This window comes from Enterobacter sp. JBIWA008 (assembly GCF_019968765.1).
Classification (GTDB): domain Bacteria; phylum Pseudomonadota; class Gammaproteobacteria; order Enterobacterales; family Enterobacteriaceae; genus Enterobacter.
The window spans coordinates 2,625,521-2,683,191 of the sequence record NZ_CP074149.1; the positions used below are offsets into that span (position 1 = coordinate 2,625,521).

51 protein-coding genes and 5 pseudogenes (2 of these 56 running past the window's edge) are annotated in these 57,671 nt (G+C 51.9%); 22 read left to right on the top strand and 34 right to left on the bottom strand.

What is annotated here, in order from left to right:
- A protein-coding gene (gene ompC, locus KGP24_RS12695) for a porin OmpC (RefSeq protein WP_223560677.1) crosses the window boundary here: on the top strand, nt 1-171 show its 3' end. It extends 939 nt beyond the left edge of the window; 171 of the gene's 1,110 nt are visible here — the last part of the coding sequence; its start codon lies off the left edge, out of view; its stop codon occupies nt 169-171.
- Between the two features lie 330 nt (nt 172-501).
- Here the strand turns inward: ompC and KGP24_RS12700 are convergent, their stop codons facing one another.
- The 7 genes and pseudogenes from KGP24_RS12700 to KGP24_RS12730 all read right to left on the bottom strand — a co-directional run bounded on the left by KGP24_RS12700 (nt 502) and on the right by KGP24_RS12730 (nt 4,718).
- A complete protein-coding gene (locus KGP24_RS12700; RefSeq protein ID WP_223560678.1) occupies nt 502-924 on the bottom strand; it encodes a GFA family protein in 423 nt (140 codons plus the stop codon).
- 3 nt (nt 925-927) lie between these two features.
- Entirely contained in the window at nt 928-1,125 is a 198-nt protein-coding gene (locus tag KGP24_RS12705) for a hypothetical protein (protein ID WP_023312007.1), read from the bottom strand.
- 65 nt (nt 1,126-1,190) lie between these two features.
- A pseudogene (locus KGP24_RS12710) lies at nt 1,191-1,337 on the bottom strand (methyltransferase); the annotation flags it as partial.
- A gap of 167 nt (nt 1,338-1,504) precedes the next feature.
- The gene (locus tag KGP24_RS12715) at nt 1,505-1,954 is read right to left on the bottom strand and encodes a hypothetical protein (protein ID WP_223560679.1); all 450 of its coding nucleotides are present in this window, start codon (nt 1,952-1,954) and stop codon (nt 1,505-1,507) included.
- A 154-nt stretch (nt 1,955-2,108) separates the two neighbouring features.
- Nucleotides 2,109-2,549, bottom strand: coding sequence for a VOC family protein (locus KGP24_RS12720; protein WP_223560680.1), 441 nt, complete (start codon nt 2,547-2,549; stop codon nt 2,109-2,111).
- Nucleotides 2,550-2,619: 70 nt separating this feature from the next.
- Complete coding sequence (locus tag KGP24_RS12725) at nt 2,620-2,964, bottom strand: DUF1294 domain-containing protein (RefSeq protein WP_223560681.1); 345 nt, start codon at nt 2,962-2,964, stop codon at nt 2,620-2,622.
- A 230-nt stretch (nt 2,965-3,194) separates the two neighbouring features.
- The gene (locus KGP24_RS12730) at nt 3,195-4,718 is read right to left on the bottom strand and encodes a cyclic diguanylate phosphodiesterase (RefSeq protein ID WP_223560682.1); all 1,524 of its coding nucleotides are present in this window, start codon (nt 4,716-4,718) and stop codon (nt 3,195-3,197) included.
- A gap of 542 nt (nt 4,719-5,260) precedes the next feature.
- Between KGP24_RS12730 and KGP24_RS12735 the strand changes: the two are divergent.
- Nucleotides 5,261-5,335: pseudogene (locus KGP24_RS12735) on the top strand (hypothetical protein); the annotation flags it as partial.
- 138 nt (nt 5,336-5,473) lie between these two features.
- Nucleotides 5,474-5,691 (top strand): annotated as a pseudogene (locus KGP24_RS12740) (SOS response-associated peptidase family protein); the annotation flags it as partial.
- 109 nt (nt 5,692-5,800) lie between these two features.
- Here the strand turns inward: KGP24_RS12740 and cspF are convergent.
- On the bottom strand, nt 5,801-6,013 hold the full coding sequence (cspF, locus tag KGP24_RS12745) for a cold shock-like protein CspF (protein WP_223560683.1): 213 nt from the start codon (nt 6,011-6,013) through the stop codon (nt 5,801-5,803).
- A gap of 285 nt (nt 6,014-6,298) precedes the next feature.
- Here cspF and KGP24_RS12750 point away from each other — a divergent pair, with 285 nt between their 5' ends.
- Nucleotides 6,299-6,517, top strand: a complete 219-nt coding sequence (locus KGP24_RS12750) for a cold shock domain-containing protein (RefSeq protein ID WP_223560684.1) — start codon at nt 6,299-6,301, stop codon at nt 6,515-6,517.
- 215 nt (nt 6,518-6,732) lie between these two features.
- On the opposite strand, the gene KGP24_RS12755 is transcribed toward KGP24_RS12750, so the two are convergent.
- Nucleotides 6,733-6,897, bottom strand: a complete 165-nt coding sequence (locus KGP24_RS12755) for a YnfU family zinc-binding protein (RefSeq protein WP_223560685.1) — start codon at nt 6,895-6,897, stop codon at nt 6,733-6,735.
- A gap of 149 nt (nt 6,898-7,046) precedes the next feature.
- On the opposite strand from KGP24_RS12755, the gene KGP24_RS12760 reads away from it, so the two are divergent.
- From KGP24_RS12760 to KGP24_RS12775, 4 genes are all read left to right on the top strand, one after another.
- Nucleotides 7,047-7,274: a hypothetical protein gene (locus KGP24_RS12760; RefSeq protein WP_223560686.1), complete on the top strand. Its 228-nt coding sequence runs from the start codon at nt 7,047-7,049 to the stop codon at nt 7,272-7,274.
- Between the two features lie 176 nt (nt 7,275-7,450).
- The gene (locus KGP24_RS12765; RefSeq protein WP_223560687.1) at nt 7,451-7,789 is read left to right on the top strand and encodes a hypothetical protein; all 339 of its coding nucleotides are present in this window, start codon (nt 7,451-7,453) and stop codon (nt 7,787-7,789) included.
- Nucleotides 7,790-8,077: 288 nt separating this feature from the next.
- On the top strand, nt 8,078-8,221 hold the full coding sequence (locus KGP24_RS12770; protein WP_245403341.1) for a YnfU family zinc-binding protein: 144 nt from the start codon (nt 8,078-8,080) through the stop codon (nt 8,219-8,221).
- Between the two features lie 137 nt (nt 8,222-8,358).
- Nucleotides 8,359-16,935, top strand: a complete 8,577-nt coding sequence (locus KGP24_RS12775) for a glucoamylase family protein (RefSeq protein WP_223560689.1) — start codon at nt 8,359-8,361, stop codon at nt 16,933-16,935.
- A gap of 17 nt (nt 16,936-16,952) precedes the next feature.
- On the opposite strand, the gene KGP24_RS12780 is transcribed toward KGP24_RS12775, so the two are convergent.
- Entirely contained in the window at nt 16,953-17,186 is a 234-nt protein-coding gene (locus KGP24_RS12780; protein WP_223563495.1) for a hypothetical protein, read from the bottom strand.
- A gap of 401 nt (nt 17,187-17,587) precedes the next feature.
- Between KGP24_RS12780 and KGP24_RS12790 the strand changes: the two genes are divergently transcribed.
- The 3 genes and pseudogenes from KGP24_RS12790 (at nt 17,588) to ttcA (ending at nt 19,483) form a co-directional block, all read left to right on the top strand.
- Nucleotides 17,588-17,863, top strand: coding sequence for a hypothetical protein (locus KGP24_RS12790; protein ID WP_223560691.1), 276 nt, complete (start codon nt 17,588-17,590; stop codon nt 17,861-17,863).
- A 293-nt stretch (nt 17,864-18,156) separates the two neighbouring features.
- A pseudogene (locus KGP24_RS12795) lies at nt 18,157-18,509 on the top strand (tyrosine-type recombinase/integrase); the annotation flags it as partial.
- A gap of 38 nt (nt 18,510-18,547) precedes the next feature.
- Nucleotides 18,548-19,483: a tRNA 2-thiocytidine(32) synthetase TtcA gene (ttcA, locus tag KGP24_RS12800; RefSeq protein ID WP_111965067.1), complete on the top strand. Its 936-nt coding sequence runs from the start codon at nt 18,548-18,550 to the stop codon at nt 19,481-19,483.
- A gap of 42 nt (nt 19,484-19,525) precedes the next feature.
- Here the strand turns inward: ttcA and dbpA are convergent, their stop codons facing one another.
- The 4 genes from dbpA to KGP24_RS12815 form a co-directional block, all read right to left on the bottom strand.
- On the bottom strand, nt 19,526-20,899 hold the full coding sequence (gene dbpA, locus KGP24_RS12805) for an ATP-dependent RNA helicase DbpA (protein ID WP_223560692.1): 1,374 nt from the start codon (nt 20,897-20,899) through the stop codon (nt 19,526-19,528).
- A 27-nt stretch (nt 20,900-20,926) separates the two neighbouring features.
- Nucleotides 20,927-21,091, bottom strand: coding sequence for a hypothetical protein (locus KGP24_RS24760; protein WP_316045618.1), 165 nt, complete (start codon nt 21,089-21,091; stop codon nt 20,927-20,929).
- Between the two features lie 291 nt (nt 21,092-21,382).
- Nucleotides 21,383-22,366: a zinc transporter ZntB gene (gene zntB, locus KGP24_RS12810; protein WP_223560693.1), complete on the bottom strand. Its 984-nt coding sequence runs from the start codon at nt 22,364-22,366 to the stop codon at nt 21,383-21,385.
- Nucleotides 22,367-22,521: 155 nt separating this feature from the next.
- Nucleotides 22,522-23,664 (bottom strand): methyl-accepting chemotaxis protein, encoded by a 1,143-nt coding sequence (locus KGP24_RS12815; protein WP_223563496.1) that lies wholly within the window; start codon nt 23,662-23,664, stop codon nt 22,522-22,524.
- 456 nt (nt 23,665-24,120) lie between these two features.
- Here KGP24_RS12815 and KGP24_RS12820 point away from each other — a divergent pair, with 456 nt between their 5' ends.
- From KGP24_RS12820 to KGP24_RS12835, 4 genes are all read left to right on the top strand, one after another.
- The gene (locus KGP24_RS12820; RefSeq protein ID WP_223560694.1) at nt 24,121-26,250 is read left to right on the top strand and encodes a bifunctional diguanylate cyclase/phosphodiesterase; all 2,130 of its coding nucleotides are present in this window, start codon (nt 24,121-24,123) and stop codon (nt 26,248-26,250) included.
- 92 nt (nt 26,251-26,342) lie between these two features.
- Nucleotides 26,343-27,575, top strand: coding sequence for a sensor domain-containing diguanylate cyclase (locus KGP24_RS12825; RefSeq protein WP_223560695.1), 1,233 nt, complete (start codon nt 26,343-26,345; stop codon nt 27,573-27,575).
- Nucleotides 27,576-27,649: 74 nt separating this feature from the next.
- A complete protein-coding gene (locus KGP24_RS12830) occupies nt 27,650-27,790 on the top strand; it encodes an Ecr family regulatory small membrane protein (RefSeq protein WP_223563497.1) in 141 nt (46 codons plus the stop codon).
- 217 nt (nt 27,791-28,007) lie between these two features.
- The gene (locus tag KGP24_RS12835) at nt 28,008-28,574 is read left to right on the top strand and encodes a DJ-1/PfpI family protein (protein WP_223563498.1); all 567 of its coding nucleotides are present in this window, start codon (nt 28,008-28,010) and stop codon (nt 28,572-28,574) included.
- An 87-nt stretch (nt 28,575-28,661) separates the two neighbouring features.
- Here the strand turns inward: KGP24_RS12835 and KGP24_RS12840 are convergent, their stop codons facing one another.
- Nucleotides 28,662-30,278, bottom strand: a complete 1,617-nt coding sequence (locus KGP24_RS12840; RefSeq protein WP_223560696.1) for a peptide ABC transporter substrate-binding protein — start codon at nt 30,276-30,278, stop codon at nt 28,662-28,664.
- Nucleotides 30,279-30,463: 185 nt separating this feature from the next.
- On the opposite strand from KGP24_RS12840, the gene mpaA reads away from it, so the two are divergent.
- Nucleotides 30,464-31,177 carry a murein tripeptide amidase MpaA gene (gene mpaA, locus KGP24_RS12845; protein ID WP_223560697.1) on the top strand — a complete coding sequence of 238 codons (714 nt, stop codon included), beginning with the start codon at nt 30,464-30,466 and terminating at the stop codon, nt 31,175-31,177.
- On the opposite strand, the gene ycjG is transcribed toward mpaA, so the two are convergent.
- Nucleotides 31,168-32,133, bottom strand: coding sequence for an L-Ala-D/L-Glu epimerase (gene ycjG, locus KGP24_RS12850; protein WP_223560698.1), 966 nt, complete (start codon nt 32,131-32,133; stop codon nt 31,168-31,170). The two genes, mpaA and ycjG, sit on opposite strands and share 10 nt — an antisense overlap.
- Before the next feature lie 107 nt (nt 32,134-32,240).
- On the opposite strand from ycjG, the gene tpx reads away from it, so the two are divergent.
- Together tpx and KGP24_RS12860 are read left to right on the top strand one after the other, a co-directional pair.
- Nucleotides 32,241-32,747 (top strand): thiol peroxidase, encoded by a 507-nt coding sequence (gene tpx, locus KGP24_RS12855; RefSeq protein WP_023335907.1) that lies wholly within the window; start codon nt 32,241-32,243, stop codon nt 32,745-32,747.
- A gap of 275 nt (nt 32,748-33,022) precedes the next feature.
- On the top strand, nt 33,023-34,231 hold the full coding sequence (locus KGP24_RS12860; RefSeq protein WP_223560699.1) for an aldose 1-epimerase family protein: 1,209 nt from the start codon (nt 33,023-33,025) through the stop codon (nt 34,229-34,231).
- A 36-nt stretch (nt 34,232-34,267) separates the two neighbouring features.
- Here KGP24_RS12860 and tyrR read toward each other — a convergent pair whose 3' ends face one another.
- The 3 genes from tyrR to KGP24_RS12875 form a co-directional block, all read right to left on the bottom strand.
- Nucleotides 34,268-35,809: a transcriptional regulator TyrR gene (gene tyrR / locus KGP24_RS12865; RefSeq protein ID WP_223560700.1), complete on the bottom strand. Its 1,542-nt coding sequence runs from the start codon at nt 35,807-35,809 to the stop codon at nt 34,268-34,270.
- 113 nt (nt 35,810-35,922) lie between these two features.
- Nucleotides 35,923-36,975: a YcjF family protein gene (locus tag KGP24_RS12870; RefSeq protein ID WP_223560701.1), complete on the bottom strand. Its 1,053-nt coding sequence runs from the start codon at nt 36,973-36,975 to the stop codon at nt 35,923-35,925.
- Entirely contained in the window at nt 36,972-38,369 is a 1,398-nt protein-coding gene (locus tag KGP24_RS12875) for a YcjX family protein (protein ID WP_223560702.1), read from the bottom strand. The genes KGP24_RS12870 and KGP24_RS12875 overlap by 4 nt, the downstream gene beginning before the upstream one ends.
- A 155-nt stretch (nt 38,370-38,524) precedes the next feature.
- Here KGP24_RS12875 and KGP24_RS12880 point away from each other — a divergent pair, with 155 nt between their 5' ends.
- The gene (locus KGP24_RS12880) at nt 38,525-39,535 is read left to right on the top strand and encodes a LacI family DNA-binding transcriptional regulator (RefSeq protein WP_223560703.1); all 1,011 of its coding nucleotides are present in this window, start codon (nt 38,525-38,527) and stop codon (nt 39,533-39,535) included.
- Between the two features lie 34 nt (nt 39,536-39,569).
- Here the strand turns inward: KGP24_RS12880 and KGP24_RS12885 are convergent, their stop codons facing one another.
- The 15 genes and pseudogenes from KGP24_RS12885 to pspA form a co-directional block, all read right to left on the bottom strand.
- Entirely contained in the window at nt 39,570-40,484 is a 915-nt protein-coding gene (locus KGP24_RS12885) for an OmpG family monomeric porin (RefSeq protein ID WP_223560704.1), read from the bottom strand.
- 66 nt (nt 40,485-40,550) lie between these two features.
- Nucleotides 40,551-41,633: an ABC transporter ATP-binding protein gene (locus tag KGP24_RS12890; RefSeq protein WP_223560705.1), complete on the bottom strand. Its 1,083-nt coding sequence runs from the start codon at nt 41,631-41,633 to the stop codon at nt 40,551-40,553.
- 13 nt (nt 41,634-41,646) lie between these two features.
- Nucleotides 41,647-42,312 (bottom strand): beta-phosphoglucomutase, encoded by a 666-nt coding sequence (gene pgmB, locus KGP24_RS12895; protein WP_223560706.1) that lies wholly within the window; start codon nt 42,310-42,312, stop codon nt 41,647-41,649.
- Entirely contained in the window at nt 42,302-44,581 is a 2,280-nt protein-coding gene (locus KGP24_RS12900) for a glycoside hydrolase family 65 protein (RefSeq protein WP_223560707.1), read from the bottom strand. The genes pgmB and KGP24_RS12900 overlap by 11 nt, the downstream gene beginning before the upstream one ends.
- A complete protein-coding gene (locus tag KGP24_RS12905; RefSeq protein WP_223560708.1) occupies nt 44,575-45,633 on the bottom strand; it encodes a Gfo/Idh/MocA family oxidoreductase in 1,059 nt (352 codons plus the stop codon). The genes KGP24_RS12900 and KGP24_RS12905 overlap by 7 nt, the downstream gene beginning before the upstream one ends.
- 11 nt (nt 45,634-45,644) lie before the next feature.
- On the bottom strand, nt 45,645-46,433 hold the full coding sequence (locus KGP24_RS12910) for a sugar phosphate isomerase/epimerase family protein (RefSeq protein ID WP_223560709.1): 789 nt from the start codon (nt 46,431-46,433) through the stop codon (nt 45,645-45,647).
- 17 nt (nt 46,434-46,450) lie between these two features.
- A complete protein-coding gene (locus KGP24_RS12915) occupies nt 46,451-47,503 on the bottom strand; it encodes a zinc-binding alcohol dehydrogenase (protein WP_223560710.1) in 1,053 nt (350 codons plus the stop codon).
- A gap of 28 nt (nt 47,504-47,531) precedes the next feature.
- On the bottom strand, nt 47,532-48,374 hold the full coding sequence (locus KGP24_RS12920) for a carbohydrate ABC transporter permease (RefSeq protein WP_194399381.1): 843 nt from the start codon (nt 48,372-48,374) through the stop codon (nt 47,532-47,534).
- Nucleotides 48,361-49,242: a sugar ABC transporter permease gene (locus tag KGP24_RS12925; protein WP_223560711.1), complete on the bottom strand. Its 882-nt coding sequence runs from the start codon at nt 49,240-49,242 to the stop codon at nt 48,361-48,363. The genes KGP24_RS12920 and KGP24_RS12925 overlap by 14 nt, the downstream gene beginning before the upstream one ends.
- A gap of 22 nt (nt 49,243-49,264) precedes the next feature.
- Nucleotides 49,265-50,557 carry an ABC transporter substrate-binding protein gene (locus KGP24_RS12930; protein ID WP_223560712.1) on the bottom strand — a complete coding sequence of 431 codons (1,293 nt, stop codon included), beginning with the start codon at nt 50,555-50,557 and terminating at the stop codon, nt 49,265-49,267.
- A 14-nt stretch (nt 50,558-50,571) separates the two neighbouring features.
- A pseudogene (locus tag KGP24_RS12935) lies at nt 50,572-52,268 on the bottom strand (sugar phosphorylase).
- A gap of 199 nt (nt 52,269-52,467) precedes the next feature.
- Complete coding sequence (gene pspD / locus KGP24_RS12940; RefSeq protein ID WP_223560713.1) at nt 52,468-52,692, bottom strand: phage shock protein PspD; 225 nt, start codon at nt 52,690-52,692, stop codon at nt 52,468-52,470.
- Nucleotides 52,693-52,704: 12 nt separating this feature from the next.
- A complete protein-coding gene (gene pspC, locus KGP24_RS12945; protein ID WP_223560714.1) occupies nt 52,705-53,064 on the bottom strand; it encodes an envelope stress response membrane protein PspC in 360 nt (119 codons plus the stop codon).
- Nucleotides 53,064-53,288 carry an envelope stress response membrane protein PspB gene (gene pspB / locus KGP24_RS12950; RefSeq protein ID WP_023312045.1) on the bottom strand — a complete coding sequence of 75 codons (225 nt, stop codon included), beginning with the start codon at nt 53,286-53,288 and terminating at the stop codon, nt 53,064-53,066. Before pspB ends, pspC begins: the two co-directional genes overlap by 1 nt.
- A 49-nt stretch (nt 53,289-53,337) precedes the next feature.
- Nucleotides 53,338-54,006, bottom strand: coding sequence for a phage shock protein PspA (pspA, locus tag KGP24_RS12955; RefSeq protein WP_029740507.1), 669 nt, complete (start codon nt 54,004-54,006; stop codon nt 53,338-53,340).
- A 151-nt stretch (nt 54,007-54,157) separates the two neighbouring features.
- Here pspA and pspF point away from each other — a divergent pair, with 151 nt between their 5' ends.
- The 3 genes from pspF to sapB all read left to right on the top strand — a co-directional run.
- A complete protein-coding gene (gene pspF / locus KGP24_RS12960) occupies nt 54,158-55,150 on the top strand; it encodes a phage shock protein operon transcriptional activator (protein ID WP_223560715.1) in 993 nt (330 codons plus the stop codon).
- Between the two features lie 88 nt (nt 55,151-55,238).
- Nucleotides 55,239-56,879, top strand: a complete 1,641-nt coding sequence (sapA, locus tag KGP24_RS12965) for an ABC transporter substrate-binding protein SapA (protein ID WP_223560716.1) — start codon at nt 55,239-55,241, stop codon at nt 56,877-56,879.
- Nucleotides 56,876-57,671: the 5' portion of a putrescine export ABC transporter permease SapB gene (gene sapB, locus KGP24_RS12970; protein ID WP_223560717.1), read on the top strand. The gene runs 170 nt beyond the window's last position; 796 of the gene's 966 nt are visible here — the first part of the coding sequence; the start codon lies at nt 56,876-56,878; its stop codon lies off the right edge, out of view. Before sapA ends, sapB begins: the two co-directional genes overlap by 4 nt.

Sequence of the window (57,671 nt, forward strand, 5' to 3'; positions counted from 1 at the left end):
CAGGATCTGGTTAAGTACGCTGACGTAGGCGCGACCTACTACTTCAATAAAAACATGTCCACCTACGTTGATTACAAAATCAACCTGCTGGATGAAGATGACAGCTTCTACAAAAACAACGGCATCGGTACGGATGATGTCGTAGCGTTAGGTCTGGTTTACCAGTTCTGATTGTCAGAGCCCGCATCATGATGCGGGCTCGCTTTTATTGAAGCTCGTCACGAAAGGCTGTTTAATAAAGGGTTTGGTTGAGGGTAAGTTGAAAGAAAGCAGGTTAAACTCAGGTGATAGCCCTTTAGTTACTAAGGATAACAGCATTGTTTGGTCGTATATCCCTTACCGTACTTACCCTTTTAGCATTGCTGTGGATGGCGTTAATTTTTGATTTTAATGATATTGTCGGGCATCTCGGCGCGCTGTTAAACCATCTTGATGGCAGTTAACCATGTTCCCTGGAAACAAAAAGCCACCAGCATTACCGGTGCCAGGCTGAGGCGGCAGTCACGCCTGCCCTTCCTCGTTCTCGCGAAAAGTGAGATATCCGAATACTCCACTTTCCCCATCCATGGGATGGTTAACGCCGTCCATCACCTTCACCTCTGGAAAATCAAAAGGTGAAACGTTTTCAAAACAGGCGACATTCACGCCGTATTCGTTTGGGTTAGAACGCCGCTGATGGAACGTGTAGATCCCGCACACCGAGCAGAAGAAATGGCGTGCCGTTCCCGTGTTAAAGCGGTACTCGGCGAGCTTATCCTCACCTTTGGTCACCGTAATCCCCGATAGCGGCGCAGAGACGACGACCGCGCCTCGCATTCGACAAAAGGAACAGCTGCAGCGCCGCGCGGTGTTCAGGCCATCAGTGAGCTCAACGGTGAATGCCACCGCGCCGCAATGGCACCTCGCATTTCGTCTTTCAGACATGGGCTATACCCCTTTTCTCACCAGCTCGGCCGCTTTAACAAAAACCTCGTCTTCTACGCCATCGCCTTTTTGCCTGCCGAGTCTGACAAGTTCATCCACAATACTGTTGCGATGAATCGGTTTCTGCGCTGAAACCAGCCCAATAACGGCGGCCCCAATCGCCAGCCCCACTAATCCGGTTTGTTCGTCTTTGTTTTTCATATTCATGCTCCTGGTACAACAAACAAGCGTAGCAGGAATACGCTAAAACGAAATGACGGACACGTTTAGACAGGTACGACCTCTAAAATCGACAGATACGAACGGGTGTCTATTATTTTGTTTAGCTTAAGATTGGTCTGTTCAAACAAGATCTGATACTCAAGCTCAGTCCTGGCACGCCCGCCATCAAAGCTTGTTAACAGAAGAAGGTCAGAAAGGTTTACTTAGGCTGTTTCGTACCGTTTAGCATACAGTTTATTTAAATACGTAAAAAAACGAGGCCACTTACTCCTCAACTTGATTAGCCACGCTCGGAAACTATTAACTTCAACATGATTGCTACGCCATTTAAATTCTTGTCAAAACAAACATTCCACATTTAGAATCGCGGCGTCATTCCGTATTCTGGCGTTTTAATATTGGCGGCCCAAATCTTGATATCGTTTTGCAGAAGAAGAGTAAAATCTGATTTCAAATGCGTCACCATGTCATTCACGCTGTCCGCATCAACTACAGAAAAATGTTCAATTCTGTTCTGTCCCACCTGTACACAGTGATATTTGGCAGGCAGCACTTTACCGTTCACATTAAGCGGCAGGTAATTCTCACCACAACGGCCTTCCGTAATATATGACACCAGCAAATTAGCGGATTTTTTTCCTGGCTGAGAGAAGCTTACCATGACAGGAAACCCTTCCGAGGTCTGCGTCATATCATAAAGAACAGCATTCTTCATATACCAGGTATTATATTCCCGCTCCTGAAAGGCGGACCAGGAAGGCGCAGAAAAGATCACCAGCACTGCCAGCGTAATAGATTCTATTTTCATGGGATGTTGTCGTCCGTGTTGTTGCACGTATTATTCAGATTGTGCAAAAAACAGCAACCTCTTAAGAATAGTCCTACTACTATTGGCAGTGATGGGGGGAAGGCATATCGACGTACGAAACTTTCCACCTGTGAGTTCCGGCCATTAGCCCGCTCTATTTATCCCTGTTCGCCGTTCGAATCGCCTCCAGGCCGACGCGCTGTCCGAATGACAGTTCTAACGTATTTCCATCAGGATCGGCAAAAAAAGCATAGTAGCCGACGGGATCGCCCAGATTCTCGGGCGCTTTCCTTAATACCCCTTCTGCGGTAGCCATCTCCGTTTTTCTGTCAATTTCTTCACGGGTGGCGCAGGCAATACCAAGGTGGCCAAAGTTGCCAAGCGGGGTATCGGTCACCGTGTCTGCCTGCACCAGAACCAGTGCAAAAGGACGGGTATGGTCGCTAAGCCATGCAACTTTCCTTGCATCAGGCAGATCGGGTTCGCGGGAATGAATCACCTCCATGCCGGCATAGCGGCGGTAAAAGGCAATACTTTTTTCCAGCTCCCTGACCATAAACGCCACATGCGTGAAACCTACATCAATGTCTTTCATTTTAAGATGTTACTCCTTTCAAAGTGGTACACACATCTTAAAAGCTCAAGTTAACTTGATGTCAACACGCTCATGCAGACGAAAACGCAGTGAAATGATAAAGCGCCGCCGTCGCGGCGATGCTGACGACAACGCTGATGAAAAAGTAGGTTTTGAAAGGCTGCTTTTTGGTTTTATGGCGAAAGAGTTGCTGGCCCACAATGGCACCAGGCCAGCCGCCCGTCGCGCCAAATACCAGCAACGTAGCTTCCGGGACCCTGCGCATGCCTTTGCGCGCCGCCATTTTATCGGCGCCATACATGCTCATCGTCAGCACATTGATCAACAGAAACCACATGCCCAGAGGACTCGTAGCAAAAAGGCTGCCTATCGCAGCGAACATCAGGAGTAAATAACAAAAGCGATTCAGGGTCATAGCACGAGCCACGGGATGTTTAGCGGTTTTGGATAACGTACTATACGCTAATTAACGAAAATATCAGAGTGAGACGGCTTTTCTAAAAGCAATCTGCGCCTCAGGCCTTTACTGATTAACATTTAAACTGCCGCAATAAGTAAGCATTATTTCATTATGTTTTGGCAGCTAGCATTTTTTGGGGGATGATGCCTCCCTTTTTTATTTTCTCAGAAACAACTGAATAAACATTATTCCACCCTGACATTAACTTTTGGCTTCGACAAGAGAACTTTGATCAGTTCCTTGAAAGGAAGAGGTTTGTAGAAGAAAAATCCCTGTAGAAACCGGATATGATTGCGTGTGAGGTAATCAAGTTGCTCTGCTGTTTCAACGCCTTCCGCCACGATACTAATTGAGAGTTTCTTGGCCAACTCCAGTACCGAATCGAGGATTAGCGTTGAATCCTCATTCGCGTTAACCCTGGCAACAAAGCTTTGGTCGATTTTAATGTAATCAATATGCAGATCCTGCAGATAGGATAGACCGGAATACCCCGTACCAAAGTCATCCAGCGCAATGGCAAATCCGTTGTTATGTAATTCATTTAATGTGTTAACGAGATGTTCATCAATGTCGAGTGGTTCACGCTCCGTCACCTCAACGACAAGGTTGAGATCCTGTCGAGTAAAACTGCGCTTGTAGTGGCGACATTCCTCAACAAAGGTGGACGCAACGATATGAGAAGCGCTGAAGTTAACCCCTACGTGAAACCCTTCTGGCAGCAATGTCGCAATAGAATTCATTTGCATTGCAACCTGCTTCATTAAGCTCTGAGTCAAAGGAATAATTAAACCGGATTTCTCAGCAAGAGGAATGAAGGATGCGGGAGAAATAAACCCTGATTGAGGATGCTTCCATCTGGCCAGCACTTCCACCCCCCGCAAAGTTCCCTCTTTACCGCTCACAACGGGTTGGTAATACGGAATAATTTCATTTCTGTAAATTGCCATGCGCAGTGACTCTTCGGGTGAGACATCCTTAGAAATATAGCGCTGAAGAATATAAGCAGAAAGAGACGATATTATCAACAGGAATAGTACCACCCCTCCGGCTCGATTGAATAATCTATTAAGACTAAAAAGAGGCGGAGAGTTAAATTGTACCGAAAAAGGAAAATTAGAGGCTTTTACCGTTAATACCTCTTTCTTCGTATTGTCTGCCGTCGTCACATCGCCCGTCAGGCCTAAAAGGGTATTTCCTACTCTCAGGGAATATTCAACGCCATTTAATGGCATATCCAGCGCATCACGGATATGGCTATCGCTAATGCTAACGATGATTCGGCTTCCGACGTGATTTGTCTGGTATAAGAGAACCGGAAGACCGTTGACGGTACTCCCCGAAGGAACGAGGAGCAATGATGACTCAGGCAGCACTGAGCTGTTGACCAACAATACGCGGTTTCCCGGTAAAGAGGAGCACCAGACCGCATTATTTTTCAGAATAATGATCGTTCTCAGGTGAGGCTGTAATGCAGCCTCGGTGCCCAGCCGATATTGCCCTTCAGCATCACAGTCATTCTCGGCAAGTTGCATTGCCATCTGAGTCGCATGACGAGCCTCTTTTAGAATAACATTCATGTTCCGCACGACGTAGTGCGCCCCTGCCAGGCTATCAGCCCGTGCAGAATACCAAACCTGTAAATTGATGATAAAAACGCCGAGCAAAAACATCGTCGTGGCTGCAACTACGGGGATAGATGCATGGCGCATTTAGGGTTCTCGATTTAAGTAAAGTTACCGCTTCAACGCTGCTGAAGTGATTGAATTGTCATCGTCTTAAGCATGGTTGATAAAGAAATAAATACCATATCAGGCGTCAGAAATTTTCTCGTAAACCAGATTGAGGGGAAACAAAAGGCCGCCGAACGGCAGCCCTGGTAGATAAGCGTTTATTAATACCGCTTTATTGTATTGATCGGGGTTCGTTCTGACCAGTCTGGTCTTTCGCCAGCCATGATGGCACGCTGTTGCGTTGGCGTCACAGACTGGGTTATTTCGGGCATTGACTTGTATTCGGGTTGCTTAGGTGGACTAAGTTCCAGATCGGAGCTACAGCCTGACAACAGCAAAACCGCCAGTAAGTATGAATTAAGCTTGAACACGTTCCCCCCTTCCAATGGGATAGAATTTTAAGAAAAAGCGTGGTGCCGCTATAGATTAATCAAGATATTTTTTCGCGGTCAATACCTTCAACCCATTGTTTTCATGCCCAGCTATGCACAAAACCGAACAGAAAGGCGATTACGCCGGATGCCGGCCCCAGAATCAACGCCGCTGCAAAACGTGCTGGCATTCGTCGCCGTAATCCGTACCATACGCGGCAGACAATTTTTGCCCCTAAATTTGCCCCTAACTTTACTCATTGCGCACCTCTTTTTCCCCCTGCCCCTATACTTTCAGTCTGAAATCTGGCTCGAGGTTTATAAGCTCAAACGCGCGAAGAAAATCTGGCTTACCTGGCAATAGCCACCAGCCGATTGTTTAAATCCCTCTGGCAGCATGGTCGCGTTATCCGCTTTGCGGATGGATGGTTCGAATGGAAGAAGGAAAGCGACAAGACGCAGCCCTGCTTCATGTACCGCGCAGACGGGTAACTCAACTTGTTTTGTCACCAGAAGCGATCCGTGAGTGGATGCGCCTGGATATTGTCGGGAAGAAGGCGGAAAAGATAGTTTCACACGGTGCTGTGGGAAATGTAAAAAATCAGGGGGGGGGAATTGACAGAACAAATAGATATATAATCCGATGTCCTTTCAGTATGCACTTTATATTTAATTCAGCATAATCTTATTTTAAGAAAAAAATATGTTTGCAGCCATCGGACCACTAAGTCCATTTATACGATAAAATTCAACGCGAACACCGGGTTGTAACGTTTGGCTTTCGCTATTACTTAATGCGGAAACATGTAAAAAAACATCTTTTCTACCATCAGATGGGATAATCAACCCCTTTCCACTCTTGAAGTCAAAACTTTTGACGATTCCTGTCATTTTACGAGACAAATATTTTCCTATTAGCTATCCAGACTTGACTATACAGGACTAGTGAATAATAGCCAATTTTATTTTAATGGCCCTCCGGATGTCTAAAATAAAATTTGCTTATTCACTCAACACATGCCTTAATGATTTGGCTGATTCGTTGTGATGATGAATCTAACTTTTCCAAAAGTTGTCCTCATAACCAGGTGTTATCTCTGATATCCCCTCCTCTTGAGTCCATACGTATACCATCATATGTTTATTATCATCAGCTTGTTAGTTTGAAAATGTTCAAACGGAGGTTTTGTGTCATCTAAAATCATAGGTCTTGTTAAGTGGTTTAACGCAGATAAAGGATTTGGCTTTATCTCTCCACTCGATGGAAGTAAAGATGTTCTTGTTCACACTTCTTCTCTGCAGGGAGAAACATTTAAAACGCTATTTGAAGGCCAAAAAGTTAAATTCGCTATCATAGCTGGAACTAAAGGTCCAACCGCTGCCAATGTAACGCTCTGCGATAGATAACTCTATAAATCGTTTGCTTAGCTTAGCAAGACTTTATCAGTGGAGGATGATTCTTCTGTTAAGCACTTCATTACAACAGGCCAGCATATTTACCTGACATCAAGTTTGCTGACCGATGTGATGAAATGCAGGACTGCTGCATGAACAGTCGCAAAGTGCGTAAGAGGCCAGGCAGCCTCCAAAAGCATTACGTCTTATTTATTGTATTAGTTTTCTTAGAGACGCTGGGAAGATTTGAACAATGCACTGCAGTATGGGCACACCAACTGAGCCCCCTTTTGTACACGATTGTGGCTATGTTCAGAATCTTTTAAGCAGTTTGGACAAGGACATTTGACTAAATAATTTCGGCGGAATTGAGTGTTTTTACGTGCAGACATAGACTTCTCCAGTTCAAATGGACCGCTACAGTACACGTTAAGGCACTATATTGCTTGTTTTAATTTCGAGAGAGGTAAAAAAACGTGAGTCAACAGAACCCTTTCGAACAGCTACAGGGATTGAAAACCCTTAAAATACATGGTGATATATGAAAAAAGTAATCATTTTTTTTAATGGTAAACCAAGTAAAGTCATCACTGTACTTAACGATGTGACATCAATACGCGAAGAATATCCTAATGGAGAAGTGATAAACCTTCAGATAATGTCAGCTGGCTTTCCCTCTTTAACCGGTGACCATGAAGTTGTCTACGTGGCATCAGATCGAGAGCTTACGCCTCAAGAGATATTAGACGCGGCGCAGAAGTTTCTTTGACGTTCGGGATTCAATGCCAATACTCATGAAACATTATTATTATAACTAAGCTTCATTATTATAGCCTGCTTAACGCAGGTTTTTTTTCACACCACACACAAATACACACAATTACGACACGAGCATCCAACGCCCTGCCAATATAACTTTATTGCTAATGCAACCATAAGGCTACCATGAAAATCCAACATTACACGGTCTTAATAGTTATTGAGGCTCCCTCCTCAGATAATAACATCAACCCTCTTATTTTGAGTCTCTTGCATGACCGAAAGTATTCAAACAAATCAAACCGAGGCGTTAAACTTCCATCCTATGTGTTCGTCGGTTTAGAGGGTCAAGCAATTTCAGAGTGGGAATCTGAAAAAGATGGAGCAGAAAAATTAAAAAAAAGACTCTACCATATGCTTCATGCCATTATACGTTCAGAAACATATCCACCTGCAATTTTCCTGATGATTTGCCCAGAAGATAAAACCTTAACTTTTGTTTCAAGACTTAAATTTAAAAAATAAACATCACAATTTTAAACTTAATCATTAAAAAATACTTTAACCATGAGAATTGCGAAAAAAACATAGTAGAGCGTGCCTTTCCCATCTTTCGCTACCGGCCAGGCACTTTACCGCGGCGTTGATGATACGACTCGTTAGGCGCAAAGATCTTAGTACACTCACTGACGGCCGGTCGTTGCTTATCAAGACACTTTCGATGGATATAATTGATTTAATTTTAGCCAGATGTGATAGAGTGAAATACATTCATTGAGAAGGCTAATCATCATGTCTGTTATCAATTATGCAATGAAACTTTTTGGAACAATATTAACCACCACCGCCACCTGCCCTGTTTGCGGATTAAAATCCGCTCAGTCTGCCTCTAAACTGCGTCTAAAAAGCCCCATGCTTTGTCCAGGGTGTAAAGCACTTTTTATCTCTCCACGCTAGCTTCACAGCCGATGTTCTACACTTAATATAATATCAGCAGTTGTCAAATCCCCGATGCCTTACGCCCATCCTGAGAGAACGTTTCTGAACTGATTTCGCATCTGCTCCTGCGCGTTAACGTAGCAAAGGGCAACTCTATGAAAATGAAACCTATTGCATGGTTCAAGCGAACTCGTATTCCGCCCGAAGGCAGCCTATCAGCCCCAGTCAACGATTCGGGAGGAGAAAACTATTTGCGTTCGGAACTGTTTTCTACCCCTCAGCTGGAACGCTTTGGAAAAAAACTGGCTCGTACGCACAAATTGTCTCCGGAAATACTACCGTACTACCTTCTTAAACGACTAACTGACAATGAAACGATAATTACGCGATGCTGCTATCTACTCAATGCAGGAAAAAAAACGAGCATCATGCCCGCAGGTGAGTGGCTGCTGGACAACTATTACCTGATTGAAGAGCAGATTCGCATGGTTCGCCAGCACTTACCGAAAAGCTTTGGTAAGGGTCTTCCGGTACTAGCCTACCCACATAGATGTCCCAGAATTTATGACTTAGCCTCAGAGGCCATAGCGCATGGCGACGGGCGCTGGGATACCAGTAGCCTTACCAGTTATATTTCCGCCTATCAAGAGGTGACACCTCTGACGTTGGGGGAGATATGGGCTTTGCCAGGAATGCTGCGTCTGGCGCTGATTGAAAACCTGCGTCGTGTGAGCAACGAAGTGACCCAGGCCCAGCAGGAGCGAAATCTTGCAGATATGTGGATAACGCGGATTTTTGATTGTGCAGAGAATGCTCCCGCCGACCTAATCATGATTGTTGCCGATATGGCGCGTACTCACCCTCCGCTGAGCAGTGCCTTTGTCGCCGAAATGGTTCGTCGTCTGCAGGGGCATGGCAATGCTCTTGCACTCCCTCTGAATTGGATTGAACAACGTCTTGCAGAGCAAGGTGTTACAACTGAGCTTCTGATTCATCGCTTCAATCAGCAGCTTGCCGCCAGCCAGCTTTCCGTCAGTAACAGTATTTCGGGTTTACGTCTGCTGAGTGAAACAAACTGGTCTGATTTTGCAGAGACCATCAGCGTTGTCGAGCAAACGTTACGCCTTGACCCAACGGGTATATATCCTCACATGCACTTCGACACCCGAGATCATTATCGCCATGTGATTGAAACGCTCGCCAGGGATGCGAGCTTAAGTGAACCGGAAGTTGCAAACCGCGTGATGGCAATGTCTTGCGAGCCGAGTTTAGATCCTGAGCACCGACATATCGGTTATTTTCTGCTTGGGGATGGAAGACCACAGCTCGAAAAACTGTTGTCAGCTGAAAGGCCTCTATTGAAACGGCTGCGGCAGAGTATGAATAAATCCCCCCTTCTGTCATGGCTCGGTAGCCTGAGTCTTCTGACCACGGCCGCTACGGCTACCATACTGTATGAAACGGCACTGCAGGGTATATTCTGGCTGCTCATCCCCCTGGCCCTCCCCCTTATTGTTGCCATTAGTCAACTCGCCAGCGATATGCTTAGTGAAGCAACGACACGCTTCCGTATTCCCAGGCCTCTGCCGCGGATGGACTTTTCAAGCGGGATACCGGTTGAATATGCCACAATGGTTGCGATCCCTTGCATGCTGACAAGCTATGAAAGCCTCAGCAAACTTCTCTCTCGCCTGGAAGTCTGCAGCCTTGGCAATCAGGATGAAAATCTCTGCTTTGCACTTCTTACCGACTTTGCGGATTCATCAACTGAGGACACCAGGGAAAACACTATCCTTTTAAAACAAGCGATTGCTGAGATGCAGAGACTTAATCGGCGCTACCCGGGCGGCCGATCCCGGTTTTATCTGCTGCACCGCCAGCCGGAGTGGAACGATTCGCAGAGAATCTGGATGGGATATGAGCGCAAGCGGGGCAAACTGGCTCTTCTTAACAGCTGGTTACGCCAACAGGGAACCCAGTTTTCGAGCGTTGCAGGCCTTCCCTCGCAGGCTTTGCCCGGACGGATTAAATACGTCATCACTCTTGACAGTGATACGCTCCTGCCTCGCGATACCGCTCATAAGCTGGTGGCCACAATGGCGCATCCGCTGAACAAACCAGAATATGATCCAACGTTCCAACGAGTCGTTAAAGGGTACGGAATTTTACAGCCAGGACTGGCGGAGGAAATGCCTCTTTACGGTCAGGGGCGCTACGCCGCCATGCGCAGCAGCGTCCCGGGTAATAATCCCTATTCGATGATGTCTTCGGATATATATCAGGATCTTTTCGGCGAGGGATCGTTCGTAGGCAAAGGTATCTATGATGTAGATATTTTTGTCCAATCCACTGCCAACGTCTGTCCGGAAAATCTCGTGCTCAGTCACGACCTGCTGGAAGGGTGTTACGCCCGCTCAGGACTGCTGAGCGACGTTTTACTTTACGAACAATATCCAACTAATTATCTCTCTGACGTCGCACGTCGTACGCGCTGGATCCGCGGAGATTGGCAACTGCTCAATTGGTTAAGGGGTCAGGTCAGAAAAGCTGACGGAAGCAGGGGAAAAAATCCATTGTCCATCCTTTCTCGCTGGAAGTTACTGGATAATCTCCGACGCAGCCTGGTAGCGCCGTCGATCATGCTGCTTGTATTTAGCACGCTGCTCTGGCTCCCCAACCCTTTATACTGGTTTAGCGTGCTTACGCTGATATTATTTCTTCCTGCGGCGCTTAGCATAGCATGGGATCTCGTTCATAAACCGCACCGCCGTCCCCTCAAACAACATCTGCAACTTGTCTTAGCTGGAGCCTTGAAGCGCATTTCACGTATCGGTCTCACGTTTATGATACTACCCCACGAGGCCGCTTACTCATTATACGCTATTGGAGTTACGCTTTGGCGACTTGGTGTAAGCCAGCGTAACCTCAATCAATGGGTCAGCTATAGCCCAGATAACTACCAATCCCGTATTTCTGTTTTAGGTTTTTATCGGGCAATGTGGCTGAATGTTGCCTGCGGTCTGAGTCTCACATTACTCGCATTGGTGTTTGATCCGCTGATGCTGTTCATCGCATTGCCCATTAGCGTCGGGTGGTGCATAGCTCCCATTATAATGGCCTGGCTGAGCCACCAGCCCGCGCGTAAGCCCTTTTTGCCAGATCAGAAACAGAAACTTCTGCTGAGACAGACAAGCCGAGAAATATGGTCTTTTTTTGAGACCTTCGCCACAGCAAAAGAAAACTGGCTCCCCCCCGATAATTATCAGGAAATACCGCAGCCGACGATCGCGCACCGTACATCCCCAACCAACATTGGGTTATCGCTACTGGCTAACCTTACTGCCTGGGATTTTGGCTATTTGCCAGGCGGTAGCGTCTTACAACGCATAACGCTTACGCTCGACTCTCTTGATAATATGGAACATTTTCGGGGTCATTTATATAACTGGTATGACACTCGAACGCTTGCGCCGCTCAGCCCGCGTTACGTATCAAGCGTGGATAGCGGTAATATGGCCGGACATTTATTAACCCTGCGTGAAGGGTTATTAGCCATGCGAAACCAACCCATTTTGAGTGGCGAAAGAATACTTGCAGGGTTAAACGATACATTATTACTTCTTGAAAAACACTGGGGACCGAGGGCACCGGATACGCTTAAAGAGCTTCAAAAGCAGTGTTTCAGCTCAGCGGAACTACCTTCGGGAGCTCTTTACAGCGAACTTAAAAAGATGCGTACTCAGTGCAAACATCTCACCGCTGCGAGTCAGCATGAAGGCGCTCTTGTGGTGCGCTGGGCCGAGCATCTGGAGCATCAGTTGGTTGAATTATGCCAAGAATGGTCACATCTGCTCGCGTGGTTACCCCCTACATACCAAAGCGAGACACTGCCAACACTAAGCTGGTTGGCGCAGAGTACCGATACCGGAGAAGGAACGCCTCCTGCATCAGTTATTACTTACGCTCGTTTGCGGCTGGATATCATCAGCGAACTTGAAAAGAGGTTAAATGACCATGCGCGAATGGATTTTGCCTTTCTCTACAGCGAAGCTACCAGCCTGCTCAGCGTCGGATATAACTGCGACACAAATACCGCCGATAAAAGCCACTATGACCTTCTGCCCTCTGAAATCAGGCTGACAGGCTATCTCGCTATCGCGACAAATCAGCTTCCGATGAAAAGCTGGTATGCGTTGGGAAGGTTGTTCACCAATATCGACAATGAAACCGCGTTGATGTCATGGAGCGGCTCGATGTTTGAATACCTGATGCCCAATCTGGTGATGCCAAACTGGCGCGGCAGTTTGCTTGATGAAATGGGCAAATCCGCGGTGACACGCCAGATTAACTGGGGTAAGGAACGTGGCGTACCATGGGGCGTTTCTGAGTCCGGCTATCATGCATTTGATGTCCAGCGTAATTATCAGTATCAGGCATTCGGGGTACCTGGACTCGGTCTTCGCCGAGGACTTGCGGACGATATGGTTGTCGCGCCGTATGCAACACTACTGGCTCTGCTCGTTTCCCCCCAGAAGGCCTGCGAAAACTTGCTTAGACTGGAGCAGAGCGGTGCACATGGCGAATACGGGTTTTATGAAGCGCTGGACTACACGCCATCACGGCTTGCTACCGGGCAACTGTACGCGGTTGTTCAGTCCTGGATGGCACACCACCAGGGGATGGGATTCCAGGCGCTAGCGCATATCCTGCTTGATGCCCCAATGATCGAGCGATTTATGGCAAGCCCCACCTTTATGTCGGCAAATCTTCTTTTGCAGGAACGCGTCCCGGATGCAGTCGATCTTTACAGCCCTCGCCGCCATTTTGAATCCCATGAAGGAAGGGTTAAACCGGTGCGATATGAACCGAGAGTTTTCAGTCATGTAGACAGCCCTACTCCGGAAATACAGCTGCTCTCAAATGGGCATTACCACCTGATGCTGACGCCCGGCGGTGGAGGATACAGCCGCTGGAATTCGATTTCAGTTACCCGCTGGCGCAGCGATACAACCCGTGATAACTGGGGATCGTTCTGTTATATCCGCGATCCGCAGACGAATGAGGTATGGAGCAATACCTGGCAGCCCATGGGCGAGAATGCGAACAGCAGTGATGAGATAATCTTCACCGACGCAGGCGCAGAATTCAGGCGCACCCTCGGAACCCTTAGCGTCAGGACACAGGTTGTGGTTTCCCCGGAGGACGATATAGAGCTGCGGCGTGTCACCCTGGTACACCATGGCCGTCTACCGCGAACGCTTGAACTAACAACGTATGCTGAAGTGGTGATTGCTCCAGAAACCAGCGATCTAGCGCATCCGGCATTCAGTAATTTGTTCATCGAAACTGAGATTGATTCCCGCCGGGACGCTATTCTTTGCCATCGACGACCGCGTTCTCCAGATGAACCGAGCCCGTTTCTGTTTCACATGATGGTGGTGCATGGCAATGATCATAATGAAGCCTCGTTTGAAACCGACCGGGCTAAGTTTATTGGAAGGGGAAGAAGTCCGGCTGATGCCGCTGCTATCTATGCTAACGGGCCACTCAGCAATACTTCTGGTGCCGTGCTGGATCCTGTCCTGGCGATCCGACAAGTTGTGAGACTCATGCCAGGTGTTCCGATAACGATTGATATCGTTTATGGCATCAGTGAGAGCCGTCAGCAAAGCCAGGCATTATTGGAAAAATACCGTGATTACCCAATCGCCGAGCGTGTTTTTGAGCTTGCCTGGTCGCACAGTCTGGTAGTGCTAAGGCAGATAAATGCCAGCGAAGATGACGCAACGCTGTTTAACCGACTCGCTAGCGCTGTGCTTTATCCCTGTCACGAACTACGCGCCGACGTTCAGGTCATAAGCCGCAACCGCCGCGGTCAGTCCGGACTGTGGGGCTGGGGTATTTCAGGTGATCTACCGATTGTACTGCATAGCGTGACCAGCGATGAGAGTATGACCTCTATCACTACACTGATTCAGGCTCATCGTTACTGGCGACTGAAAGGGCTTGAAGTGGATCTTGTTATCCTCAATAACAGCGCCGGTGGCTATCAGCAGGCCCTACAAACACTGATTATGGATTTAATCTATGCCGGTTCAGAAGCCAGCCTGCTGGATAAACCTGGCGGCATTTTTGTCCGTAACGGGGAGCATTTGTCTTCCGAAGATAAGCAACTGTTGATGAGCGTTGCATGTATGTATCTTGACGATCGCGCCGGCGGACTAAACGAGCAGCTCAATCAGCGGCTCCACTCGTCTATTAAACCGCACAGGCCATTTGTACCTTTTGTCACTGAGGGAAGCAATCGACACGAAGACTGGACGCCGCATACAGAACATCTGTTCAACTTCAATGGGCATGGAGGGTTTTCTGAGGATGGACGGGAGTATCAGATTATCCTGAAGGAAAATGTACCAACGCCAGCCCCCTGGTCTAATGTGCTCGCAAACTCCTGTTTTGGTAGCGTCATTTCAGAAGCCGGACAGGCATACACTTGGTATGAGAACGCTCATGAATATCGTTTAACCCCCTGGGAAAACGATCCGGTAAGCGATCGTAGCGGCGAGGCTTTTTATATTCGTGATGAAGAAAGCGGAACGGTATGGTCGCCCACGACGTTACCTCTGCGTGGCCGCGGGGATTATTTAACCCGTCATGGTTTTGGCTACAGCGTATTCGCGCACCGCGATAGTGGTATAGATAGCGAGTTAACAATACTGGTTGCCGAACACGATCCTGTTAAGTTGGCACTTCTGACGCTTAGTAACAATTCGGGCCGCACGCGCAGTCTATCGGTCACAGGGTACGTAGAGTGGACGCTTGGGGAATCACGCTCGCGTTCTGCTCCCCATATCGTTACACATACGGTGGTCGTGCCGGGGGGGACTGGAGTTACAGCAAATAACTTCTACGGGGCTAACGGCGAAGGACGCATTGCATTTTTCGCTGTCAACGATCCTCATTGTACGTTGACGGGCGATCGCCGAGAGTTTATTGGCCGCAATGGCTCGTTGCAAAAACCGGCGGCTATGAAGCTGCGCAGTTTGTCGGGAAATACCGGCGCTGGTTTGGATCCGTGTGGTGCAGTTCAGGCTGTTACCACCCTAATTGACGGCGATCAGAAGACCTTTATTTTTGTGCTCGGCAGCGAGGAAAACGCCGCCCGGGCTCAGACTATACTCGCTCATTATTTGGATGAAAATATCGTTCGACAGGAGTTGGACAATGTCCATCGTCACTGGCACCGCATGCTGGATAAGATAGCGGTCAATACGCCAGACCATACCGTTGATAAGCTTGTTAACGGTTGGCTGCTATATCAGACAATGGCCTGTCGTCTCATGGCGCGCAGCGGTTATTATCAATCGGGTGGCGCATTTGGTTTTCGCGATCAACTCCAGGATACATTGGCACTGACCCACGCCGCACCGGAACGCCTGCGCGACCAAATAGTACTATGTGCGTCAAGGCAGTTTATTGAAGGCGATGTGCAGCACTGGTGGCATCCACCTCAGGGTAACGGCGTACGCACGCGATGTTCTGATGATTTTCTCTGGCTCCCGCTCGCCGTCTGTCACTACGTCGACACTTCTGGGGATATCGGAATACTAGAGCAGATGATTCCTTATCTGGAAGGACGTCAGCTCCAGCCTGGAGAAGAGTCCGTTTACGATACGCCACTAATCAGCCACACCGAAGAGACGCTATGGCAACACTGCGTTAAAGCCATTAAGCATGGGCTTCGTTTTGGACAACATGGTCTGCCGCTAATGGGCGCTGGCGACTGGAACGATGGGATGAACCGGGTCGGCATCGAAGGAAAAGGTGAAAGCGTTTGGCTCGGGTTCTTCCTGTTCGACATTTTAAACCGTTTCGCCACGCTTGCTGATCGGCAGCAGGATAAGCCTGTAGCATCGCTGTGTCGCACGGAGGCGGAGAAGTTGCAAAAAAATCTGAATGCTACAGCCTGGGACGGGGAATGGTTTCGGCGTGGATATTTTGATGATGGAACGCCTTTAGGATCTAAAAGCTCTCAAGACTGCCGGATTGATGCAATAGCTCAAAGCTGGTCCGTTTTATCCGGTGCGACTGACTGCGAACGTGCCGGTAAATCAATGCAGGCTCTGGACAAGCATCTGGTAAACGCCGAATCCAGGCTGATAAAGCTACTTTCACCGCCATTCGATGGACACGGACCAAATCCCGGCTACATTCAGGGTTATGTGCCTGGCGTGCGTGAAAATGGCGGGCAATATACCCATGGTGCTATCTGGGCCGTGATGGCATTTGCCCGAATGGGAAATGCAAAGCGGGCGTGGCAACTCTGGTCATTGATCAATCCAATAAACCACGCGTCAACTGCCGAAGAAGTTGCGATTTACAGAGCTGAGCCATACGTAATGAGTGCAGATGTTTACAGCGTCGCGCCACATACTGGACGTGCAGGTTGGAGTTGGTATACCGGATCGGCGGGTTGGGCATACCGTCTTCTTACAGAAGAATTGCTGGGCATAAAACGTTCCGGTGATGTCTTGACCATACATCCCCTCTTACCAGCAGAGTGGGAGTCTTTTTCTCTGACATATCAACATGACGAAAGTCATTACGAGATTACCATTACACGTGGCAACGGGGAGTATCGGGTCACACTGGATGGTATCGAACTGTCTGATGACCGAATACCGCTAAAGCAGGATGGTCAAAGACACATAGTAGAGATTACTCAGAACTAAGAGACTTCAAGAGCGCATTAACGCCTACCGTTAATGCGCTGATTGTCTCTAAGCACTTCAATCGCAGTCTTCATAGCAACTTTATCATCACGTCTTTTTTGCTTACCTTGCATGACTTGAAGATACTCGAGCAAGGTCCGTGTATTAATCGGCCTTCCCTGTTTACCCACAGCAAGCACTGCTTCACCTAAAATAATTTTTACTGGCGGCAACTGCGCTGGGTACCAGTCAAGAGTGTCTTCTGATTTCATCATAAATTTCTCATGGAAGGATATTGTAACATAAATCAAACTGTTTTTTTCTAAAAGCGCATATTTTATTCAGCAATAAATCTTCATAACTTAACCCAACAATTTATATTTTAAAGCGTATAATACATATTATATTTTTGAGAGGTTATTTTATGTCATTTACAGAAGGACTTAGACATTTTAAAGAAAGACCGGTCCATGTTGCTTGCCCGGCATGCGCATACAGAGCCAATCAGAAAGCAGGAAAACTAAGAAAAGATGCTGTTCTGGAATGTCCTGCCTGCGGGCTGTTGTTCAGGCCATCAGAATGCTGGTGCATCGGCGGCTGAGCTGTTCCAGCAACTTAACCGATATCAGGTAATGCCAACGTTCCTTTTATAGTCTGGTAGTAGAGGGCATTTATGATGAAAGATAAAAAATCTATTTTTATTGAAGGAGATATTCTTTCCAACAGCTGCCATGGACAGATCGGTCAACATTTCTGTATCCACAGAGTGAGATTTAGTAATGGTAAATTTGCCATTGTCCGGGAAGCATCAGGGATATGTTTCAAACCAGGCGAAGTCATTCAACGAAATGATTGCCATTGGTTTTATAACTTAATCCCAATTCGTCTTCTATCTTTTGAATATATTGGGGAAGATGAATCCAGAAGGCAATTCCTCGAATATCAATAACAACCCACTGAGTCTTATAGAAAAAGAATTTTTTCGCCTAACTAAACCATTTAGTGGGCATCCACTCCCACACGCAATCTTAAATCATCCTCCTGAAAAAAATCCTTGAAATTATCCATGCGTATTACAATCTTCATTAGCTTAAGAAAATTTATGTCATGACAGGGTTTCGAACTGCCTAATCCTCAAGTTCAAAAAGGTAGCATGGGAAAAGCGATTAATATGATTGAGTTATTAGGCAGCAATTTCTCCGCGCATCCCTCAGTCAGCATCAGTCACTTCAGCTACGCTCAAAGCGTTCAGCGATAAGCATGTGGCCTAAAAAAATCTTTCGGACCTATAGCAATAGCGTTCACGCTTTCATACCCCGGATGCGCAAGGGGGAACAGAAAGCCTACTACTCTTTATCAAGTATCGGCGCCAGATTTAACGCGGCTGTAAAACGTGCTGGTATTCGTCGCCGGAATCCGTACCATACGCGGCATACTTTTGCCTGCTGGCTGTAATCTGCCGGCGCTAACCCGTCTTTCATAGCCAGCCAGATGGGGCATGAAAACGCGCAAATGGTCTATGAAGTCTACGGTGCGTGGATTGAAGAAATGAATGGCGAACAGGTGCTGATGCTTACGATAAGCTGGCACGCTGAAAAATTTTTGCCCCTATTGGCTCCGAAGGTAGTAATAAATGCAAGAAAATCAATCAAATACAAAGAAAGAGCAATACAACCTGAATAAACTGCAAAAGCGACTGCGCCGTAACGTGGGCGAAGCCATTGCAGACTTCAACATGATTGAAGAAGGCGACCGCATCATGGTTTGCCTGTCAGGGGGTAAAGACAGCTACACCATGCTGGAGATCCTGCGTAATCTTCAGCAAAGTGCGCCGGTGAATTTTTCCCTGGTGGCGGTCAACCTTGACCAGAAACAGCCGGGTTTCCCGGAGCACATTCTGCCGGAATACCTCGAGAAGCTGGGCGTTGAGTACAAAATCGTCGAAGAAAATACCTACGGCATTGTAAAAGAGAAAATCCCGGAAGGGAAAACTACCTGCTCACTCTGCTCTCGCCTGCGCCGCGGCATCCTGTATCGTACCGCGACGGAGCTGGGGGCGACCAAAATTGCGCTGGGCCACCATCGCGACGATATCCTTCAAACGCTGTTCCTCAATATGTTCTACGGCGGCAAGATGAAAGGCATGCCGCCTAAGCTGATGAGCGATGACGGTAAACACATTGTGATCCGCCCGCTTGCCTACTGTCGTGAAAAAGACATTGAGCGTTTTTCTCAGGCTAAAGGGTTCCCGATCATTCCATGTAACCTTTGCGGCTCTCAGCCGAACCTGCAGCGTCAGGTGATTGGCGACATGCTGCGCGACTGGGATAAGCGTTATCCGGGTCGTATCGAAACCATGTTCAGCGCGATGCAGAACGTCGTCCCTTCACATCTTGCGGATGTAGAGCTGTTCGACTTTAAAGGCATCAACCACGAGTCAGAAGTTGTGAACGGCGGGGACCTGGCGTTTGATCGGGAAGATATTCCCATGCAGCCAGCGGGCTGGCAGCCGGAAGAAGACGACAATCAGTTTGAAGAGCTGCGTCTGAATGTGCTTGAAGTGAAGTAAGCGATTAGCGTCTCAGAAACATCTTCTGAGACGCTTCATTCTTTATTTCAGCAGACGTACGCGGCAGGTTTTACCTTTAATTTTCCCGTTTTGCAGCTGCTTCCATGCCTTATGGGCAACCGCATGGCGAACCGCTACGTAGACATGCGCCGGATGGACAGCAATCTTGCCGATATCCGCCCCGTCCAGACCCACATCCCCGGTCAGCGCCCCTAATACGTCACCTGGACGCATCTTGGCTTTTTTACCGCCATCAATGCACAGCGTCGCCATTTCAGCCTCCAGCGGCACAAGGCTGACGCTGGCCGGTGCATTCATCCAGTTCAGCTTAATCTGCAGCATCTCAGAGAGAATATTGGCGCGCTGCGCCTCTTCCGGTGCGCAAAGGCTGATCGCCAGACCGCTGTTTCCCGCGCGCGCGGTACGGCCAATACGGTGCACATGCACTTCAGGATCCCACGCCAGCTCATAGTTCACCACCAGCTCAAGAGATTTAATATCCAGACCGCGCGCAGCGACGTCGGTTGCGACAAGAACGCGGGCGCTGCCGTTAGCGAAACGAACCAGAGTCTGATCGCGATCGCGCTGTTCCAGATCGCCATGCAGCGACAATGCGCTCTGCCCGGCGGCATTCAGGGCATCACAGACCGACTGACAGTCTTTTTTGGTATTACAGAACACCACGCAGGACGCAGGCTGATGCTGGCTCAGCAATTTCTGAAGGAGCGGGATTTTCCCCTGCTGCGAGGTTTCAAAGAACTGCTGCTCGATAGCGGGCAGCGCATCTACGCTGTCGATTTCAATGGTGAGCGCGTTTTTCTGCACGCGCCCGCTGATGGCGGCGATGGCCTCCGGCCAGGTCGCGGAGAACAGCAGCGTCTGACGATCGGCCGGGGCGAAACGGATCACCTCGTCAATCGCATCGCTGAAGCCCATATCCAGCATCCTGTCAGCCTCATCCATCACCAGCGTTTGTAACGCATCCAGCGATACGGTGCCTTTTTGCAGGTGATCCAGCAGGCGGCCGGGCGTTGCGACAATAATGTGCGGCGCATGCTGGAGTGAATCACGCTGTGCGCCAAACGGCTGTCCGCCGCAGAGGGTTAAAATCTTGGTGTTGGGCAGGAAACGCGCCAGGCGACGCAGCTCACCCGCGACCTGGTCTGCCAGTTCGCGGGTCGGGCACAACACCAGAGACTGGGTCTGAAATAGCGCCGCATCGATATGCTGCAACAGGCCAAGGCCAAATGCCGCCGTTTTCCCGCTGCCCGTTTTCGCCTGCACGCGCACGTCACGGCCCTCAAGGATGGCGGGCAACGCGGCCGCCTGAACAGGCGTCATCGTGAGGTAACCCAACTCGTTGAGGTTATTGAGTTGGGCGGCAGGTAGAACATTCAGGGTAGAAAAAGCGGTCACAGTAGTCTCTCGTGGTCATCTTTGCGGTCAGATGGCGCGTATCCTCGCAGATCTCGCGGTTCGATGCGACAATTTAATCGGTTCTTGATCTGGCGGCGGGTCGGGCATCGGCTGCGGACGCGGAATGGGATCGGGCATAGGCACCGGATCGGTGGGGATGGGATCGGATTGACGCGATTGTTGCAGTAGCAGAGCATTGAGGAAGCTCATCATTCCCTCCAGAATTTGCTGTCGTCCCTTCAAGGGTAGACGCTGAGAATCAGGAGGCAAAAAAAAGCCGACTATGAAGTCGGCGTCGTACGAATCAATTGTGCTATGCAGTAATTCAAAAAAGGAAGTAAGACAATATGGAGCGCAACGCCCATCGCTTGACGTTGCATTCACCTGCGGGAGTAATATTGCACCTTACGGGGTAGATGTTTATTGACTTCGCTCAATTAAAAGAGCGTTTTGATCCCGTTGAAAGCTGAAAAAAGCGTAAATTTACAGCCATTTACTACGATGCAACCACCATGCAACACCACCAATCAAAACAACTAACATCACGCAAAACGCGGTAAATCCGTAGCGATAAGCGCCACCTGGAATGCCGCCCAGGTTCACGCCAAACAAACCGGTAAGAAACGTGCTGGGTAAAAACACCATCGCCATCAGGGACATCGTATAGGTTCTTCGCGCCAGCGACTCCTGCATCACCTGCGCGATTTCGTCCGCCATCACCGCCGTTCTGGCAATACAGGAATCAATTTCATCCAGCCCGCGGCCCAGCCTGTCGGCAATATCCTGCATTCTGCGTCGATGGTCGTCGTTCATCCAGGTGAGCCTTTCGCTGGCCAGCCGCGCATACACGTCCCGCTGCGGCGTCATGTAGCGGCGCATAACAATTAGCTGTTTACGCAATAAGGCCAAAAAACCGCGCGGTGGAATCTGCTGATCGAGCAGGTTATCTTCCAGGTCGATGATTTTGTCGTGCAGTTCTTCAATAAACTCGCTCGCATGATCGGTAAGGGCGTCACAGACGTCCACCAGCCAGCTGCCGCAGTCCACCGGCCCGGTGCCCTCTTTCAGATCGTTTACGATGTCATCCAGCGCCAGCACTTTTCGCTGTCGGGTTGACACAATGAGTCCATCGTCCATGTAGACACGCATCGCAACCAGCTGATCCGGGCGTTCATCCGTGCTGCCGTTAATGCAGCGTAGGGTGATCAACGTACCCTCACCCATTCGGCTCACGCGGGGCCGCAGGCTCTCACCCGCCAGCGCATCGCGCACGTTATTTGGCAAGAGCGGAGTCGAGGCGAGCCAGTCAGCGCTGTCCGTGTGGGTGTAGTTCAGATGTAGCCAGCAGGGATGCGCATTATCGATCACATCATTATCATCCAGAGGTCGTGCACCGCCGCGACCATCCAGCACCCATGCAAAAACTGCGTCAGGAACGTTAAGTTCCGACCCTTTAATGCTTTCCACAGCGCCTCCACCTTTTTAGCTCTTTCGGTGACAGTCTAGCTTTCATCAGGTGTTAAGCAACAACTATATATCCCATCGCGCTGAAATCGCTCAGGAATTGTACATGCTGGCCAGGGGCATAAAAAAAGCCCGGCATGCCAGGCTTTGAAGTTCTGTCAGAGAGAGTGCTCTGGCCGCTGAAGGAAGGATGGCGAGCCTCCAGGCGATGAGGGCGAGGATGACTGATCGAGCCTGAAATTACGCGTTCGGGTCTGCAGCTCAATCACCTGATTACGCAGTACATCAGAGGAACCGTTGAGTTCCTCTGCCATTGCCACGTTACTTTGAGTGACCCGCTCCAGCTCCGATAGCGCCAGGGTAATCTGAGAAATGCCTTTCTCCTGCTCTGACGTCGACGCGGAAATTTCGTCCATTAAGCGGCTAACATTCCCCGAACCCGTCACGATTTCATGCATATTCTTCTCCGCCTGTGACACAACGCTAACGCCCTGCGTAACGTTATTGCTGGTCACTTCAATCAGCGTTTTGATATTTTTCGCCGCCTCTGCGCTGCGGTGCGCCAGGTTTCTGACCTCTTCCGCGACCACAGAAAAACCCTTTCCATGATCGCCGGCCCTCGCCGCCTCAACGGCCGCGTTGAGTGCCAGGATATTCGTCTGGAACGCAATGCCGTCAATCAACGAAATAATCTCCGTCATCTGCTGGGCGCATTCGGTAATCGACTGCATATTGCTGGCGACCTGGCCCATGAGCTCACCGCCCTTGCGCGCCTGTAACGTCGCCACATTTGCCTGCTCGCTCGCCAGGCGGGTGTTATCGGCATTGTTTTTGGTGCTTGCGGCCATTTGCTCCATGCTGGCTGCGGTTTGCACCAAAGACGCAGACTGCTGCTCGGTTTTCACCGAAAGCTGAGCGCTACGTGTCGAGAGCTGATCCGATAAGGTCATGGCGGTCTGCGATGACGCCCTAATCTCACGTACCAGCGTCGCGATATTGCCGGAAAGGCTGTTTATCCCGGGGATGAGTCTGCCCGCACAGTTATTGCCAAATTCAGGGATAGATACACCAAGGTTGCCTGCGGTCACCTCTTCAATACTTTTCTTTACCGTATTGATCGGCGTCACAAGATACTTTGTCATATAGACCCAGAGCAAAAATAGTGCAACGAAGTTGATGACATTAAGTGAAATAAAGAGAGATGGATTGCTGGAAAATAGAACAACGACACCTGCACTTACCAAAAAAAGAGATAAAAGGAACCCGATAATAAAGGTCCTGACACTAATATTTTTTAGCATAATAATACCCACGTTTTATATTTTGGTCGGCACTTAGACTTATAGCATTGGCCCAGAAGTTTTTCATCGCAAACGACACTTGTTTTTTGTTTCGCCGTTAGCATCCTGAGATTTGATTTAAGTCAGATAAAAAGAGCGTATTAGTGAAAATGTTCTGCTCAGCATGCTGTGATACTGGTTTCCAGCCATGTTAAGCGATAGTATCGCCCGCGGTGAGACGATACGATCGCCCCCATATTTAAGGAGCTTTGCTACTGCTATTCGTTCTTGTTTAGCAATGCTTAATATATTAACAATGGAATATATTTTATATTCTTAATAAGTTTTAGAGTGTTAATATGACTGGTCATTTTTCACGATAAATAACTAATATGGTTTGAATGCGCATGTTCGTTGCCCGATAGAGATGTGCCCGGCAGACGAAATCGGTAACCCTCTCAGGCGTGGGATTGCATAATGCTCAATATATCGTGGGACCCTGTGTTAATCGCTATCTCCTATCTGGTGGCGTTTATCGCCTCCTTTGTGGCGCTGGACAGCGCCGGAAAGATCCCCCTCTCCAGCAGAAAGGCTGCCCTCTTCTGGCGCATTGCCGGTGGGGTTACGTTGGGCATTGGAATTTGGTCGATGCACTTTATCGGCATGCTGTCGATGCAAATGCCCATGATGATGAGCTACGACCTCTGGTTAACCCTTACGTCACTGGGCGTCGCAGTGGTTGCATCGACCACGGCACTTAATATTGCCGTCGCGGGCAAAAAACTTTCTCCCTTTCGACTGACCTTTGCCACGGTGCTCCTGAGCGCTGGCGTAGTGTCTATGCATTACATCGGTATGGCGGCCCTGATGCTGGATGGCAGCATCATCTGGGATCGCCGCATTGTGGCGTTATCCGTGGTTATTGCCGTTGTTGCCTCCGGCACGGCGCTATGGCTGGCTTTCCGTCTGCGGGATAAACGCAAAGGCGTCTTTATAAATCGCATTCTCGCGGCCTTCGTCATGGGCGCCGCGATTTGCGCGATGCATTATATCGGCATGAGTGCCGCGCAGTTTCAGGAAATGGCGCATACTCTCCCCGGCGGGATCGGCGAACTGGGGCTATCCATCTGGGTTTCGGTCACCACGCTCTGCCTGCTCGGCCTGATGTTAATCATTTCACTTATTGATTCCCACCGGCGCACCAGCCGGCTGACGGATAATCTTCAGCAGCTCAACCGCCAGCTTGAGCTACAGGCGCGTTTTGACGCGCTCACCGGGCTCGCAAACCGCCACCAGATGGATCTCCGCATGCAGGATTGTTTGCGCAGCGCGCTGCTGAGCAAGAAGCCATTTGCGGTTATTTTCCTGAACGTCGATCACTTCAAGCGCGTTAACGATACCTGGGGTCACAGCGTCGGTGATGAACTATTGATCGCGGTTGCGCAGCGCATCACGGCACGGCTCACGCGTGAGATGACCTTGGCAAGGCTGGGAGGAGACGCTTTTATCCTGCTGGTGCCGGAATGTGACGACGACAGGCTCAACGCCCTGCTCACCGCGTTGCTCGAAGACGTGCGACGCCCTCTGTCTGTCTGCGGACATACCTTAAGCACGACGATCAGCGCGGGTGTTAGCCTCTATCCTCAGGACGGCGAAACGCTGCACGAGCTGAAGCTCAAGGCGGATGCAGCCTTACATCGCGTCAAGGAAGATGGCCGCAACGGCTGGGCGATCTACCGGACCGAGATGTCAACGGCGATCCCGGCGAAACCCGGTTTCCTGCAGGAGCTTTCTCAGGCGCTTGAGCGCGATCAGTTTGAACTGTGGTACCAGCCAACCTGGCATGCGGGAGAGAAAACCATTCACGGTTTTGAAGCCCTTCTGCGCTGGCGGCATCCCGAGCAAGGGGTTGTACTGCCTAACCTGTTTATCCCCTCGCTGGAACAAACGGGCTTAATTATTCCGGTAGGTAACTGGGCCATTGAAGCGGCATGCCGACAGCTTCATTTCTGGACTGAGCAAGGTTTCAGCCAGTGGACGCTGTCTCTCAACCTATCCCCCATCCAGTTTGAACAGCCGGATATTTTCCAGATCGTCTCGTCGATGCTGGAAAAATATAGCTTGTCTCCGTCCAGGCTGATCCTTGAGGTAACGGAAAGCACCGCGCTTAAAAATCTCGACCGCAGCATTGAGTTGCTCAATGCGTTTAATCACGCGGGGATCGTCGTCTCGATTGATGATTTTGGTACGGGCTATTCCAACCTTTTGATGCTGAGCGTGCTTCCGGCAAAAGAACTCAAGATCGACAGAAGCTTTGTCACGTCGATGCTGGAAAATGAAAAAAGCTACAAGCTGGTTGAAACCATTATCAGTATCGCCCGAACCATGGAGATGAATGTGGTGGCAGAAGGGATTGAGACGGAAGAACAGCAGGCGGTTCTCACCCGTCTCGGCTGCGATTACCTGCAAGGTTACCTTTTCTCCAGACCCTTCCCTGCCGAACAGGTACCGTGGCTACTGCTTCAGATAAACTCAGACAAACAGATTATACCCATTAATAAAATTCAAACGGACCCCGCATTTATTTCTCAAAAAAATCATGCCTGACGGGGTTAAGTGGAGTATGTTTCAAAGGAGTACACGCGAGTCAATTCTGTCATGATCGTAAGGCACATGTTGTCGATGAACAGGAAACGCCTATGTCGCAACCTTGTTTTGATGCGTTGAATGTAATTAAAACACCCGTGTGGCTCGTTTCACCCGTGTCGGAAAAGATCATTTTTGCGAATGTGGCAGCAATGCAGGTCATGGGGGATAAAACGCTCGATGACCTGCGCAAAGGGATCTATTCAGCCAGTGCGCAAACAGTCCTGTCGATGTATGTATCTGAACTGAAAACAGAGCAGGAGATCGTCGAAATCTGGACAACGAGCAGGGATGGACAGCATACGCCGTTAAGCTGTCGCCTCTCGCTTGCCCACTACGTGCCCTGGGGAGATGTGATTGTTTTCGAGGGCATATCCCCACAAATACTCTCAGGATTGAAGGCCAGCCGTTCCGCCACCTATCGGCGAAAAAAACAGGGTTTTTATGCGCGCTTTTTTCTGACCAACAGCGCCCCGATGCTGTTAATCGATCCGGCCCGTGACGGCCAAATCGTCGATGCGAATCTGGCCGCGCTCAATTTTTACGGTTATTCACATGATGACATGTGCAGTAAGCATACCTGGGAAATCAATACGCTGGGGCGAGATGTGATGCCCATAATGACTGCGATTGCCGCGCTGCCCGGTGGTCATAAGCCGCTCAATTTTGTTCATCGCCTTGCCGATGGATCCACACGCCACGTTCAGACGTATGCCGGGCCCATTGAAATCTACGGTGACAAGCTGATGCTGTGCATCATCCACGATATCACCGAGCAAAAAAGGCTGGAGCAGGAGCTGGAACATGCGGCGTTACGTGACTCCATGACGGGGTTACTCAACCGGCGCCAGTTCTACGCAATTACCGATCAAAGCAATCTGAATAAACTACCTGCACAACAGCAATTTAGCCTGCTGCTGGTGGATACCGACCATTTCAAAAACATTAATGATCTTTTCGGTCATCTGAAAGGCGATGAGGTGCTTATCGCCCTTTCCCGAACGCTGGAGGCCTGTAGTCGGGAGGGCGACATGGTGTTCCGCTGGGGTGGCGAAGAGTTTGTTATCCTGCTGCCGCGTACCTCTATCGATACCGCGATGCAGATTGCCGAGTCAGTACGTGCAGCCGTTGCCCGCATTACGATTCCGGGCCTGCCGAGATTTACCGTTAGCATTGGCGTGGCGCGGCACAATCAGGGGGAGAGTATTGACGAGTTATTTAAGCGTGTGGACGATGCGCTGTATCGCGCTAAAAATGACGGACGCAATAAAGTCCTTGCTGCATGAAACTGGAGTATCCGGGAAAGCCCCGCTACAATGCCTACCTCGAATCAATTAGCTTCAGGTGGGTTAAAGCTTCAATGGGAAAAACGGAAATAATACTCACCTTAATTATTTTGCTGCTTATAATATTTGGCTTCTGGTTTATTTTTAGCGGCGAGGTCTGGCATCTCGTCGAATTTCTTGAAAATAGCCTTTACCCGACCTTCGACGCGTCGTAACACACGTTTAATAGCTTGTTTCACCTACCGAATTTGTCAGGTATCTGCTTCCCTTACAGCCGCGTAAAATACGCGATGTTATCCTCCAACAACGTTGATAACGAATCATTAATTCATTTGCTTATGTTGCCCGTGCTCTGACGGGCTTTTTTATTTCCGGCAATTCAGCCATGCCAGGCTATATCTTAATCATCTTTATTGAAAAAGGTGAGGAATGATGAGCAAGAAGATCCTGATGCTGGTTGGTGATTACGCCGAAGATTACGAAACCATGGTGCCTTTTCAGGCGTTGCAGATGATTGGCCATCAGGTGGATGCGGTCTGCCCCGACAAACCGAAGGGCGACTACATTATGACGGCAATCCATGACTTTGACGGCGCCCAGACCTATAGCGAAAAACCGGGTCACCGGTTTACCCTCAACGCCGACTTTTCCACCGTCAAGGAACAGGATTACGACGCGCTGCTCATCCCAGGCGGGAGAGCGCCCGAGTATCTGCGGCTAAATGAGGACGTGCTAAAGCTGGTGCAGGCATTTGACGCCGCGCGTAAGCCGATAGCGGCAGTGTGCCATGGTCCGCAGCTGCTCGCTGCCGCGGGCGTTCTGAAAGGTCGTACCTGTAGCGCCTACCCGGCCTGTGCACCTGAGGTACGCCTCGCGGGTGGACACTACGCCACTATCGGCATCGATCAGGCCCATGTAGACGGCAACCTGGTGACGGCTCCCGCCTGGCCCGCACATCCGCAGTGGCTGGCGAAGTTTAATGCGCTGTTAGAACCATAGAAACCTGGTATCAGGCCACTGGTGGCAAATGAAGCGGTAGCGCATATTGCAGAACTGGCGCAAGAATGCGCCAGTTCCCATTAAACATCAGTGCTTCTCAATATACATTGTCCGGCTATATGCCACGTCTTCCGGGTTATTGATGGGATAACCTTTAACCCAGGGCTTAATAAGGCGGCCATTGGTGTACTGATAAATTGGCGCGATGGGCGCTTTCTCCATGAGGATTTTCTCCGCCATGTTGTAGTCCTTATTACGCGCTTTGGCCGTGGTTTCCAGCGTCGCCTGATGAATAATTTTATCGTAGGCCGGATCGTTGAAACGCGAGATATTGCCGCTGTGGGTTGAGGTCAGCAGGGACAGGAAGGTCGATGGCTCGTTGTAATCGCCCACCCATGACGCGCGGATCACATCAAAATTGCCGGTATTACGGCTGTCGATATAGGTTTTCCACTCCTGGTTTTGCAGTCTGACATCCACACCGAGATTTTTCTTCCACATGGACGCCACCGCAATGGCGATTTTCTGGTGGTTTTCCGAGGTATTGTACAGCAGGGTCAACTTCAGCGGACGCTGAGGGCCATAACCTGCGGCCTGGAGCAAGGTTTTCGCCTGAGCGTTCAACTCCTGCTGGGACATCTGCTCGAATGGTGAAGGCTCAGGGGTGAAACCCGCCGTTACGTCAGGGGTGAAATGCCAGGCCGGCTTCTCACCTGTACCTAATACCTTTTCAGCCATAATGCGGCGATCGATAGTCATGCTCAGCGCAAGACGCACCCGGGCATCGGCCGTCGGACCCTTTTGCGTGTTAAACGCGTAGTAATAGGTTCCGAGCTGTGGCGGCGTATACACCTGTCCCGGAATGTCCTTCAGGAGCTTCTGATACATATTTTTCGGGAACGACTCGGTGATATCAATATCCCCCGCCAGATAGCGCTTAGTGGCTGACGATTCCTGATTAATCGGAATGAAAGTCACTTTTTGCAGGACAGTTTTCGCATTGTCCCAGTAATGCGTATTCGGAACGACAACCAGTTTTTCATTCACCACGCGGTCGTTCAGGACGTATGCGCCATTGCCCACCAGCGCTCCCGGACGCGTCCACTCTTTACCGCTTTCAACGTTCGCTTTTTGCACCGGATAGAAGGCAAAGTTCGCCGTCAGGTTGCTAAACCACGGTAGCGGTTTGTCGAGCTGGACGCGTAAGGTTCTGGCATCCACCGCCGTCACGCCCAGGGTATCTGGCGCCGCTTTGCCATCGATAATGGCCTGCGCATTGTTGATGCCCGCCAGCGCCGCGAACCAGGCAAACGGAGACGTGGTTTTCGGGTCGACCAGACGCTGCCAGCTGTAGACGAAATCCTGCGCGGTGACGGGCGTACCGTCAGACCATTTCGCGTTATCGCGCAGGGTAAACGTCCAGATACGGTTATCGTTGCTCTGCCAGCGCGTCGCTACGCCCGGGGTCAGTTCCCCCTTCTCGTTCTGATTCACCAGCCCTTCGAAAAGATCGCGAATCACCTGAATCTCGGGTAATCCCACCGCTTTTGCCGGATCGAGCGAAGCCGGCTCGTCTTTAATATGCCTGACCAGCTCCTGTTTTTGCGCCAGTACCGTGCCCTTGGGCACATCAGCAGCGTACGAGAGTGTAGAGAGCCCGCACAGGTACAGTGCAGCACAGAGACGCGAAACAGGATGCTTCATAAGATCCCCTTTAATGAATTCAGGTAACAAGCAGATGCGTAATTATTTGTTTCGAAACAGAGAAATGCAAATACCTTCGTCCGGAATAGTGATTTGAGGCAATTCTCAGCCTTCACGGAAACTATTTGATTAACAGTGAGTTTTGCACAACACTGCCAGTAGAGACTTCTTTATCAGGATTTCGTATGGCAATCACCCGACCACGAGCGGAACGCGGCGCCTTTCCGCCCGGCGCTGAGCAATATGGCCGATCATTTTTAGGCGCATCGCTGATCTGGTTCCCGGCGCCCGATGCCGATCGCAGCAGCGGTTTGATCATTGCCGGCACGCACGGAGATGAGAACTCGTCGATCGTCACGCTCTCGTGCGCGCTGCGTACGCTGACGCCTTCATTGCGACGCCATCATGTGATTCTTGCCGTTAATCCGGACGGCTGCCAGCTCGGATTACGGGCTAATGCGAGGGGGATCGACCTGAACCGTAATTTCCCGGCAGCAAACTGGCGCGCAGGAGAAACGGTTTATCGCTGGAACAGCTCCGCCGAGGAGCGGGACGTGGTGCTGCTGACGGGAGACAAGCCCGGCTCAGAGCCGGAAACGCAGGCGCTGTGCCAGCTTATCCATAAGATTCACCCCGCATGGGTTGTCTCCTTCCACGATCCGCTGGCCTGTATTGAAGACCCGCGTCATTCCGATCTGGGCGCGTGGCTGGCACAGGCTTTCGCCCTGCCGCTCGTCACCAGCGTGGGCTATGAAACACCCGGATCGTTCGGTAGCTGGTGCGCCGATTTGAGCCTGCCCTGCATCACCGCTGAATTCCCGCCGATCTCCTCCGACGAAGCCAGCGAAAAATACTTAACAGCGATGATGGAGCTTTTGCGCTGGCAACCTCAAAGATGAAGCACGCCGCTGGTAAAATTAAGCGTCGGTGAAACGTCAACCGCCAGCCAGGTCGGGCCATCCAGATCGGCAAAACGGACCTGATTGACCAGCGGCAGCGCCGCGCCGATCGCCCGGGATGTGCAGAGCATGCATCCCAGCATCAGGGAAAAGCCCTGCGCCTGCGCTTCCGCCGCCAGGGCCAGCGCTTCTGTCAGCCCGCCGGTTTTATCAAGCTTGATATTGACCATCTCATAGCGGCCCTTAAGCGCGCTCAAATTCTCGCGGGTATGGCAACTCTCGTCCGCGCAGACGGGCAGCGGATGGATAAAATTCTTCAGCGCCTCGTCATCCTTCGCTGGTAGAGGCTGCTCCAGCATCGCCACGCCCAGGTCAGCCAGCAGCTGACATCGTGCGGCCAGCCCCTCGGGATGCCACGACTCGTTGGCGTCAACAATCAGCGTTGCCGAGGGCACCGCCGAGCGAATGGCGACCATCCGCTCGCTGATCAGGCGATCGTCGAGCTTTACTTTTAGCACCGTAGCCCCGGCGTCATAGAGTGCTTTTGCGCTGGCGGCCATTTGCTCCGGCTCACCAATCACGACCGTTTGCGCCGTCACGACGAACTCCGGCAGCGCCACACCCAGCAAGGTAGTCAGCGATTGTTGCTGCTTCGCTGACTCAAGACTCCAGAGCGCAGAGTCGATGGCGTTGCGCGCCGCCCCGGCGGGTAAACGCTGCTGTAACGCGTCGCGCGTGAGCCCTTTTTGCAGGTCAGGCACCAGGGTCATGATCTGCGCCATCACAGATGCAAGACTTTCCCCATAGCGCGGGTAAGGCGTACATTCCCCGACGCCTTTAAATCCCTCCTCTTCGATTTCAACCACGACCACGCTGGCTTCACTTCGGCTGCCACGGGAGATCACAAACGGGGTATGCAATGGCCAGGCTTCTTCATAGACCTTAACGCTTCTCATCACTGACTCCTTGCGGCCCGGAAAGGCGAAAAATTTGGTTTGCCGTGTTATCCGCTGATGGCATACACTAGCCCCGACGTTAACTATATGTAAACAGGAAGATATCTATGTCACAACTCGTTCATTTCCAGGGCAACCCGGTTGCTGTTGCAGGTTCCATTCCGCAGGCTGGCAGCAAAGCGCAGGCTTTTACCCTGGTGGCTAAAGATCTGTCTGACGTCACACTGGCTCAGTTTGCGGGTAAACGCAAAGTACTGAACATTTTCCCAAGCATTGATACCGGCGTTTGTGCCGCGTCCGTGCGTAAATTCAACCAGCTGGCGACTGAAATGGACAACACCGTTGTGCTGTGCATTTCTGCTGACCTGCCGTTTGCCCAGTCCCGTTTCTGCGGTGCTGAAGGCCTGAGCAACGTCATTACCCTCTCCACACTGCGCAGCGCAGATTTCCTCGAGAAATACGGCGTAAGCATCGCGGAAGGCCCACTGAAAGGTCTGGCAGCACGTGCCGTACTGGTTCTGGATGAAAACGACACCGTCGTCTTCAGCGAACTGGTTAACGAAATCACCACCGAGCCGGATTACACTGCCGCGCTGGACGTGCTGAAAGCATAATAAGTCCTTAGCATTCTATACAGCTTATTCTCAACCTCGCTGCGGCGGGGTTTTTTATTACCTCAAAGCTGAATCGTTAAAGCATAAATACACACAAATCACATTAATCATGCAATAACTTAGACAATATGTAACATGAGCGTGATCGGTAACGCATAATAATCGTTAAATTTCTCTATTTTTGACCGCAGTGAAGCACATCACATTTCCCTTTTTGCCTAAACATTAGATTTGCTTACGAAAGAAAATAATCGTTTCAGCAAAAAGGATAATATATGAAGATTAAATTCGCGTTTACGCTCCTTGCGGTACTGATTTCTGGCCATGCGGTGGCCAAAACCTGGGTGCTGACAAGCGCTGAAAGCAGCGTAGAGAAAGGAAACTGGAAGGTTTCCAGCGATGAGCTGAAAGTTAAAGATCGGACGTTCAGCATTGAGCAAAAAGTGTTACACGGTGGTAAACAGGAAGGCAGCAAAGTCATCATTATTAGCAGCAAAGATGGCCTGACGATTACCCTGAGCCCGACCCGCGGGATGAACCTGCTGCATGTAGAAGGGTTTGGCACCCGACTGGGCTGGAATTCTCCCGTTAAAGAGGTAGTGAACCCGGCTTATATCAATCTTGAAAGCCGCAACGGTCTCGGCTGGCTGGATGGTTTCAACGAGATGATGGTGCGCTGTGGCTACGAATGGACAGGTCATCCTGTCACCGCGGATGGGCAAATTTACACCCTGCATGGCAGGGCCGGTAATACCCCCGTTTCGCAGGTCGAGGTTGAAATCGCGGATGCCGCCCCGCATGAGATCCGCGTTCGGGGTTTGATCAAAGAGAGCACGTTTAAAAAAGCGGATCTGCAAACCATGACCGAACTGCGCTACGTTCCCGGAACCAACCAGTTCAGCCTGCATGATGTCCTGACCAACCATGCAGACTACCCTCACGATTACCAAATCATCTATCACAGCAACTTCGGCACGCCGATCCTTGAAGAAGGCGCCCGTTTCCTTGCGCCGGCGGCAAGCGTGAGCCCATTCAATGACTACGCCAAAGCGGGCGTTAATGACTGGCAGACCTATGCCGGGCCGACAAAAGGCTTTGATGAGATGGTCTTCAACATTAAACCGCTCGCGGACAATAACCACGAAACGCTCGCGGCGGTGATCAATAAAGCCGGAGATAAAGGCGCGTCAATCCAGTTTGATACCCGCCAGCTGCCCGTGCTGACCTTATGGAAGAACACCGACACGCTGAAGCAGGGCTATGTCACGGGCATTGAGCCAGGCACCAGCTACGCTTACCCCGTTACGATTGAACGCGAGCAGAAGCGGGTTAAGCAGCTGCAGCCTGGCGCCAGCGCGCAGTTTGACCTGACCTATACCCTGCTCCACAGCCCGCAGCAGGTGAAGGACGTCGAAAGCAGGATTGCGTCGATTCAGGGAGAGACAAAAACAGAAATCGTTAACGCGCCTCTGGCGAAGGAATAGCCATAAAGCAAAAAGCCTCTTTACAGAGGCTTTTTGCTATTCGTCACCTTTCTTATGATTCAAACCGTACTCACGCAGCTTGTTCGCGATCGCGGTGTGCGAGACACCAAGGCGTTTTGCCAGCTTGCGGGTGCTGGGATAGCTACGGTATAGCTGCGTCAGCACTGAACGCTCAAAACGGCTGGTGATATCGTCCAGCGAACCTTCCATCGCCTCTTCGCCGACCGATACCGTCCCCGCGTCGTAATCAGGCAACAGAATATCCTGCGGACGCAGTTCATAGCCTTCCAGCTGGGTCAGCGCGCGATAAACGGCGTTTTTTAGCTGACGGATGTTGCCCGGCCAGCCGTAGCGCATGAGCACCGTGCCGAGATCGGCAGACAGCTTCGGACGCGGTACCCCTTGCTCGTCGGCAAAGCGGGCAACGAACAGCTCCGTTAGCGGCATAATGTCCTGCGGACAATCGCGCAGCGGGGGAATATTCAGCGTCAGGACGTTGAGGCGGTAATAAAGATCCTCACGGAAGATCCCCTTTTGCACCAGTTCCACCAGGTTTTTCTGGGTGGCGCAAATGACGCGCACGTCCACATGCACTTCGTGATCCTCACCGACGCGGCGGAACGTACCGTCGTTCAGGAAACGCAGCAGCTTAGCCTGCATGCGCGGCGACATTTCTCCGATTTCGTCCAGCAGCACGGAGCCGCCGTTAGCCTGCTCGAAGAACCCTTTCTTGCCCTCCGGCGCGTGGCCAAACAGCTCGCTTTCAACGGCATCTTCCGGAATTGAGGCGCAGTTAAGTGCCAGATAAGGCTTAGCTGCTCGCGGGCTCGCCAGATGCACTGCGTGAGCCAGCAGGTCTTTCCCGGTACCGGTATCCCCGGTAATCAGCAACGGCGCGGTCAGGCTTGCGAGCTTGCGCGCCTGATCAACCACATGGCGCATTTTCGGGCTGACGGCAATAATCTGGCTGAATGCGCCAACGTCCTGACTGGAGAGGTTTTGCAGCTGACGACCCATGCGTAGCGTTGAGCGCAGCATGATCACCGCCCCGGTCAACACGCGGGTATCCCCTTCCCCTTTCAGATAGACCGGGGTGATCTCCATCAGGAAATTCTGCCCGTTGATCACCACATGCTCGCTATGCGTATTTTGCGGGTTGCTTTCCAGCCAGCGCTGGAAGTTAAAGCCGGGGATCAGCTGCGCGGCGTTATGATTGCTGAGCTTCTCCTGGCTCTGCGCGAAAAGCTGGCAGCTCGCGTGGTTAACGCGCTCTACTTTGCTTTTCAAATCCAGGGAGAGGAACGGTTCAGGCATCGCTTCCAGCAGCGCACTCAGCGCCAGATGCTCACGCTCGGAAGGCATCCAGGGAATGGTGCGCACATCCGTAACGCCAGCGATACGGCGGATTTCCGCCATCAGGCTGCTGAATGTATTAAATTCAATTTCGGCAAAATTGAGGTAAATTCGCCCGACAGGATCGATTTCAATTCCACGTAAATCAATGTTACGTAAAACAAGAAGATCGAGTAACTCGCGGGTAAGACCGAGACGGTCTTCACAGAAGACTTCAAGACGCATGGGAAATTCACCGTTTTAAGCCAGTAACGTTAAAATGATATGTCAGAACACGGTGAACCGGAAGATGGCTGTCAACAAATATTGACAGCCAGCACGATTAGTAAACAAATCGGTTACTGAACCGGTTTTTTATTGAGCGTCTCTTTGAGCTGGCCGATAAGTTCCCGCCTGAAATCCCCCAGTCGGGGCTTATCGCCATCAATCCACGGCAGCGGACGGCAGACTTCCATCGCTTTAATCCCCAAACGCGCCGTCAATAATCCCGCGCCGATACCCTGAGCGGCACGGGCAGAAAGACGTGCCGCCAGATCCTGCGACATCCAGTCCATTCCCACCTCGCGCACCAGTTCACTCGCCCCGGCAAACGCGATATTGAGCAGAACCAGTTTGAACAGCCTGAGCCGGCTGTAGTAACCCAGCTCTATGCCGTAAAGGTTCGCGATACGGTTAATCAGGCGCAGATTACGCCAGGCGATGAACGCCATATCGACCAGCGCCAGCGGGCTGACGGCAATCATCAGGGTGGATTCTGCCGCAGAACGGCTAATCTCGCGCCGCGCCTGAGCGTCCAGCACTGGCTGAACCATATGGGAATAGAGCGTAACGACTTCCCGGTCATTCTGAGTTTCATGGATGGCGGCATACCAGCGCTGCAGCGCCGGGTGCGACTGGTCTATCCCGGCCTGCGCTGCCAGCTTTTCGCAGAATGCGCGGCCTTTGCCGGTTCCGTGGCTGTGGAGCAGATCCCGCGCTTCATCACGCTCATGCGCGCGCTGGCGCAAACGCCAGAGCCGACGCCACTCGGTGGCAACCGACCCGATACCCGCCCCCACAATCAGCGCCCCCGCGGCACATCCGCCCAGCGCGACCCAGTCCTGGGTTTGCCAGGCGTTGATACCCCACTGGACGCCCTGCCCAACCACGCTTACGCCAAACAGCGCCAGCCCGGCGGTAACCATCTTGCGCCACAGGCTGCGCTTTGGACGCAGGGCGGCTTCCACAACCGCCTCTGCCGGACCTTCCTCGACGCCCGGCTCCTCGGTCAGGGCCGGGGCAAAGTTATCAGCCTGCGTGCCGCTGAACGTCTGCGCCGTTTTGAACGCCTCCTGAGGGTCCTGCTCAAGCGTTCCGGTAAAGTCCATGCGCGGTTTTAACGGTTCCGTCATCGCAATTTATCTCCAATCAAAAACTCCAGCGCAGCATCCAGACGGATGTGTGGTAATGGCCGATCGACGCTCATTGCCTGCGGGCGGAAGGCTTCAAACTGGAAGCCCTGGTTCTGCCAGAAGGCCTGACCCGGCAGCCGCGCAGGCACTTCGCCCGGATACACGGTAAGCGGTTCACCGTCGCTGAGACGGTTACCGCGTAATGCCGGTATTTTCTCACCGTTAAGATCGATCAGCCCGCTTTGTGTCGCCTGTACGGACGCGAGCCCAAGGCAATCCATGCCGATCCCTTCGAAGGCGGCGTTTTGCCAGGCGTCCTGCACCAGCTGCTGCAGCAGCGATACCATATTGGCATGCTGATCGACCGTGACGTGATCGGCCTTCGTGGCCGCAAAGAGCAGTTTGTCGATCACCGGTGAGAACAGACGGCGAAACAGCGTTCGCTGCCCGTAGTGAAAACTTTGCATCAGCTGCGTCAGCGCCAGGCGCATATCGTTGAAGGCCTGCGGCCCGCTGTTAAGCGGCTGTAGACAATCCACCAGCACAATCTGACGGTCAAATCGCAGAAAGTGATTCTTATAGAATCCCTTGACCACTTTCTCACAGTAGTAATGGTAACGCTCGCGCAGCATCCCGGCGTTAGTATTCTTATCAGCCTGCGCCAGCTTCGACTCGCCCACCCCGTCCACGTCCGGCCAGGGGAAGAACTGAAGCGCAGGCGCGCCCGCTAAATCACCCGGCAGGACAAAGCGACCCGGCTGAATGAAGTGCAACCCTTCCTGCTTGCACTGATGCAGATACGCCGTCCAGGCTTCGGCAATGGCCGCCAGACGGTTTTCATCGGCCGGCGCAAGCGGGTCCAGGCCTTCGCACAGCTGTCGCCATTTGGCCGACCACCCGGCGCGCTGCCCCTGCAACAAGCCCGTCATCTGGCGGGACCAGCTGAGGTAATCCTGGGCCAGCATCGGCAAATCGAGCAGCCATTCGCCAGGGTAATCGACGATTTCAAGGTACAGCGTAGAGGTATCCTTGAAGTGGCGCATCAGGGATTCATTCGAGCGAAAACGCAGAGCAAGGCGAATTTCACTGACGCCGCGCGTCGGCGTCGGCCACGTGGGCGGATCCCCATAGAGCTGCGCCAGCCCTTCGTCATAGGTAAAACGTGGAATACCAAAATCGCGTTGAGGAACGCGCTTCACGCCCAACAGACGTTCTTCCCGCACCGCGCTAAGCAACGGCAGACGCGCGCCGGCGTGCAGATTCAGGAGCTGGTTTACTATCGCGGTGATAAACGCCGTCTTACCGCTGCGGCTCAGCCCCGTCACGGCCAGACGCAGATGACGGTCAACGCCACGGTTCACCAGTGAATTGATTTCGTTTTTAAGTCGCTTCATCGCCGTCCTTCATTGCCTGGAAGCCTTGAATGCATGGCTTTAGAATACAATAAATGGGGGCAGATCGTTGATTATCAATTCTTATTTATTGCTATTGCCGTTTTTTCTCCAGTAAGATGAACGACATTGCTGTCAGTTCTGAGTGAGTAAGGTGTATGTCACCCACCATCTATGATATCGCACGGGTTGCGGGCGTATCGAAATCAACCGTTTCCCGCGTTCTGAATAAACAAACGAATATTTCTCCCGAAGCGCGTGACAAAGTGCTGAAGGCGATTGACGAATTAAATTATCAGCCCAACAAACTGGCCCGCGCCCTGACCTCTTCAGGCTTCGATGCCATTATGGTTATTTCGACCCGTTCAACTAAAACCACTGCCGGCAACCCTTTTTTCTCCGATGTCCTTCATGCCATTACGGCAAAAGCGGAAGAAGAAGGATTTGACGTTATTTTACAAACGTCAAAAAGTAGCGAAGACGATCTGCTGAAATGCGTCAGTAAAATAAAGCAAAAGATGATCAAAGGGATCATTATGCTAAGTTCGCCAGCTAACGAATCCTTTTTCACCACGCTGGATGCGTATGGCGTACCGGTAGTAGTTATCGGCAAAGTAGAAGGTGAGTATCAGAATATATATTCCGTCGATACGGATAATTTCCATGACAGCGCCACGCTGACCGAAACCTTTATTAAAAACGGCCGCCGTAAAATTGCGTGTCTGCACGCCCCTCTTGATTATCATGTTTCTATCGATCGTCTTGCTGGCTATAAAGCCAGTCTGGAAAAGCACCATATTGCCATTAACCCGGACTGGATCAGGGATGGCGGATATACCCATGAGAGTGCGCTTACGGCGGCTCTGGAATTGCTTTCTTCACCGACGCCGCCTGATGCGGTATTCGCTACCGACAGCATGAAGTTGCTCAGCCTCTATCGCGCCGCGGATGAGTTGAATCTGATGATCCCAGAGCAGGTGGTGATAGCCGGATACAGTGACCCGATGCTGTCTCTCATTTTAACGCCCGCGCCAGGCGGCTTTGATATCCCCATTCGAAAACTGGGGGAAGAGAGCTGCAATCTTCTTTTCAGGCGTATTGCGGGTCATCCCGCTCCGCAAAAAGTGCTTGTTGATACCCATTTTTTACTGGCGGCCTCTCTGCGCTAAAACCAGGGGCAGTTAGCCCCTGGCAGACTCTTGGTCAGAACGCGTAATTTACCCCGACGCCCGCATAGTGGAAACGGTCGTTTTCACCCTCGTCATGATTTTCCCATTCATAGGCGTATTCAAGCGACATGGATAAACCGTTGTTGAAGTCATAGGCGTACTGGATACCCAGGCGGTTGAAATCATGCCCTTCACGCTCAGGATCGTCCTGCCAGTCCCAGTTCGACCAGCGATCGAGCCCCAGTCGGGTATATGGCGTTAAGGTCGTCTGGCCTAACGAAATAGGCAAATAGGCGCGAATTTCCTGGGTCGAGAACTGGCCGTTATTACGTGAACCGTCCATATTGAAACCACGCTCTAAATAGTAATTCACTTTAGCCGCAAAGGTTTCGTTGATGCTCCAGGTAAAGCCCGTTTCGGTTTCGACGCGGCTGTCAGCATAGCCGGTTTTTTCCAGATCGTTGGCAAACTGATACATGGCAAACCAGCCGCTGAAACGCCAGTCATCGGTTAATTTTATATCCCAGTCAGGCTGAACTTTGTAGCGCTGCATATTAGCGCTGCCGTCTCTGGCGCCGTGTTCATCTTTAAAGTGATAGCCATAATTACGGAAGCCGCCGGTCAGACCGAACGTAAAATCATTTGTTCCGATAAAGCGATAGCGTAATTCAAATTCCGGGCGATCAAAATAGGTGCCACGGGTCATGCTGCTATAATCAACCGGCCCCTCCTGATACATCGCCAGCGAAATTGTCCAGGCATCCCAGGTCGCATTAAACCAGACGGAGGGTTCATATAACCCGTCTTTATCCTCCGCCTGGCCTTCGACGTTTTCTATTTCATACATCGCGCCAATATTAAACTCCCACTGTTTAGCGGTTTCTGTTGCATGTGCGCAGCTAACCCCTGCGCACAGCACGAGCGCAGCACTTTTTAGTAGAGTACTCATCAAATATTCCCTTTATAAGTAACAAACAAAAAAACCGGAAATGGGTATTCCCGGCAAACACCTTTCTTATCTAATAGCCGCTTCGGTTTCGGCGTCGAAGAAATGGCACTTATTCATATCGAACTGGATGTCGATATTATCCCCAGCGGCATAATCATTCGCGGCTCCAGCGCGAACAACAAGCTCATGGCCGCCAACGGTGGCGTAGAGCATGAACTCCGCGCCAGTCAGTTCGGCTACGCTGACTTTCGCCGGGATATTCTTACCGCTGCTCTGCAGAGTGAGAATATCTTCCGGGCGGATCCCAAAGACCACGGCTTTACGCTGATACCCTGCGGCATTCAGTGAGGCGAGCTTGTCTTCCGGGATCGCCAGACGCAGCGTTTCCGTGACGAAATAACGATCGTCAATAGCGCCGCGAATAAAGTTCATGGCTGGCGATCCAATAAACCCTGCGACAAACATATTTGCCGGTTCGTTGTACACCTGCTTCGGTGCACCGACCTGCTGAATAATGCCGTCTTTTAAGATTACGATACGGGTCGCCATCGTCATGGCTTCCGTCTGATCGTGGGTCACGTAAATCATGGTGGTATTAAGCTTCTGGTGCAGCTTGCTGATTTCAGCCCGCATCTGCACGCGAAGCTTGGCATCGAGGTTGGAGAGCGGTTCATCCATCAGGAACACGCCCGCTTCGCGCACGATCGCTCTGCCTAACGCCACGCGCTGGCGCTGACCGCCGGACAGCGCGCCGGGTTTACGCTTGAGATATTCACGTAATCCGAGGATCTGTGCCGCCCAGTTAACGCGTTCTTCGATAACCGCAGGCGCTATTTTTTGCATCTTCAGGCCAAACGCCATGTTGTCGTAGACCGTCATGTGCGGATAAAGCGCATAGTTCTGAAACACCATCGCAATATCGCGAGACTTGGCGGGCACGTCGTTCATGCAAACCCCGTCAATTATCAGTTCACCCGCGCTGATATCCTCGAGACCGGCAATCATACGCAGCGTCGTGGATTTACCGCAGCCCGAAGGCCCGACGAAGACGATAAACTCCTTGTCTTCGATTTCGAGATTAAAATCCTTAACCACGTGGACCTGGTTATCATAGATTTTCTGAATGTGTTTCAGAGACAGTTGAGCCATTGTTAATTCCTTATCAATACGTCCGGGTTGCCCAAAATTCGGTCAGGCATTTCCAGGTCAGTTCTCGCGTTGAATGAAGTTGTAATCCCGCATGATGCAGGCCAGATCCAATCCCAACCGATAACATTCCCGCCGCGTTGATCGCCTCAACGCCTGCTGCTGCATCTTCGATACCTATGGCCTCTTCAGGACGCACATTCAGGCCTGCACATGCGGCAAGAAAGATCTCCGGGTCTGGCTTTGAGCGGCGAATACGGGAAGCATCGGCGCAAAAATCGAAGGCCTGATAAATGCCCAGCGCGTGGAGGATCCCAGGGGCATTCAGAGAAACGGAGGCGAGCCCAGTTTTGACGTTCGCCGCACGGATATCCGCCAGCACCTCGCGAATACCTGGAAGCAGTGAATCTCCCGTCAGTGACGCCAGAGACTGGACATAGAGCGCGTTTTTTTTCGTCGCCAGCGCGAGGCACTGCTCATCGCTAAACATCCCCTCTTTCCCGCCATGCTTCAGGATGCGCTGCAGGGAATCCATGCGGCTTATTCCCTTCAGCTGTTCATTAAACACTTCGTCAAAGGTGATGCCGATTTCGTCCGCTACTGCACGCCAGGCAATAAAATGGAGGTGTGCGGTATCGGTGATCACACCGTCCAGATCGAATACAACAGCCTTAAGCATCATGGCGACTCTCCGTGGTAGCGGTCCCATTTTCAGATGCAAGAAAATCCTTATAAGCGCAAATTTTCCGCCCCGATACATGTAGCGTTTTGCCCCACAGCGTCAGCGTTACAGGTGCCGAAGTCTCGATGGTTAAAACCTCGTTTTCATACGTAAAATGCAGCGTTGCGTTCCGCCAGCGCAGGGGGAAAGCAAGTCTTCGCCATTGGGCCGGCAGGCTGGGCGCAAGCTGCAGTTCCCCTTCCACAATCTGCATTCCGGCAAATCCCTGAATGACGCCGGACCAGATCGCGCCGGTCGCAGCGGCGTGAATCCCGTCATCGCAGCTGTGCGGGTCGTCCCCGAGATCGATTGCGACGCCATCACGCCAGAAGGCGTAGGCACCTTCCATATCGCCACAGCGGGCGGCCACAATGCCGTGAATGGCCTTGCTCAGCGAAGAATCATGGATCGTGCGGGGCTCGTAGAACGCCAGATTGGCGGCGCACTGCTGCGGGGTAAACCGCTCCGGCAACAGGTAGGTAAGCATCACCACATCAGCCTGCTTAAGGATCTGCATGTCGTTAACTTCCGCGCGGGAATAATCGAGCAGAATGGTCTGCTTCCCCGCTTTGGCTTTGTAGCGGCTCAGATCGATGGCAGGTTTTGCCATAAAGGTATCATCCTGCGGGATCACACCGTCTGAATTGGCCTCCGGCAGCCATAAGCGCGTCAGGTACCGTGTCGCTTTCTGCGTAAAACCTTCATCCTCGCGCCCAAACATCGTCATAAACTGGCGAGCGCAGGCAACGTTGTGCCAGGCCATATAATTGGTATAGGCGTTGTTGTTTACATGCTCGGTATATTCGTCCGGACCGATGACGTCATGGATTTCCAGGCGCCCGTTGACCTCCGTGGCGCGGCCCATCCAGAACGCAGCGGTTTCCATCAGCAGCGTCAGCCCTTCATTGCGCATAAAGGCATCATCGTGTGTCGCCTGCCAGTAAGCGACGACGGCCCAGGCAATGTCCGCGACGATGTGGTGTTCTGCCAGCGCGGAGGCCACCTTCTGGCGCATGCCGGTTCGGATGTTGATAGCCGCGAACTCCGGCGTCTCTTCCAGCCCGCTGGCGGCACTTTCCCATGGGAACAACGCGCCAGGCCAGCCGTTGCGACGGGCTTTTTCCTGCGCCCCGGCCAGGTTGAGCCAACGATAACGCAGCAGGCTTCGGGCGGTTTGGGGGCGCGTGAAGAGATGGAAAGGCAGCAGGAAAATTTCGGTATCCCAGAAGACGTGGCCTTTATACCCCTCGCCCGTCAGCCCTTTGGCGGCGATACTGCTGTGCTCATCATGGGCTGGCGTCATGGTCGTCAAATGCCAGACGGCGTAATCCAGCGCCATCTGATCCTGATGCACCGCAGAGTCCACCTCCACCCGAGCGTCACGCCAGATCGCTTCCCATGCATACGATGAACTCTCAAGCAAGGCGTCGTAGCCTCTTGCCGCGCAAACCTTAAGATCGGCTAGCGCGTTGTGAGCGAAAGAGGACTGCGATGGTGCTTTATCACTGCGATGCGTCAGCCAGACGATTTTGTCTAGCGTGACAGTGTCACCCTTCGCAATCGTTAGCGAATGATGAACGCTGAGACGACGATTTTTGGCGGTGAAGCAACTGTCGCTCTTCGCAGAGAGTTGACAAAACGCCGAAACAACAACTTCAGACGCACGGTCCTGCGTTTCATACACGCCCTGCATGTAATGCTGGTCGAACACTCTGACCGACATCTCATCCAGATGCTGTCTGCCGCTGTTCGTTTGCGTTGCATCAATGCCGGTTTTCAGCACGGCCTGCGTGGCGGCATCGAGCGGTGTGATGGAAAGCTGCATGGCCACTAAGGGTAACTGATCCAGCGACACGAAACGACGACTCTCCAGTCGATAGCGTTTTCCGTCGGGCGAGCGCCAGACGACGCTGCGACGAAGTTCGCCATTGGCAAACGCCAGCTCGCGCTGCCACTCGAGAATATCCCCGGCCAGAAGGGTAAAATTCACCCCATCCAGCTCAACCTCAATACCGGTGATATCGGGCAAATTGACCAGCTCAGTGGTCTCGTTGCGACCAGCACGATGATACAGACCCGCAAGATACATACCTCTGATTTGCTGGGTGTAATCTTCTTCATGCGCAGCGCGGATCCCCATGTAGCCGTTACCGCAAGCCATGATGGAGGCGTATTTATTCAGGCTGTGTGGACAAAACCCCGGGTCGGTTAATACAGACACGTTTAGCATAACGTCACGCTTCCCTCTGTTTCTGCTGATTCATACAGCGCAGCGACAAGCTGCTGGATAACCAGCCCCTGTTCTGCATCAGCGATCATGACGGGCTCTCCCTGCACATGGCGCACGAAGGCATCCATACTGCGCATATGACGCTGGTCGTCAGCTTCTTCACGCTGCGTGAGGGTGACTAAAGTACCGGCTTCGTCGCTGTAGATGTGCGCCGGGAACAGCGTAGCCCCCGCCTTTTCACCACAGAATGCGACGTTCATGATCGACTGCTCGCGGATATTGAGCGCAAACGACGTGTCCAGACGCAGAATACCGCCGTTGCAAAATTCAATGGTGCCAAACAGGGCATCTTCCACGGTAAACTGCGTGGGATCCCACTCGCCAAACTGACCGCTGCTTTTACGGTTCCCCAGCCTCTGGAAGCTATGCGCGGTCACCCGTTTTACCGCCGGGAACCCCAGAACATACATTGCGGCATCAAGCATATGGATGCCGATATCAATCAGCGGACCACCGCCCTGTAGCGATTTATTGGTAAAAACGCCCCACCCCGGCACACCGCAACGACGAAGCGCCTGCGCCGACGTGAAGTAAATTTCTCCGAGCGTTCCGTTCATTACCGCATCGCGCAGCAGCTGGGTATCCAGGGCAAAACGATGGTGAAAATCATACGCCAGCACTTTTCCCGCCTTGCGCGCAGCCATGCGCATCCGATCGGACTCCTGCGGCGTCATAGCCGGCGGTTTTTCACACATCACATGGCAGCCTGCTTCCAGCGCTGCCATGACATGCTCGAAATGGAACCGGTTAGGCGAACAGACGCTCACCGCATCCGGCTTAACCGCCTCGAGCATTTCTCGCGCTTCCTGCCATACCGAGGGAATACCATGACGTTCCGCAAACGCCCGAGCCTGTTCAGGATGGCTGTCCATAACAGCCACCATCTGAACATCACTGCGCGTGGCGTAATACGAGGCATGCACTTTATCCGCGACCTGCCCGGCGCCAATGATGGCGACGCGCAGAGGCGAAGGTGTAGAAGCACTCATCACGCTCGTCATCCTTAGCATTTACGCAGATAAGTGAGGGAGTCCTGGTATGCCTGTGCCGGATCCTCGGCGCGCACGCGGCACTCATACACCACGTAACCCTGGTAGTTATCCGCACGTAGCTGATCGAACAGGCTGGCAAAATCGAGGCTGCCGCTGCCCGGCTGGTAGCGATGGTTATCTGCGATGTGCACATGGCCCAGCAGATCGCGGTTCTGATGCAGCGCATCCGTCAGCGAGTCTTCTTCGATGTTCATATGATAGAAATCGCCGATGATCTGCACATGCTTCAGGCCGTTCTCTTCGATGTATCGACGCGCGTCAGCCAGGGTGTTGATCATATGATCCTGATAGCGGTTCAGCGGTTCCAGGTAGACGGTCGTCCCGGTGCGCGCCGCGACTTCATCCAGCCAGCGCAGGGAGGCGCTAACCGCTTTGCGGTCACCGTCCAGGCTGCGTGGGGAGGTCATTGGCGGCAGTCGGAAGGTAAACATCCCCCACGCGGCAGGCACGATAATGCCCTTGCCACCCACTTCAGCCAGCGCTTCCAGAATACGCTCAATCTGCTGTAATCCGTTCAGACGGCGCTCTTCGATGAAGTCGCCGATCCAGCCATCGTATCCACCGCAGGCCGTCGTCACCGGCAGACCTGTGGCTTTGATGGCCGCTTTAACTTCGTCGAGGTTTTCTACCAGCAGTCGGCCGTCAATTTCGTAGCCATCAAACCCCATCGCTTTGATATACTGGAATTTTTCCATGATGCTGGTCGGGAAAAAGGCCTGGTTTTGTGTTGCGATTTTCATGATTTGCTCTCCTTAGCTTAAAAAGTGACGCCCATTTTGATACTGAGTTCCGGGTGCTGATCGACATACGTCATGTAGCTTTCCGGGCTGGTGGTGAAGGTCACGACCGGGTCGATCAGATCGTCACAATTGAGATAGCCGTTCATCAACAGTTCCCAGCAGGTCTCTTCGATACGCTTGCGGCTCCAGCGCGGGTAGTCCGGGTTTGGTTCGCTGCAGGCGCGGGAGAAGACAATCTTCGCGTTATTGAAATGCGCTTCGCGGCCGAGGTTAAAGCCTTCCGCGAACGGTTTCGCGAAGGCTACGTAGGAGATGGTGCCGCCGTAGGCAAGTCCGCGCAGCGCGGACTGTAGCGCATCCGCAAAGCCGCTGGTTTCGATGATCACGTCCGCGCCCTGCTTGCCGGTCAGCTTTTTGATTTCCAGACCGACATCGGTTCCGATTGGATTCAGGCAATGGTCCGCGCCGTGACGACGAGCAATCTCGCAGCGGTGTTCGATCGGATCAACGCCGATAACCACTGACGCACCGGCTTTTTTGGCCAACTGGATCGCAATCTGCCCGATGGCTCCCAGACCTACCACGACAACAAAGTCGCCCACGCGGACGTTGGCATCACGCACGCCGCTCATGGCGAACTGCGCTGGATCGTAGCAAACGGCGTTCTTCCAGGACGCGCCCTGCGGCATTTTGCGCAGCTTGTAGTTGTTCACCGCGTTGACGATGACTGTTTCCTGCAGCGGGCCGTAGCAGCAGACGCTGTCGCCAATCTGGTATTCAGTGACGTCAGCACCGCATTCGATAATGTCGCCAACAATCATGTTGCCAAGCTGGAACTTACCAAATTCGATCCCGCGCGCTGCGCCCTCTTCACGCGGCGTGAACATCTGCCACTCCGCGTTGAATTCTTCATCGATAAACGGGCTGGCGGCGCGGAAATCCACCACTTCGGTACCGTGTTTCGGCGCGCCAAAGCGGGCGCGAATTTTCACTTCATGTGCTTCCACAGCACGATCTTCATATTCCACCAGCGCCGCCACGCGTGGCGCTGTCGCTACTAATTTTTTCATGACTGACTCCTTGTTAAAATTGGCCGCCTCAGCCCTTCACGCCACCGGCGGTCAAACCACTTTTAATAAAACGTTCAGACAGGGCATACATGATGACCACCGGAAGCGCCGTCACCAGCGATGCCGCCATCATGCGACCCCAGATATAATCTGGCGTGCTAAAGAGCGTGTTCAGCCCGACCGGCAAGGTAAAATTGCTGGCGCTGGACAGGAAAATGGACGCAAACAGGTAGTCGTTCCACGCCACCATGAAGCAGTAGACAAACACCGATACAAGCCCGGAAATCGCCAGCGGCACGGTGATGCGGAAGATGATTTGCAGGCGGTTCAGGCCGTCCATCATCGCGGCTTCTTCGATTTCGTCCGGGATGGTGTCGAAATAGCTGCGCAGCATGAACACCGCTGTCGGTAACGTTTGGGTCACCATGGTGATAATCAGCGCCAGCTCGGTGTCGTAGATCCCAAGGGCAGTGATGATTTTGAACAGCGGTACCACCAGCAATATTCCGGAGAACATGTAGACGGTATAAAAACTCGCATTGATCGTCGTGCGGCCCTTAAAACGCAGTTTGGACAAGGCGTAAGCCCCGAGCGTACCGAGAAACACGGCAATGACCGAGGAGGTCAGCGACACCACCATGCTGTTTCTGAAATAGTCCACAAACGGGAAAATCAGCGGGTTAAAGATGTCGACGTAATGCTGCAGCGTCCACGCCTGCGGCAATATGGTCGGATTAAGCGATATCGCCTCTTTCGCACTCTTAAACGACGTCATTAGCATCACAAAGAACGGGAACAGTGTGATGACCAAAAACACCGCCAGCCCCAGATAAAAACCAATACGGCTCAGTACGCGTTTATTTGTTGCCATTGAGGTTTACCCTTTTTCTGGTCAGCAGAATCACCGCGAAGATGATCACGAACAGCACGACGGAGATCGCCGCAGCTTTACCCAAATCATTGAAAGCGAATGCCGTTTTGTAGAGGTAGACGCCCAAAATATCGACCTTAGTAGTCAACAGGTAGACATCCGCAAACATGTAGAACATCCAGATAGTGCGGAGCGTCACTACCGTTGCCAGCACCGGCATAATCGCGGGCAGCGTAACGATTCGAAAACGCTGCCAGGCATTCGCGCCGTCCATTTCCGCCGCTTCATACAGCGACTTATCAATGGTCTGCAAAATCGCCAGGAACGAAATGAACGCGTACGGGAAGTAACGCCAGATGGCGAACAGCACCACCAGTGCAAAGCTGCTGCCAGGATTGTCGAACCACAGGGGCGCCTGGTCATACAGATGCAGCAGGTCTACGCCCAGATAGTTCACAATGCCGTAGCCGTTGTTGAACATGTATTTCCATGCAAACACCAGCGAAATGGACGGGGTGACGTAGGATAAAATCACCAGTGAACGTGCCGTTTTCCGCATACGGAATTCACGATTAAAGAAGATCGCAACAGCCAGCCCCAACCCCGTGCTGCCGATCACCACCAGCGCGGTGTACCAGAACGTCATCCACAGCGAGTGCCAGAATGCTGCATCACTGAGAATGCGAATGTAATTATCCAGCCCGACAAACACAGCGCTAATGCGCGGGTTAAGCGGCAGTCGTAAAAAACTGATTTCAATATTGGAAATCATCGGCCAGGCCACCAGGCCCCCCAGCAAAATCAGGCTGGGGGCCAACAGCAGCATGGCGAAAGGCATATCTGAACGACCAGAAAACAACGTCTTCATAATTTCCTTCCGCAGAGCGCTCCTATCGTTGTGAAAACAGATCAGTCAGTCGCTTCTGGCTGTCACTAAGCGTGTTGCTGAGTTTTTGTTTCCCCACAGTGACGTTATGCACCATGGAACTGATAATGCCGGACCCGGTTACATCGCCCATGCGTGTGAAGTTTTTGTCGCCCACTGCGCCAAACACCTGCACATTAGGGAACTGCGCAATCAGCTCATATGGCAGTTGCCCAAACGCTTTAATCACTTCGTTGTTTTTCCAGGTATCGGTGCCCACCACCAGCTTGTTCACCGGAAGTGCCGCGCCAGGCGACATCATGACCCAGTCAGTTGCGTTTTGAGCCTGCTCCATCCAGGTCACAAACTTTTCAGCCGCCTGAGTTTCATCTTCGGTTTGACCGGTGGTAATCGTCAGCGACGTGACCATGCCGTAAACAGCAGAAGATGTTTCTGTTGGGACGACGAAGCCCAGGTTGGCAGGGTTTCCGTCCTGGAATACCGCCGGAAGGATGTAGGTGGAGTAAACCGCCATCGGAGCAGAACCGTTCATGAAGGCATCTTTGATCTCCATGACGTCGTTTGAACCCGGCATGGTGGTCGCGGCCAGGGCTTTATAAAAAGCCAGGGCTTTTGCCATTTCAGGGGTATCGATGTCGACGTTCCCTTTTGCATCAAAAACGTTCGCGCCGCCGGAAAGTGCAAACTGGGAGAATGCCTGTTCTGTCATCACGCTTTCCGCGGTGGGCAGCGCAATGCCGTAATGTTTTTTGGCCGGGTCGTTAAGACTCTGGCTGGCTTTCAGCAGCTGTTCCCAGTTATGCGGCTCCTGAATACCCGCCGCAGCCAGCGCATCTTTGTGATACCAGACGCCGGATAGCCAGGCGCTGACTGGCACCCCCGTCCAGGCTGAACCGTCTTCCGTACGAACAACACGCAAGATGCCGTCATAGAAGGTGTCCTCGCCTACCGCTTTAATGGCTTCGCCTATAGCTTTGCGATCCAGCAGCTGTTCCTTGTCCATGACTTTCGCGTAGTCATGGCTGACTTCAATCACCTCTGGCAGCGCGCCCGTTCTGGCGAGCGTAATGACCTTGGTGTTATAGGCATCCTCTTCTACCGGCACCTGTTTCACCGTGATGCCGGGGTTCTCTTTCTCGAATTTTTCGATCAGCTTCGTGATAACCGCCTGACGCTCCTGCTCGACTGACGAGTGCATAAACTCAATAGTGACAGCAGACTTTTTGTCGTCCTTGCAGCCTGATAACAAGGCGCACGAAACGAGTGCTGATATCAGCACAATTCCTGGCATTTTCATTATTAAGGTCCTTTTTAGTTTTCTTTAATCCACAACACCTGCCATGGATATAGGGTCAGCGTTTTATCTGAAATATCTTCTCCGGTAATCAACTCCGTTCCGGATTGAATATCGGACTTCACCGTTTGAATGCCATCACTGAAATTAAACAACGCTGTTATTTTTTCGCCACAACTCGCCACGCGAACAATTTTTAAAACATGTTCACCTGACGTACAAAATTAGCCTCACTGTCAGGATGGAATGCTTTTTCCGCCCGGCGCAGCGCGATTAAATCGCTTAACGAGAAATAGACCTGAGAGCGCAGGCTATTTTTATCTTCAAGCATGCTATCAATTTGTCCTGCAGTGTATTTCTCACGATTTATCGCGCGGTTGTATCCGAGGCGTTCAACACCTGCATAATCATTACGCGAGCCGAGAATACTCTGGATATAAACCGCAGGCACACCGGGGAAGCTCAAGAGAACGGCATGCGCCAGAATAAACCGGGCAATCCTATGGCTATCAAGACTGTCACGCGTACTTAATGCATCCAGATAGGTCACATTAATTTCATAAGGACTGCGTGTACCATCCGGGTTATTTTTCCAGTTAACCAACGCCCCTTCAGCCTGAAGTTTCTCCACAAGTGAGAGGATTTCCGACTCAGGTAAAATGCCGCGTAACGGATTCAGACCAATCCCGTCATGCGAGGCCAGGAAATTAAACCAGGTGGTTTTCGTTGAAGGCAACTTCAGCGACGCTGCCCACTGGCTCAGCGTCCGGACGTCCTGACAATGCACCGCATGCAGTACCAGCGGGGGCAAAGAGAACTGATAAACCATCTGCGCTTCATTTTCACCGTCACCGAAGTAAGCAACGTTATCTTTATGCGGAACGTTCGTCTCGGTGATAATCACCGTTCCAGGGGCGACAGCCTCGGTAATGGCGCGGAAAAGCTGGATGAGCTGGTGGGTTTGCTCAAGGTGGATGCAGTTTGTTCCGGGTATTTTCCACATGAATCCCACAGCATCCAGACGAATGTATCGCGCCCCTTCAATAAGGTAATGCAGCAGCACATCCACCATTGCGATCAGCACCTGCGGAGAGGCGAAATTAAGATCAATCTGGTCCTCGCTGAAGGTTGTCCACAGGTGTCGCACGCTGCCATCATGTAGCGTGAAAGGCGTAAGAAGCGGTAAGGCACGCGGACGCGTCACCGCGGATAAGTCTGTTTCAGGATCGACAGAAATAAAGAAATCTTCATAGCCAGGCGTTTGCTTCAGATAATTAGCGAACCATTTGCTTTTGGCTGACATATGGTTGCAGACGAAATCAAACATTAAGCTGGCAGACTGTTTTAACTCAGCAACATCTCGCCACGTACCCGTTTCAGGCGCAACCTCATGATAATCAATAACGGAAAACCCGTCGTCCGAAGACCATGGATAAAAAGGTAAAAGATGGACATGAGAAAAAGAATGAGAAAGCCACTTGTTATAAAAACGTGTAAAAACCGGCAGCGCCTTCTCCCCTTTCGCTGAAAACTGATCGGCATAGGTAATCAGTACAACGTCTTTTTCATCCCAACCCGTTTTACGTTTTTGCGTAATAATAGAAGCAGCCTTTCCAATATTCTCCAGCAGCACATTAAGATTGGATTCAGAAAACGTTTCCCCGTAAACAAGATTAATGAGCTCTTTAATTTTTGCATTCATTTCATTTTCCATGGTAGCGGTCCCACGGAATGGCAATCTACTCCCATGTAAAATATCTGTCAACGGACCAGGGAGGAGAAAAAGGTGTTTGCAAAGCAGCTCAGCGCAATATTGTGAGCTGCCGCAAAGAAAGAACGTGAAAAAAAGAGGAAATACGGTGAGCCGTCGCCAGTCCCTCACCCGTCAGGGAAAGGACCAGCGCCAGCGGAAATTATTGGGATAAGTAGCGGCGAGAAAGCCGTTTTGCCACCTTTTGCAACAGCGGTTCGAGCGCCACGGCCAGCACCATTCTGACCGGCTTGCGGGCAACGGATTTAATCGCCCAACCCGCCACACCAGCCGGGCCGAACCGTAACGCGGTCAGCAGGACCAGTTTACCTGCGATTTTCAGGCCGGGTTTTACCTTCAGACCGGCCTGTTGCCAGTGTTGTTTCATCTCATCTCTCTCTTAAAGCTGACGAAAGCGACTTCTCAGCGTAAAGGTATCCGACGTGACATAGCGTTCCATTTCCCTTAGCCGCTTCTCACCGGCGGCGAGTTGCTCGTCAACCGCATTGAGAAGATCGCTGCTGGTCGGGGCCCCCTCTGCAGCCAGTTCTCCTTCCGGCATCGGGTCAAGGACAAACGACAGGACGATGTATGCCACCAGCGTAATAAAGGCCAGACCGAAGAAGATCGATAGCACCGTGACCACGCGCACCAGTTTGACCGGGACATCAAGATAATGAGCCAGCCCGGCACAAACGCCGCGCACCATGCCCTGCTGTGGAATACGCCACAACTTTTTGTTCAGATTCACTCCAGACATTAACGGTCCCTCCAGTTTGGATGTTCAGCATCCAGGATGGCTTCCAGCGCCTGAATGCGTTCACGCATTTTGTTCGCCTCATCGGAGAGCTGCACCAGACGCTGTTGTTCACTCTGGGAGAGTTCGCCCCGTGAAGAACGGTTGCTGTAATGCAGCCATAGCCAAATCGGCAAAACGAACAGCACGAAAATTGTCAGGGGAATGGCCAGAAAAAGCGCGCTCATGTGTACTCCTTGTCTTACGATGCGGCACGCTCAGGTGCCGCAGGAATTATTATTGGTTGTCTTGCTTCATTTTGGCTTTCAGTGCCGCCAGCTGTTCGCTGATTTCATCGTCGGCCTTCAGGTCGGCGAACTGTTGATCCAGCGACTTCTGCTTACCGATACCGTGGCTTTCGGCTTCGGCTTCCATGTGGTCGATACGACGTTCAAACGATTCAAAACGCGCCATCGCTTCATCAAGCTTACCGCTGTCCAGCTGACGACGCACGTCGCGGGAAGAGCTTGCCGCCTGGTGACGCAGGGTCAGCGCCTGCTGACGCGCGCGGGTTTCGCTCAGTTTGTTTTCCAGCTCGCCAATCTCTTTCTTCATACGGGTGAGCGTGTCATCCACCAGCGTCACTTCATGCTCGAGCGTCGCGACCATATCGGCCAGCTTCTGTTTTTCGATCAGCGCAGCACGGGCCAGATCCTCTTTGTCTTTGCGCAGCGCAAGTTCCGCTTTTTCCTGCCATTCGTTCAGCTGAGCGGTAGCTTGTTCAATACGACGCGTAAGCTGTTTTTTCTCCGCCAGCGCGCGGGCGGAGGTAGAACGCACTTCAACCAGCGTGTCTTCCATCTCCTGAATCATCAGACGTACCAGCTTCTGCGGATCTTCCGCCTTCTCAAGCAGTGAGTTGATGTTGGCGTTCACGATGTCGGCAAAACGAGAAAAAATACCCATAATCTAATCCTCATAGTTCTGTTATCGGGCTATGCCCTGCTGTACTGATAATACAAACATCATGCCAACTTTTTATCTTATTGATTTTAATGAGTATGATTGATTTTTACGCAGAAACGGACTATTCTTCCCTGGTGAATATCGCTAAGGAGTGGTTAATTTCATCATGCCTGGATACAAAGACAATTTACTCGGCGAAGCAAACAGTTTCCTTGAAGTGCTGGAACAGGTTTCTCGCCTGGCGCCGCTCAATAAACCGGTGCTGATCATCGGTGAACGCGGAACGGGGAAAGAGCTGATAGCTAACCGTCTGCATTACTTATCCGGGCGCTGGGATGGCCCCTTCATTTCCCTTAACTGCGCGGCGCTGAATGAAAACCTGCTCGACACCGAGCTCTTCGGCCATGAAGCGGGCGCGTTTACCGGTGCCCAGAAACGCCATCCCGGACGCTTTGAGCGCGCCGACGGTGGGACGCTGTTTCTTGATGAACTGGCCACCGCGCCCATGCTGGTACAGGAAAAACTGCTGCGCGTGATTGAGTACGGCGAGCTGGAGCGCGTCGGCGGTAGCCAGCCGCTGCAGGTTAACGTGCGCCTGGTGTGCGCCACTAACGCTAACCTGCCGGAGATGGTGGCGGAGGAGAAATTCCGTGCCGACCTGCTCGACCGCCTGGCCTTTGACGTCGTTCAGTTTCCTCCGCTGCGCGAGCGCAAAAGCGACATTATGCTGCTGGCAGACCAGTTTGCGATTCAGATGTGCCGCGAGCTCGGCCTGCCGCTGTTCCCCGGCTTCAGCGATTATGCACAGGAGACGCTGCTTGCTTACCACTGGCCGGGAAATATCCGCGAACTGAAAAACGTCGTGGAACGCTCAGTCTATCGTCACGGCAGCAGCGAGACGGAGCTGGACAACATCATTATCGATCCTTTTCAGCGTAGCCCAGCAGCGCTGCCCGTACCAACGTCTTCAGGCGATCTCCCTACTCTCCCCCTTGATTTACGCCAGTTCCAGAACGACCAGGAGAAACAGCTGCTGGAGCAAAGCCTGAAGACGGCGAAATATAACCAGAAACGGGCGGCTGAACTGCTGGGTCTGACTTACCATCAGCTGCGGGCATTGCTTAAAAAGCATCACATGCGCTGACAATATCAGCACTTACCTACAGACATTTTTACGAAGCAGGCGTAAGTGCGATACACTTTGCAGATCGAACCTAAAAACCTTAAAAATTATGCGTCTGGTTTTATCGTCCTTTTTTGCACTTGGTCTGTTTAGCAGCCTGGCCTTTGCCGCCCCCGGGCAAACGCCGCAGCCTGACATTCGTGACAGCGGCTTCGTCTATTGCGTAAGCGGCCAGGTGGATACCTTCAACCCTCAAAAAGCGGGCAGCGGCCTGATTGTGGATACCCTGGCCGCGCAGCTTTACGATCGTCTGCTTGATGTTGACCCATACACCTACCGTCTGGTGCCTGAGCTTGCGGAAAGCTGGGAAGTGCTGGATAACGGCGCAACCTACCGTTTCCACCTGCGCGATGACGTCTCTTTTCAACGCACGCCGTGGTTTATCCCCACCCGCAAGCTGAACGCAGATGACGTGGTCTTCACCTTCCAGCGTATCTTTAACCGCAACCACCCGTGGCATAACGTTAACGGCAGCAACTTCCCCTATTTCGACAGCCTGCAGTTTGCCGACACCGTCAAGAGCGTGCGTAAGCTGGATAACCGGACGGTTGAATTTACGCTGATGCGCCCGGATGCATCCTTCCTCTGGCACCTGGCAACCCACTATGCGTCAGTCATGTCCGCTGAATACGCGGCGAACCTGACGAAAAAGGATCGTCAGGAGTTGCTGGATCGTCAGCCGGTCGGCACCGGTCCGTTCCAGCTGGCTGAATACCGTGCCGGGCAGTATATTCGCCTGCAGCGCCATGAGCATTTCTGGCGCGGCACTCCGCTGATGCCGCAGGTAGTGGTCGATCTCGGTTCAGGCGGAACGGGACGTCTGTCAAAATTGCTCACCGGGGAGTGCGACGTGCTCGCCTGGCCCGCGGCCAGCCAGCTCACCATCCTGCGCGACGATCCACGCCTGCGTCTGACGTTACGCCCCGGCATGAATATCGCTTATCTGGCCTTTAACACGGATAAGCCGCCATTGAATAACCCTGCCGTTCGCCACGCTCTGGCGCTGGCGATTAACAACCAGCGTTTGATGCAGTCGATCTACTACGGCACGGCGGAAACCGCCGCCTCAATTTTACCGCGCGCCTCGTGGGCCTATGACGGTGAGGCTAAAATTACGGAATACAATCCGGCAAAAGCGCGTGAACAACTGAAAGCGCTGGGGGCGGAAAACCTCACGCTGCAGCTTTGGGTGCCAACCAGTTCCCAGGCGTGGAACCCCAGCCCGCTCAAGACCGCCGAACTGCTGCAGGCGGATATGGCGCAGGTGGGCGTCAAAGTGATCATCGTACCGGTTGAGGGCCGTTTCCAGGAGGCGCGCCTGATGGACATGAATCATGATTTAACCCTGACCGGCTGGGCGACCGACAGTAACGATCCGGACAGCTTCTTCCGTCCGCTCCTGAGCTGTGCGGCGATAAATTCGCAGACCAACTACGCCCACTGGTGTAACCGGGAGTTTGACGCAGTGCTGCAAAAAGCGCTGGCTTCCCAACAGCTGGCCTCACGTATTGACGCCTATGATGAAGCACAGAAGATCCTTGCTCAGGAACTGCCGGTGCTGCCGCTGGCCTCTTCCCTTCGTCTTCAGGCCTATCGTTATGATATTAAAGGCCTGGTGCTGAGTCCGTTCGGCAACGCCTCGTTCGCCGGCGTGTCGCGTGAAAAAGAACAAGAGGTGAAAAAACCATGATTATTTTTACCTTACGCCGGCTCCTTTTGCTGCTGGTGACGCTCTTTTTCCTGAACTTTGTCGGCTTCAGCCTGAGCTATTTCACCCCTCACGCCCCGCTCCAGGGGTCGTCGCTGTGGGATGCCTGGCTCTTCTGGTTTAACGGGCTGCTGCACTGGGATTTCGGCGTGTCCAGCATTAACGGACAGCTGATTTCCGAGCAGCTGAAAGAGGTGTTTCCGGCCACGATGGAGCTGTGCATTCTGGCCTTCGGCTTCGCCCTGATGGTCGGGATCCCCGTGGGCATGCTGGCCGGGATCTATCGCAACAAATGGCAGGATAAGTTTATCAGCGCCCTCGCCCTGTTCGGCTTCTCCATTCCGGTATTCTGGCTGGCGCTGCTGCTGACGCTGTTCTTCTCGCTGACGATGGGCTGGCTGCCGGTTTCTGGTCGTTTTGACCTGCTCTATACGGTTAAAACGGTGACGGGTTTTGCCATCATTGACGCGTGGCTGTCCGATTCGGTATGGCGTCATGAGATGATCGTCAGCGCCGTGCGCCATATGGTATTGCCGGTGCTGACGCTGGCGGTTGCGCCAACAACCGAAGTGATCCGCCTGATGCGCCTGAGCACCATTGAGGTGTTTGACCAGAACTATGTCAAAGCCGCCGCCACGCGCGGGTTGTCTCGCCTGACCATACTGCGCCGCAACGTCCTGCACAACGCGCTGCCGCCGGTTATTCCGCGTCTGGGATTACAGTTTTCCACCATGCTGACGCTGGCCATGATCACCGAGATGGTCTTTAGCTGGC

What these genes read in the sequence shown, in the direction of transcription:
- KGP24_RS12755 (WP_223560685.1), bottom strand. Translation starts at nt 6,897, where the DNA reads ATGTCTGCACGTAAAAACACTCAATTCCGCCGAAATTATTTAGTCAAA.
- pspD (WP_223560713.1), bottom strand. Translation starts at nt 52,692, where the DNA reads ATGAAACAACACTGGCAACAGGCCGGTCTGAAGGTAAAACCCGGCCTG.
- KGP24_RS12930 (WP_223560712.1), bottom strand. Translation starts at nt 50,557, where the DNA reads ATGAAAATGCCAGGAATTGTGCTGATATCAGCACTCGTTTCGTGCGCC.
- KGP24_RS12780 (WP_223563495.1), bottom strand. Translation starts at nt 17,186, where the DNA reads ATGAAATCAGAAGACACTCTTGACTGGTACCCAGCGCAGTTGCCGCCA.
- KGP24_RS12925 (WP_223560711.1), bottom strand. Translation starts at nt 49,242, where the DNA reads ATGAAGACGTTGTTTTCTGGTCGTTCAGATATGCCTTTCGCCATGCTG.
- tyrR (WP_223560700.1), bottom strand. Translation starts at nt 35,809, where the DNA reads ATGCGTCTTGAAGTCTTCTGTGAAGACCGTCTCGGTCTTACCCGCGAG.
- KGP24_RS12815 (WP_223563496.1), bottom strand. Translation starts at nt 23,664, where the DNA reads ATGCTAAAAAATATTAGTGTCAGGACCTTTATTATCGGGTTCCTTTTA.
- pspC (WP_223560714.1), bottom strand. Translation starts at nt 53,064, where the DNA reads ATGTCTGGAGTGAATCTGAACAAAAAGTTGTGGCGTATTCCACAGCAG.
- KGP24_RS12885 (WP_223560704.1), bottom strand. Translation starts at nt 40,484, where the DNA reads ATGAGTACTCTACTAAAAAGTGCTGCGCTCGTGCTGTGCGCAGGGGTT.
- KGP24_RS12840 (WP_223560696.1), bottom strand. Translation starts at nt 30,278, where the DNA reads ATGAAGCATCCTGTTTCGCGTCTCTGTGCTGCACTGTACCTGTGCGGG.
- KGP24_RS12825 (WP_223560695.1), top strand. Translation starts at nt 26,343, where the DNA reads ATGTCGCAACCTTGTTTTGATGCGTTGAATGTAATTAAAACACCCGTG.
- KGP24_RS12765 (WP_223560687.1), top strand. Translation starts at nt 7,451, where the DNA reads ATGAAAATCCAACATTACACGGTCTTAATAGTTATTGAGGCTCCCTCC.
- mpaA (WP_223560697.1), top strand. Translation starts at nt 30,464, where the DNA reads ATGGCAATCACCCGACCACGAGCGGAACGCGGCGCCTTTCCGCCCGGC.
- ttcA (WP_111965067.1), top strand. Translation starts at nt 18,548, where the DNA reads ATGCAAGAAAATCAATCAAATACAAAGAAAGAGCAATACAACCTGAAT.
- pspA (WP_029740507.1), bottom strand. Translation starts at nt 54,006, where the DNA reads ATGGGTATTTTTTCTCGTTTTGCCGACATCGTGAACGCCAACATCAAC.
- KGP24_RS12875 (WP_223560702.1), bottom strand. Translation starts at nt 38,369, where the DNA reads ATGAAGCGACTTAAAAACGAAATCAATTCACTGGTGAACCGTGGCGTT.
- KGP24_RS12910 (WP_223560709.1), bottom strand. Translation starts at nt 46,433, where the DNA reads ATGAAAATCGCAACACAAAACCAGGCCTTTTTCCCGACCAGCATCATG.
- pgmB (WP_223560706.1), bottom strand. Translation starts at nt 42,312, where the DNA reads ATGATGCTTAAGGCTGTTGTATTCGATCTGGACGGTGTGATCACCGAT.
- KGP24_RS12715 (WP_223560679.1), bottom strand. Translation starts at nt 1,954, where the DNA reads ATGAAAATAGAATCTATTACGCTGGCAGTGCTGGTGATCTTTTCTGCG.
- KGP24_RS12835 (WP_223563498.1), top strand. Translation starts at nt 28,008, where the DNA reads ATGAGCAAGAAGATCCTGATGCTGGTTGGTGATTACGCCGAAGATTAC.
- KGP24_RS12705 (WP_023312007.1), bottom strand. Translation starts at nt 1,125, where the DNA reads ATGAAAAACAAAGACGAACAAACCGGATTAGTGGGGCTGGCGATTGGG.
- pspB (WP_023312045.1), bottom strand. Translation starts at nt 53,288, where the DNA reads ATGAGCGCGCTTTTTCTGGCCATTCCCCTGACAATTTTCGTGCTGTTC.
- KGP24_RS12890 (WP_223560705.1), bottom strand. Translation starts at nt 41,633, where the DNA reads ATGGCTCAACTGTCTCTGAAACACATTCAGAAAATCTATGATAACCAG.
- KGP24_RS12700 (WP_223560678.1), bottom strand. Translation starts at nt 924, where the DNA reads ATGTCTGAAAGACGAAATGCGAGGTGCCATTGCGGCGCGGTGGCATTC.
- KGP24_RS12770 (WP_245403341.1), top strand. Translation starts at nt 8,078, where the DNA reads ATGAAACTTTTTGGAACAATATTAACCACCACCGCCACCTGCCCTGTT.
- KGP24_RS12820 (WP_223560694.1), top strand. Translation starts at nt 24,121, where the DNA reads ATGCTCAATATATCGTGGGACCCTGTGTTAATCGCTATCTCCTATCTG.
- KGP24_RS12880 (WP_223560703.1), top strand. Translation starts at nt 38,525, where the DNA reads ATGTCACCCACCATCTATGATATCGCACGGGTTGCGGGCGTATCGAAA.
- KGP24_RS12830 (WP_223563497.1), top strand. Translation starts at nt 27,650, where the DNA reads ATGGGAAAAACGGAAATAATACTCACCTTAATTATTTTGCTGCTTATA.
- ycjG (WP_223560698.1), bottom strand. Translation starts at nt 32,133, where the DNA reads ATGAGAAGCGTTAAGGTCTATGAAGAAGCCTGGCCATTGCATACCCCG.
- KGP24_RS12860 (WP_223560699.1), top strand. Translation starts at nt 33,023, where the DNA reads ATGAAGATTAAATTCGCGTTTACGCTCCTTGCGGTACTGATTTCTGGC.
- KGP24_RS12900 (WP_223560707.1), bottom strand. Translation starts at nt 44,581, where the DNA reads ATGCTAAACGTGTCTGTATTAACCGACCCGGGGTTTTGTCCACACAGC.
- KGP24_RS12920 (WP_194399381.1), bottom strand. Translation starts at nt 48,374, where the DNA reads ATGGCAACAAATAAACGCGTACTGAGCCGTATTGGTTTTTATCTGGGG.
- KGP24_RS12790 (WP_223560691.1), top strand. Translation starts at nt 17,588, where the DNA reads ATGATGAAAGATAAAAAATCTATTTTTATTGAAGGAGATATTCTTTCC.
- sapA (WP_223560716.1), top strand. Translation starts at nt 55,239, where the DNA reads ATGCGTCTGGTTTTATCGTCCTTTTTTGCACTTGGTCTGTTTAGCAGC.
- KGP24_RS12760 (WP_223560686.1), top strand. Translation starts at nt 7,047, where the DNA reads ATGAAAAAAGTAATCATTTTTTTTAATGGTAAACCAAGTAAAGTCATC.
- KGP24_RS12915 (WP_223560710.1), bottom strand. Translation starts at nt 47,503, where the DNA reads ATGAAAAAATTAGTAGCGACAGCGCCACGCGTGGCGGCGCTGGTGGAA.
- tpx (WP_023335907.1), top strand. Translation starts at nt 32,241, where the DNA reads ATGTCACAACTCGTTCATTTCCAGGGCAACCCGGTTGCTGTTGCAGGT.
- KGP24_RS12870 (WP_223560701.1), bottom strand. Translation starts at nt 36,975, where the DNA reads ATGACGGAACCGTTAAAACCGCGCATGGACTTTACCGGAACGCTTGAG.
- KGP24_RS12775 (WP_223560689.1), top strand. Translation starts at nt 8,359, where the DNA reads ATGAAAATGAAACCTATTGCATGGTTCAAGCGAACTCGTATTCCGCCC.
- KGP24_RS12720 (WP_223560680.1), bottom strand. Translation starts at nt 2,549, where the DNA reads ATGAAAGACATTGATGTAGGTTTCACGCATGTGGCGTTTATGGTCAGG.
- KGP24_RS12725 (WP_223560681.1), bottom strand. Translation starts at nt 2,964, where the DNA reads ATGACCCTGAATCGCTTTTGTTATTTACTCCTGATGTTCGCTGCGATA.
- KGP24_RS12730 (WP_223560682.1), bottom strand. Translation starts at nt 4,718, where the DNA reads ATGCGCCATGCATCTATCCCCGTAGTTGCAGCCACGACGATGTTTTTG.